Source organism: Celeribacter arenosi, from assembly GCF_039539485.1.
GTDB lineage: Bacteria > Pseudomonadota > Alphaproteobacteria > Rhodobacterales > Rhodobacteraceae > Celeribacter > Celeribacter arenosi.
Genome location: NZ_BAABDF010000003.1, coordinates 484,985 through 538,884 on the forward strand (window position 1 = coordinate 484,985; position 53,900 = coordinate 538,884).

Annotated in this window: 63 protein-coding genes and 1 riboswitch (1 of these 64 cut by a window edge); of the genes, 35 read left to right on the forward strand and 28 right to left on the reverse strand. The window is 61.2% G+C overall.

Features of this window, described 5'->3' with window-relative positions; genetic code table 11:
- The first annotated feature begins 182 nt into the window (after window positions 1–182).
- Entirely contained in the window at window positions 183–932 is a 750-nt protein-coding gene (locus ABD815_RS04550; RefSeq protein WP_344844036.1) for a lysozyme family protein, read from the forward strand.
- Window positions 933–998: 66 nt separating this feature from the next.
- On the opposite strand, the gene ABD815_RS04555 is transcribed toward ABD815_RS04550, so the two are convergent.
- The 5 genes from ABD815_RS04555 to dapA form a co-directional block, all read right to left on the reverse strand.
- Window positions 999–2,183: an amino acid aminotransferase gene (locus ABD815_RS04555; protein ID WP_344844038.1), complete on the reverse strand. Its 1,185-nt coding sequence runs from the start codon at window positions 2,181–2,183 to the stop codon at window positions 999–1,001.
- Window positions 2,183–3,037: a 3-mercaptopyruvate sulfurtransferase gene (sseA, locus tag ABD815_RS04560; protein ID WP_344844040.1), complete on the reverse strand. Its 855-nt coding sequence runs from the start codon at window positions 3,035–3,037 to the stop codon at window positions 2,183–2,185. Before sseA ends, ABD815_RS04555 begins: the two co-directional genes overlap by 1 nt.
- Before the next feature lie 109 nt (window positions 3,038–3,146).
- A complete protein-coding gene (locus tag ABD815_RS04565) occupies window positions 3,147–3,431 on the reverse strand; it encodes a hypothetical protein (protein ID WP_344844042.1) in 285 nt (94 codons plus the stop codon).
- Window positions 3,432–3,543: 112 nt separating this feature from the next.
- Entirely contained in the window at window positions 3,544–4,023 is a 480-nt protein-coding gene (gene smpB / locus ABD815_RS04570; RefSeq protein ID WP_344844292.1) for an SsrA-binding protein SmpB, read from the reverse strand.
- A gap of 51 nt (window positions 4,024–4,074) precedes the next feature.
- A complete protein-coding gene (gene dapA, locus ABD815_RS04575) occupies window positions 4,075–4,947 on the reverse strand; it encodes a 4-hydroxy-tetrahydrodipicolinate synthase (RefSeq protein WP_344844044.1) in 873 nt (290 codons plus the stop codon).
- A 155-nt stretch (window positions 4,948–5,102) separates the two neighbouring features.
- Between dapA and ABD815_RS04580 the strand changes: the two genes are divergently transcribed.
- Window positions 5,103–7,055: a lytic transglycosylase domain-containing protein gene (locus ABD815_RS04580; protein WP_344844046.1), complete on the forward strand. Its 1,953-nt coding sequence runs from the start codon at window positions 5,103–5,105 to the stop codon at window positions 7,053–7,055.
- Here the strand turns inward: ABD815_RS04580 and ABD815_RS04585 are convergent.
- Window positions 7,042–7,914, reverse strand: coding sequence for a DMT family transporter (locus tag ABD815_RS04585; protein ID WP_344844049.1), 873 nt, complete (start codon window positions 7,912–7,914; stop codon window positions 7,042–7,044). The two genes, ABD815_RS04580 and ABD815_RS04585, sit on opposite strands and share 14 nt — an antisense overlap.
- Window positions 7,911–8,576: a tRNA (5-methylaminomethyl-2-thiouridine)(34)-methyltransferase MnmC2 gene (gene mnmC2, locus ABD815_RS04590; RefSeq protein WP_344844052.1), complete on the reverse strand. Its 666-nt coding sequence runs from the start codon at window positions 8,574–8,576 to the stop codon at window positions 7,911–7,913. The genes ABD815_RS04585 and mnmC2 overlap by 4 nt, the downstream gene beginning before the upstream one ends.
- Window positions 8,577–8,652: 76 nt before the next feature.
- Here mnmC2 and ABD815_RS04595 point away from each other — a divergent pair, with 76 nt between their 5' ends.
- Window positions 8,653–9,693, forward strand: a complete 1,041-nt coding sequence (locus tag ABD815_RS04595; RefSeq protein ID WP_344844297.1) for an NAD(P)/FAD-dependent oxidoreductase — start codon at window positions 8,653–8,655, stop codon at window positions 9,691–9,693.
- A gap of 9 nt (window positions 9,694–9,702) precedes the next feature.
- On the opposite strand, the gene cobO is transcribed toward ABD815_RS04595, so the two are convergent.
- From cobO to ABD815_RS04615, 4 genes are all read right to left on the reverse strand, one after another.
- Window positions 9,703–10,329 carry a cob(I)yrinic acid a,c-diamide adenosyltransferase gene (gene cobO / locus ABD815_RS04600; protein ID WP_344844055.1) on the reverse strand — a complete coding sequence of 209 codons (627 nt, stop codon included), beginning with the start codon at window positions 10,327–10,329 and terminating at the stop codon, window positions 9,703–9,705.
- A 12-nt stretch (window positions 10,330–10,341) separates the two neighbouring features.
- The gene (locus tag ABD815_RS04605; RefSeq protein ID WP_344844058.1) at window positions 10,342–11,058 is read right to left on the reverse strand and encodes an LrgB family protein; all 717 of its coding nucleotides are present in this window, start codon (window positions 11,056–11,058) and stop codon (window positions 10,342–10,344) included.
- Window positions 11,055–11,417 carry a CidA/LrgA family protein gene (locus ABD815_RS04610; protein ID WP_344844060.1) on the reverse strand — a complete coding sequence of 121 codons (363 nt, stop codon included), beginning with the start codon at window positions 11,415–11,417 and terminating at the stop codon, window positions 11,055–11,057. The genes ABD815_RS04605 and ABD815_RS04610 overlap by 4 nt, the downstream gene beginning before the upstream one ends.
- 124 nt (window positions 11,418–11,541) lie before the next feature.
- Window positions 11,542–12,747: a TsoY family (seleno)protein gene (locus tag ABD815_RS04615; protein ID WP_344844063.1), complete on the reverse strand. Its 1,206-nt coding sequence runs from the start codon at window positions 12,745–12,747 to the stop codon at window positions 11,542–11,544.
- 230 nt (window positions 12,748–12,977) lie between these two features.
- Here ABD815_RS04615 and ABD815_RS04620 point away from each other — a divergent pair, with 230 nt between their 5' ends.
- The gene (locus ABD815_RS04620; protein WP_344844066.1) at window positions 12,978–13,808 is read left to right on the forward strand and encodes an MOSC domain-containing protein; all 831 of its coding nucleotides are present in this window, start codon (window positions 12,978–12,980) and stop codon (window positions 13,806–13,808) included.
- Window positions 13,809–13,854: 46 nt separating this feature from the next.
- Window positions 13,855–14,199 carry a hypothetical protein gene (locus ABD815_RS04625; RefSeq protein WP_344844068.1) on the forward strand — a complete coding sequence of 115 codons (345 nt, stop codon included), beginning with the start codon at window positions 13,855–13,857 and terminating at the stop codon, window positions 14,197–14,199.
- On the opposite strand, the gene cobN is transcribed toward ABD815_RS04625, so the two are convergent.
- Window positions 14,196–17,876 (reverse strand): cobaltochelatase subunit CobN, encoded by a 3,681-nt coding sequence (gene cobN, locus ABD815_RS04630; protein ID WP_344844070.1) that lies wholly within the window; start codon window positions 17,874–17,876, stop codon window positions 14,196–14,198. The two genes, ABD815_RS04625 and cobN, sit on opposite strands and share 4 nt — an antisense overlap.
- Before the next feature lie 66 nt (window positions 17,877–17,942).
- Here cobN and ABD815_RS04635 point away from each other — a divergent pair, with 66 nt between their 5' ends.
- A complete protein-coding gene (locus ABD815_RS04635) occupies window positions 17,943–18,095 on the forward strand; it encodes a hypothetical protein (RefSeq protein WP_344844072.1) in 153 nt (50 codons plus the stop codon).
- A gap of 25 nt (window positions 18,096–18,120) precedes the next feature.
- Here ABD815_RS04635 and ABD815_RS04640 read toward each other — a convergent pair whose 3' ends face one another.
- The 3 genes from ABD815_RS04640 to ABD815_RS04650 form a co-directional block, all read right to left on the reverse strand.
- Window positions 18,121–18,573: a GNAT family N-acetyltransferase gene (locus tag ABD815_RS04640; RefSeq protein ID WP_344844074.1), complete on the reverse strand. Its 453-nt coding sequence runs from the start codon at window positions 18,571–18,573 to the stop codon at window positions 18,121–18,123.
- The gene (cobW, locus tag ABD815_RS04645; RefSeq protein WP_344844077.1) at window positions 18,570–19,637 is read right to left on the reverse strand and encodes a cobalamin biosynthesis protein CobW; all 1,068 of its coding nucleotides are present in this window, start codon (window positions 19,635–19,637) and stop codon (window positions 18,570–18,572) included. Before cobW ends, ABD815_RS04640 begins: the two co-directional genes overlap by 4 nt.
- 66 nt (window positions 19,638–19,703) lie before the next feature.
- Window positions 19,704–20,375, reverse strand: a complete 672-nt coding sequence (locus tag ABD815_RS04650; RefSeq protein ID WP_344844301.1) for an energy-coupling factor ABC transporter permease — start codon at window positions 20,373–20,375, stop codon at window positions 19,704–19,706.
- 36 nt (window positions 20,376–20,411) lie between these two features.
- A riboswitch (cobalamin riboswitch) is annotated at window positions 20,412–20,639 on the reverse strand.
- A 245-nt stretch (window positions 20,640–20,884) separates the two neighbouring features.
- Here ABD815_RS04650 and smc point away from each other — a divergent pair.
- Window positions 20,885–24,340, forward strand: coding sequence for a chromosome segregation protein SMC (smc, locus tag ABD815_RS04655; protein ID WP_344844079.1), 3,456 nt, complete (start codon window positions 20,885–20,887; stop codon window positions 24,338–24,340).
- 4 nt (window positions 24,341–24,344) lie between these two features.
- Here smc and cbiB read toward each other — a convergent pair whose 3' ends face one another.
- The 3 genes from cbiB to ABD815_RS04670 are packed head-to-tail and all read right to left on the reverse strand — an operon-like array spanning window position 24,345 to window position 26,571.
- The gene (gene cbiB / locus ABD815_RS04660; RefSeq protein ID WP_344844082.1) at window positions 24,345–25,247 is read right to left on the reverse strand and encodes an adenosylcobinamide-phosphate synthase CbiB; all 903 of its coding nucleotides are present in this window, start codon (window positions 25,245–25,247) and stop codon (window positions 24,345–24,347) included.
- Entirely contained in the window at window positions 25,244–26,188 is a 945-nt protein-coding gene (locus ABD815_RS04665) for a threonine-phosphate decarboxylase (protein ID WP_344844084.1), read from the reverse strand. Before ABD815_RS04665 ends, cbiB begins: the two co-directional genes overlap by 4 nt.
- The gene (locus tag ABD815_RS04670) at window positions 26,185–26,571 is read right to left on the reverse strand and encodes a DUF1636 family protein (RefSeq protein ID WP_344844087.1); all 387 of its coding nucleotides are present in this window, start codon (window positions 26,569–26,571) and stop codon (window positions 26,185–26,187) included. Before ABD815_RS04670 ends, ABD815_RS04665 begins: the two co-directional genes overlap by 4 nt.
- Window positions 26,572–26,733: 162 nt before the next feature.
- On the opposite strand from ABD815_RS04670, the gene ABD815_RS04675 reads away from it, so the two are divergent.
- Window positions 26,734–27,096 carry a response regulator gene (locus ABD815_RS04675; protein ID WP_344844089.1) on the forward strand — a complete coding sequence of 121 codons (363 nt, stop codon included), beginning with the start codon at window positions 26,734–26,736 and terminating at the stop codon, window positions 27,094–27,096.
- Here ABD815_RS04675 and ABD815_RS04680 read toward each other — a convergent pair.
- Complete coding sequence (locus ABD815_RS04680) at window positions 27,093–28,067, reverse strand: glutathione S-transferase family protein (protein WP_344844092.1); 975 nt, start codon at window positions 28,065–28,067, stop codon at window positions 27,093–27,095. The two genes, ABD815_RS04675 and ABD815_RS04680, sit on opposite strands and share 4 nt — an antisense overlap.
- A 301-nt stretch (window positions 28,068–28,368) precedes the next feature.
- Between ABD815_RS04680 and ABD815_RS04685 the strand changes: the two genes are divergently transcribed.
- From ABD815_RS04685 to ABD815_RS04720, 8 genes are all read left to right on the forward strand, one after another.
- Window positions 28,369–28,590 (forward strand): DUF6732 family protein, encoded by a 222-nt coding sequence (locus ABD815_RS04685; protein WP_344844094.1) that lies wholly within the window; start codon window positions 28,369–28,371, stop codon window positions 28,588–28,590.
- Between the two features lie 4 nt (window positions 28,591–28,594).
- On the forward strand, window positions 28,595–29,785 hold the full coding sequence (locus ABD815_RS04690) for a sirohydrochlorin chelatase (RefSeq protein WP_344844097.1): 1,191 nt from the start codon (window positions 28,595–28,597) through the stop codon (window positions 29,783–29,785).
- A complete protein-coding gene (locus tag ABD815_RS04695) occupies window positions 29,785–30,423 on the forward strand; it encodes a precorrin-8X methylmutase (RefSeq protein ID WP_344844099.1) in 639 nt (212 codons plus the stop codon). Before ABD815_RS04690 ends, ABD815_RS04695 begins: the two co-directional genes overlap by 1 nt.
- Before the next feature lie 4 nt (window positions 30,424–30,427).
- Window positions 30,428–31,621 (forward strand): precorrin-6y C5,15-methyltransferase (decarboxylating) subunit CbiE, encoded by a 1,194-nt coding sequence (gene cbiE / locus ABD815_RS04700; RefSeq protein ID WP_344844101.1) that lies wholly within the window; start codon window positions 30,428–30,430, stop codon window positions 31,619–31,621.
- Entirely contained in the window at window positions 31,618–32,334 is a 717-nt protein-coding gene (cobI, locus tag ABD815_RS04705; RefSeq protein WP_344844104.1) for a precorrin-2 C(20)-methyltransferase, read from the forward strand. Before cbiE ends, cobI begins: the two co-directional genes overlap by 4 nt.
- Window positions 32,325–34,139: a precorrin-3B C(17)-methyltransferase gene (gene cobJ, locus ABD815_RS04710; protein ID WP_344844106.1), complete on the forward strand. Its 1,815-nt coding sequence runs from the start codon at window positions 32,325–32,327 to the stop codon at window positions 34,137–34,139. Before cobI ends, cobJ begins: the two co-directional genes overlap by 10 nt.
- Window positions 34,136–34,903 carry a precorrin-4 C(11)-methyltransferase gene (gene cobM / locus ABD815_RS04715; RefSeq protein ID WP_344844109.1) on the forward strand — a complete coding sequence of 256 codons (768 nt, stop codon included), beginning with the start codon at window positions 34,136–34,138 and terminating at the stop codon, window positions 34,901–34,903. The genes cobJ and cobM overlap by 4 nt, the downstream gene beginning before the upstream one ends.
- A gap of 101 nt (window positions 34,904–35,004) precedes the next feature.
- Window positions 35,005–35,361 carry a hypothetical protein gene (locus ABD815_RS04720; RefSeq protein ID WP_344844112.1) on the forward strand — a complete coding sequence of 119 codons (357 nt, stop codon included), beginning with the start codon at window positions 35,005–35,007 and terminating at the stop codon, window positions 35,359–35,361.
- Here ABD815_RS04720 and ABD815_RS04725 read toward each other — a convergent pair.
- On the reverse strand, window positions 35,353–36,534 hold the full coding sequence (locus ABD815_RS04725; protein ID WP_344844114.1) for a MalY/PatB family protein: 1,182 nt from the start codon (window positions 36,532–36,534) through the stop codon (window positions 35,353–35,355). The genes ABD815_RS04720 and ABD815_RS04725 overlap by 9 nt on opposite strands.
- A 132-nt stretch (window positions 36,535–36,666) precedes the next feature.
- Between ABD815_RS04725 and def (ABD815_RS04730) the strand changes: the two genes are divergently transcribed.
- Genes def (ABD815_RS04730) through ABD815_RS04760 form a run of 7 tightly spaced genes read left to right on the forward strand, consistent with a single transcriptional unit; the run spans window position 36,667 to window position 39,712 of the window.
- On the forward strand, window positions 36,667–37,188 hold the full coding sequence (gene def / locus ABD815_RS04730; protein WP_344844117.1) for a peptide deformylase: 522 nt from the start codon (window positions 36,667–36,669) through the stop codon (window positions 37,186–37,188).
- Entirely contained in the window at window positions 37,188–37,679 is a 492-nt protein-coding gene (gene def / locus ABD815_RS04735; protein ID WP_344844120.1) for a peptide deformylase, read from the forward strand. Before def (ABD815_RS04730) ends, def (ABD815_RS04735) begins: the two co-directional genes overlap by 1 nt.
- Window positions 37,676–38,179 carry a peptide deformylase gene (def, locus tag ABD815_RS04740; RefSeq protein WP_344844122.1) on the forward strand — a complete coding sequence of 168 codons (504 nt, stop codon included), beginning with the start codon at window positions 37,676–37,678 and terminating at the stop codon, window positions 38,177–38,179. Before def (ABD815_RS04735) ends, def (ABD815_RS04740) begins: the two co-directional genes overlap by 4 nt.
- A complete protein-coding gene (fmt, locus tag ABD815_RS04745) occupies window positions 38,176–39,081 on the forward strand; it encodes a methionyl-tRNA formyltransferase (RefSeq protein ID WP_344844125.1) in 906 nt (301 codons plus the stop codon). The genes def (ABD815_RS04740) and fmt overlap by 4 nt, the downstream gene beginning before the upstream one ends.
- 10 nt (window positions 39,082–39,091) lie before the next feature.
- Window positions 39,092–39,331, forward strand: coding sequence for a hypothetical protein (locus ABD815_RS04750; protein ID WP_344844127.1), 240 nt, complete (start codon window positions 39,092–39,094; stop codon window positions 39,329–39,331).
- A gap of 10 nt (window positions 39,332–39,341) precedes the next feature.
- Complete coding sequence (locus ABD815_RS04755) at window positions 39,342–39,581, forward strand: GlsB/YeaQ/YmgE family stress response membrane protein (RefSeq protein WP_344844129.1); 240 nt, start codon at window positions 39,342–39,344, stop codon at window positions 39,579–39,581.
- Window positions 39,581–39,712, forward strand: coding sequence for a hypothetical protein (locus ABD815_RS04760; RefSeq protein ID WP_344844132.1), 132 nt, complete (start codon window positions 39,581–39,583; stop codon window positions 39,710–39,712). Before ABD815_RS04755 ends, ABD815_RS04760 begins: the two co-directional genes overlap by 1 nt.
- A 3-nt stretch (window positions 39,713–39,715) precedes the next feature.
- On the opposite strand, the gene ABD815_RS04765 is transcribed toward ABD815_RS04760, so the two are convergent.
- The 5 genes from ABD815_RS04765 to ABD815_RS04785 form a co-directional block, all read right to left on the reverse strand.
- Window positions 39,716–40,339 (reverse strand): trimeric intracellular cation channel family protein, encoded by a 624-nt coding sequence (locus ABD815_RS04765; protein WP_344844134.1) that lies wholly within the window; start codon window positions 40,337–40,339, stop codon window positions 39,716–39,718.
- Window positions 40,336–40,797, reverse strand: coding sequence for a ribonuclease HI (gene rnhA / locus ABD815_RS04770; RefSeq protein WP_344844138.1), 462 nt, complete (start codon window positions 40,795–40,797; stop codon window positions 40,336–40,338). The genes ABD815_RS04765 and rnhA overlap by 4 nt, the downstream gene beginning before the upstream one ends.
- A 9-nt stretch (window positions 40,798–40,806) precedes the next feature.
- Complete coding sequence (locus tag ABD815_RS04775) at window positions 40,807–41,268, reverse strand: DUF3429 domain-containing protein (protein ID WP_344844141.1); 462 nt, start codon at window positions 41,266–41,268, stop codon at window positions 40,807–40,809.
- A gap of 91 nt (window positions 41,269–41,359) precedes the next feature.
- On the reverse strand, window positions 41,360–42,328 hold the full coding sequence (gene ispH / locus ABD815_RS04780) for a 4-hydroxy-3-methylbut-2-enyl diphosphate reductase (protein WP_344844143.1): 969 nt from the start codon (window positions 42,326–42,328) through the stop codon (window positions 41,360–41,362).
- Between the two features lie 121 nt (window positions 42,329–42,449).
- Window positions 42,450–43,004 carry a LabA-like NYN domain-containing protein gene (locus tag ABD815_RS04785; protein WP_344844146.1) on the reverse strand — a complete coding sequence of 185 codons (555 nt, stop codon included), beginning with the start codon at window positions 43,002–43,004 and terminating at the stop codon, window positions 42,450–42,452.
- A 176-nt stretch (window positions 43,005–43,180) separates the two neighbouring features.
- Between ABD815_RS04785 and folK the strand changes: the two genes are divergently transcribed.
- From folK to ABD815_RS04840, 11 genes are all read left to right on the forward strand, one after another.
- Entirely contained in the window at window positions 43,181–43,744 is a 564-nt protein-coding gene (gene folK, locus ABD815_RS04790; protein ID WP_344844148.1) for a 2-amino-4-hydroxy-6-hydroxymethyldihydropteridine diphosphokinase, read from the forward strand.
- 97 nt (window positions 43,745–43,841) lie between these two features.
- The gene (gene rpoZ, locus ABD815_RS04795; RefSeq protein ID WP_344844150.1) at window positions 43,842–44,195 is read left to right on the forward strand and encodes a DNA-directed RNA polymerase subunit omega; all 354 of its coding nucleotides are present in this window, start codon (window positions 43,842–43,844) and stop codon (window positions 44,193–44,195) included.
- 33 nt (window positions 44,196–44,228) lie between these two features.
- Window positions 44,229–46,346, forward strand: a complete 2,118-nt coding sequence (locus ABD815_RS04800; RefSeq protein WP_344844153.1) for a RelA/SpoT family protein — start codon at window positions 44,229–44,231, stop codon at window positions 46,344–46,346.
- A gap of 19 nt (window positions 46,347–46,365) precedes the next feature.
- Window positions 46,366–47,013 carry a DUF2062 domain-containing protein gene (locus ABD815_RS04805; protein WP_344844156.1) on the forward strand — a complete coding sequence of 216 codons (648 nt, stop codon included), beginning with the start codon at window positions 46,366–46,368 and terminating at the stop codon, window positions 47,011–47,013.
- 103 nt (window positions 47,014–47,116) lie between these two features.
- Complete coding sequence (locus tag ABD815_RS04810; RefSeq protein ID WP_344844159.1) at window positions 47,117–47,857, forward strand: pyridoxine 5'-phosphate synthase; 741 nt, start codon at window positions 47,117–47,119, stop codon at window positions 47,855–47,857.
- A complete protein-coding gene (locus tag ABD815_RS04815) occupies window positions 47,854–48,162 on the forward strand; it encodes a Dabb family protein (protein WP_344844162.1) in 309 nt (102 codons plus the stop codon). Before ABD815_RS04810 ends, ABD815_RS04815 begins: the two co-directional genes overlap by 4 nt.
- A complete protein-coding gene (acpS, locus tag ABD815_RS04820; protein ID WP_344844164.1) occupies window positions 48,159–48,563 on the forward strand; it encodes a holo-ACP synthase in 405 nt (134 codons plus the stop codon). The genes ABD815_RS04815 and acpS overlap by 4 nt, the downstream gene beginning before the upstream one ends.
- A gap of 95 nt (window positions 48,564–48,658) precedes the next feature.
- Window positions 48,659–49,432, forward strand: a complete 774-nt coding sequence (gene lepB, locus ABD815_RS04825; RefSeq protein ID WP_344844166.1) for a signal peptidase I — start codon at window positions 48,659–48,661, stop codon at window positions 49,430–49,432.
- Entirely contained in the window at window positions 49,429–50,115 is a 687-nt protein-coding gene (gene rnc / locus ABD815_RS04830) for a ribonuclease III (RefSeq protein ID WP_344844168.1), read from the forward strand. Before lepB ends, rnc begins: the two co-directional genes overlap by 4 nt.
- Window positions 50,112–51,020 carry a GTPase Era gene (gene era, locus ABD815_RS04835; RefSeq protein ID WP_344844170.1) on the forward strand — a complete coding sequence of 303 codons (909 nt, stop codon included), beginning with the start codon at window positions 50,112–50,114 and terminating at the stop codon, window positions 51,018–51,020. Before rnc ends, era begins: the two co-directional genes overlap by 4 nt.
- Window positions 51,010–51,345 carry a DUF1491 family protein gene (locus ABD815_RS04840; RefSeq protein ID WP_344844172.1) on the forward strand — a complete coding sequence of 112 codons (336 nt, stop codon included), beginning with the start codon at window positions 51,010–51,012 and terminating at the stop codon, window positions 51,343–51,345. Before era ends, ABD815_RS04840 begins: the two co-directional genes overlap by 11 nt.
- Here the strand turns inward: ABD815_RS04840 and ABD815_RS04845 are convergent.
- Window positions 51,284–51,940 carry a Pr6Pr family membrane protein gene (locus ABD815_RS04845; RefSeq protein WP_344844175.1) on the reverse strand — a complete coding sequence of 219 codons (657 nt, stop codon included), beginning with the start codon at window positions 51,938–51,940 and terminating at the stop codon, window positions 51,284–51,286. The two genes, ABD815_RS04840 and ABD815_RS04845, sit on opposite strands and share 62 nt — an antisense overlap.
- An 85-nt stretch (window positions 51,941–52,025) precedes the next feature.
- Here ABD815_RS04845 and recO point away from each other — a divergent pair, with 85 nt between their 5' ends.
- Window positions 52,026–52,754, forward strand: coding sequence for a DNA repair protein RecO (gene recO / locus ABD815_RS04850; RefSeq protein WP_344844178.1), 729 nt, complete (start codon window positions 52,026–52,028; stop codon window positions 52,752–52,754).
- Here recO and ABD815_RS04855 read toward each other — a convergent pair.
- Both ABD815_RS04855 and ABD815_RS04860 read right to left on the reverse strand, forming a co-directional pair.
- The gene (locus tag ABD815_RS04855; RefSeq protein ID WP_344844181.1) at window positions 52,739–53,746 is read right to left on the reverse strand and encodes an NAD-dependent epimerase/dehydratase family protein; all 1,008 of its coding nucleotides are present in this window, start codon (window positions 53,744–53,746) and stop codon (window positions 52,739–52,741) included. The genes recO and ABD815_RS04855 overlap by 16 nt on opposite strands.
- A gap of 61 nt (window positions 53,747–53,807) precedes the next feature.
- A protein-coding gene (locus tag ABD815_RS04860) for an acyl-CoA dehydrogenase family protein (RefSeq protein WP_344844184.1) crosses the window boundary here: on the reverse strand, window positions 53,808–53,900 show its end. Its footprint extends 1,581 nt past the window's final position; the window shows 93 of its 1,674 coding nt (coding positions 1,582–1,674); the start codon falls outside the window, past its right edge — the gene reads right to left on this strand; its stop codon occupies window positions 53,808–53,810.

The window sequence follows — 53,900 nt, forward strand, 5'->3', positions numbered from 1 at the left end:
AAAGCCGAACTGGGCATGGAAGCCTATCCAGAGTTCTACAAAGGCTGATCTCCCTTCCTATGACAGCCAAGACTGGCCCGGGCGCGAAAGTGCCCGGGCTTTTTCGTGTCTGATCGCGCGTGGCAACGATTTCTCAACCTGATGGCGCTAGGCCGGAGGGGTCCGAGGAAAAGGATGATTGCGTGGCCAAGAATGGCGTTTTGATTTTACTGCTCTCCTGTATCGCCGCGCTGCCTGCGCGCGCGGAGGGGGAGATGGTGACCGGTCTGTTCACCGGCGCGCGTGCGCCTCTGTTCACGCAAGGAAGCGGTGCATTGATTGCACCACCGGCAATGACGGCGGTGTCGACGGGGCCGAGCCTGTTTGCCGGTCGCGCAAGTGGCGGCCTGTTTGCCCCTGTTTTGCCACGCACGCAGGATTTGCGCGCAGAACCCTTTGCAGCGCCCGATCAGGGGTCGGATGTGGACCGTATCCGCCACCTCATCGGCCTCGCCGAGTCGCGCCGCTATGGTTATGACGCGGTTCAACACGGGGCAAAGCGGCCACCGCAGAAACTGCCCACGGACATGACGCTTGGCGAGGTCTTTGCATGGATCAAGGCGACGCCGGGACAGCCCCATGCCATAGGGCGCTATCAGTTCATCCCCAAGACATTGGCGCGGGTGGTCACGGAGTTGGATCTGGGACCGAAGGTGCGGTTTTCGCCCGCCGTGCAGGACCGGTTGGCGGATGTATTGCTACGCGAGGCGGGGTTGGAGGCGTTTCGTGCGCGCACCCTGTCGCGCCATGGTTTCATGAACAATCTGGCCAAGATTTGGGCGGGTCTGCCGACCTCTTCGGGTAAGTCGCACTACCACGGCTACGCGGGCAATCGCGCGACGATCACCTGGGAACAGTTTGACCGAGAGATGGCGAAGATCACCGAAACCTGAGCGGGGGCGGATGTGAAAAGAGCGCCTTGCGGCGCCCTAATCAGTGTCTGTGCTCGGCCCGTGCGATCAGGCGCAGGTTTTTGCGATCGCCTCTGCCAAGAGCGGCACGGTGCGGTCGTTGAGGCCTGCGATATTCATGCGGGAATCGCCGACCATGTAGATGCCGAAATCTTCGCGGATTTTCAGGACTTCCTCTGGCGTCGCGCCGATGCGCGAGAACATGCCGCGGTGCTGCGCGATGAAATCGAACCGGTCGGAGTTGGTGCGTTGGCGTAGTTCATCCGCGAGGTTCTGGCGCAGGGTGAGCATGCCTTGGCGGACCTCTTCGAGTTCGGCCATCCAGTCGGCTTTGAGGGCCGGATCGGTGAGGATCATCGTCACCAACCGCGCGCCGTGATCGGGCGGGAAGGAATAGTTCTGACGGTTGAGGAAGTTCAGCGACCCTTGGGCATTCGCGGTCTGTTCGGCGCGCTCGGAGATCGCCATCAGGCAACCGGCGCGTTCACGGTAGACGCCGAAGTTCTTCGAACAGGACGCCGCAATCATCATTTCGGGCAGTTTGGAGGCCAGAAGGCGGGTCGGGGCCGCGTCTTCTTCGAGGCCGTCACCAAAGCCCTGGTAGGCGATGTCGACGAGAGCGAGCGCGCCTTTTTCGGCGATCAGATCAGCGACCTTGCCGTATTGGTCGAGCGTGAGGTTCGCGCCCGTCGGGTTGTGGCAGCAGCCGTGCAACAGGACGACATCACCGGCTTTGACGTCGGCAAGGCTGGCCATCATCGCGTCGAAATCGACGGTGCAGGAGGCTTCGTCGAAATAGGCGTATTCGCGGTTGGGCAGGCCCATGAATTTCAGGATCGACAGGTGGTTTGGCCATGTCGGGTTCGAGGTCCACACGGTGGTGTCGGGATTGGCCAGACGCGCCAGTTCAAAGGCCTGACGGATCGCGCCGGTGCCGCCCGGGGTCGCGATGGCGGCGACGCGGTCGGCGGGCACGGTGTCGGCGAGCACGAGGTCGCGCATGGCCGCGCCAAAGGCGGGATCACCCGAGAGCGCGGTGTAGGATTTGGTGGTTTCCTGTTCCCAGAGCTGTTTTTCAGCCGCCTTGACGGCGCGCATGATCGGAGTGTGGCCAGTGGCGTCTTTGTAGACGCCGACGCCAAGGTCCACTTTGTTGTCGCGAGGATCCTCGCGGTAGAACTGCATCAATTCGAGGATTTTATCCGCAGCCTGCGGTTTGAGGTTTTCGAGCATTACGCTTCTCCGGTTGCGACCCGCAGGTCGCCATACATGCCCCATTCCGCCCAACTGCCATCGTAGAGCGCGTGGGTTGCGCCGATGCGGTCGAGCGCGAGGCTCAGGATTGCCGCCGTTACACCGGACCCGCAGGTGGTGATCGCCGGTTTGTTGAGGTCAACGCCCGCGTCCATGAAGATGCGGCGCAGGTCATCGACGGATTTCATCGTCCCGTCGGGGGCGATCAGGTCCGTGTAGGGCACATTGCGCGAACCGGGGATGTGGCCTGCGCGCAGGCCCGGACGGGGTTCGGGTGCATCACCGCGAAAGCGGGCGGCGGGGCGGGCGTCGATGATGACATGGTCGCCGAGTTTGGCCGAGCGCGCGACCTGCGTGACGTCGCGCAGCAACTCGTCGCGGGTCTGGGTCACCATATGGCGGTCGCGGATCAGCGGGGCTTCGGTGGTAAGCTCACGCCCCTCGGCGCGCCATTTGGGCAGGCCCCCGTCGAGCACGGCGATATTGTCCTGACCGAAGTATTTGAACATCAGCCACAGGCGCGGCGCGGAAAACATGCCGGCGCCATCGTAGATGACGACCTGATGGCCATCGCCGATCCCGAGCGCGCGCATGCGGCTCATGAATTTTTCGACGGGGGGCATCATATGGGGGAGCGCGGAGCGGGCGTCGCAGACATCGTCGATGTCCACAAAGCGGGCGCCGGGGATATGGGCGGCATCGTATTCCGCGCGGGCGTCACGGCCAGCGTCAGGCAGATACCAGCTCGCGTCGATGACCCTCAGGTCGCCAGACTTGAGTTGGTCGGCGAGCCATTGGGTGGACACGAGTTTTTTCGGGTCTGAATTGGGCATGTCACGTCGCGGATCAGGCTATGTTTGAACCGTTTGAGGCATACAAGCCCCGGACGCTCTGCGCAAGCGATGCGGGCACGCGGCCCGCATCGTGTCGTTCAAGTGGCGATTATTTCGCCATCGCTTTTTTGATCAGGCCAACGACGACCATCAATGCGCCGCCGCCCACGCCACCGGAGGCGAAGGAGGAGATGATCGAGCCGAAGTCCATGCCGCCAGCTGCGCCAGCCATTGCGCCGCCGCCCAGCGAACCGAGGATCTGGCCGCCGATGCCGCCGCCGACGATACCGGCAATGGAGTTGCCGAGCGTGCCGAGCGACAGGTTTTTCGCGGCTGCGCCGACTGCGTTACCACCGACTGCGCCAGCGATGAGTTGTACGATTAGTTGTTCCATAGTGTTCTTCCCTCACGAGTTCTGCCGCGCGGAAATGCACGGCAGTTAGTCCCTGAGAAAAGGACTATAAGCGGATTTGTATCAATTTAAGGGGAGTTTGGCGCGAAATTCGTCAGGTGCCGTGGCGCAGCAGGCGCTGTTTCTGGCGATCCCAGTCGCGTTTGGCCTCGGTGGCGCGTTTGTCCTGGTTCTTTTTACCCTTGGCGAGGCCGAGTTTGATTTTCACGCGACCCTTGTGGTTGAAGTACATCACCAGCGGGACGAGGGTCATGCCTTCGCGGCCCTGCGCCTGCCAGAGGCGGGCGAGTTCGCGTTTGGACACGAGGAGTTTGCGCCGTGCGCGTTCCTCATGCGGGAACATCGCCTGTTGGTAGGGCGCGATGTAGGAATTCACCAACCAGAGTTCGCCGTTTTCGACATGGGCATAGCTGTCGGCGATGTTGGATTGGCCAACGCGCAGCGATTTCACCTCGGAGCCGGACAGGACGATGCCGCATTCGATGTCGCTCTCGATGGCATAGTCGTAGCGGGCACGCCGGTTCTCGGCGATGACTTTGTAGTTCTTTTCTTCGGGTGTCTGTTTCTTGGCCATGGTGGAGGGGACATAGGGCGTCGGGCGCCCCATGTCTACCTGAGCGCGCGTTTAGAGAAGACCCGCGTGGGTCATCGCGGCGCGAATTTGCTGCTGTGTCGCCTCGGACACCGGCAGGATCGGCAGGCGCACTTCGTTTTCACACAGGCCGAGCAGCGACATGGCATATTTCACACCCGCCACGCCGGGTTCTGCGAAGATCGCGATATGCAGCGGCATGAGTTTGTCGGTGATTTCGAGCGCCTTTGCATAGTCGCCCGCGCGGGTTGCCGCCTGCATCTGCGCGCAGAGTTTGGGGGCGACGTTGGCGGTCACGGAGATACAGCCGAGGCCGCCGTGGGCGTTAAACCCGATGGCGGTGGCGTCTTCGCCCGAGAGCTGGACGAAATCGGTGCCGCAGGTGATGCGGGTTTTGGCGACGCGCGACAGATCACCGGTGGCGTCCTTGACCCCGATGATGCGCTCAAGTTTCGCAAGTTCGCCCATGGTGGCCGGTGTCATGTCGATCACCGAGCGGCCCGGGATGTTGTAGATCACGATCGGGATGTCGGCGGCGTCATGCATCGCGGTGAAATGCGCGACCAATCCGGCCTGCGTCGGTTTGTTGTAATAGGGCGTCACCACGAGGGCGGCGTCGGCACCAACACGCGCGGCGTGTTCGATCAGGCCGATGCCTTCGGCGGTGTTGTTGGAGCCTGCGCCTGCGATGACCGGAATGCGGCCCGCGACGGTTTCCACAACCACTTCGATGACTTTTTCATGCTCGGCGTGGCTGAGCGTCGGGCTCTCGCCGGTGGTGCCGACGGGAACGAGGCCATCGGAGCCCTGTTCGATATGCCACTCGACCAGCTTTTTGAGGGTGTCGAGGTCCAGTTTGCCGTTTTTAAACGGCGTGACCAGGGCCGGAATGGATCCTTTGAACATGACACGCTCCTTATGTTGTGATCCGACGTGAGTCGGTTTCTGCTTTCGGTCGGGCGGAAACTAGCTGTGAAGTCGGGTAATGCCAAGAATCCTTGTTGCGGAGGGCACAGTGCCCGTCCATCGTGAGGAAAACGACAAAACAAAACGAGCAGGATGTGACTTTGCCGACCTTTTCCAGACGACTGATTGCCATTGCTTTGGCTGCCGGAATTGCCGCCGCCCAGAGTGCGCCGGTTGCCGCATCTGAGGTGTCTGACGCCTATGTGCGGGCGTTGGTGTATCAGCGTTCGGGCGATTGGAAGGGGGCGTTGTCGACCGCGCAGGGCGTGGGTCGCGACATGATCGAATGGAATTACCTGCGCGCCGGTGAGGGCAGTTTTAACGAGGCCCGTGATTTCCTCGCGCGCAATGGTGACTGGCCGGGGCTGCCGCTTTTGTCCGAGCGCACAGAGCCGAGCATCCCCACCGACGCCGATCCGCAGGCCGTGGTGGACATGTTGACCACCTACCCGCCCCAGACGGGGATTGGCGCGATTCGGTTGGTGGAGGCCTACGCGCGTCTCGGGCTGGATGCGGATGCGCAGGCAACGGCGGCGGCGGCATGGGCCGAACTGCCGATGAGCGACGTTGAGGAGAGCGCGTTTCTGACGGCGCTGCCGGCGGTGTTGGAACCCTATCACGAGATCCGCGCGCGCATGTTGCTCTGGCATGGTGATTTTGCGGGTGCGGCCCGTGTCGCGCCGTATCTGCCCGAGGGCTGGGGTGCCTTGGTCGAGGCGGTCAAACGTTTGGCGCGCGACGAGAACGGGGTGGATGATGCGATTGCGGCGGTGCCAGAAGCATTGGCCGATGAGCCGGTTCTGGCGCATGCGCGGTTCGAATGGCGCATCCGGCGCGGGCGCAATGATGATGCTGTGACCTTGATGTTGCAGAAATCCACGGGGCGCGACGGGTTGGGTCAGCCCGAGGAATGGGGCGACCGGCGGCGCACTCTGGCGCGTCAGTTGATGCGCGATGGCAAGGCGCAGCTGGCCTATTCTGCCGCCTCGCGTCATGGACTGCTGCCCGAGGAGGATCATTTCAGCGATCTTGAGTGGCTCGCGGGTTATATCGCGCTGCGCTATCTCGATGATGCGCCACGCGCGCTCGATCATTTCAACCGGTTCCGGATCGCGGTGAATACGCCGATTTCGCTCGGACGGGCGGGATATTGGGAGGGTCGTGCGTTGGAGGCGATGGGGGCGAAAGACGATGCCGCCGCTGCCTACCAATACGCCGCGCGCTACCAGACGTCGTTCTACGGTTTGCTCGCCGCCGAGCGGATCGGGCAACCTCTCGATCCGGCTTTGACGGGCGAGGCGTCGTTTCCCGATTATCGCACGGCGGATTTCATGGGCTCATCCGTGCTCGCCACGGCGAAGATGCTGTACGAGGCGGGCGATTTGCCGGTGTCGGCGCGGTTCCTGCGCCATCTGGGGGAATCGCTCACGCCGCAGGAATTGGGTCAGTTGGGGGACTATGCGCTCGACATTGATCCCTATCTCGCCGTTCTGGTCGCGAAATTTGCCGCCGATCAGGGGGTGGTGTTGAACCGCGCCTATTACCCGCTGCACCCGCTCGCCGAGGCCGATTTGCCGGTGTCGCGCGAGTTGGCATTGTCGATTGCGCGTCGCGAGAGCGAGTTTCGCGCCACGGCGCGCAGCCGTGTTGGCGCGCGCGGGTTGATGCAGTTGATGCCCAGAACCGGTGCGGCGATGGCGGCCAAGGTGGGGATTGAGGGGTTCGAGGAATCGCAGCTGGATGATCCGGTGACCAATGCGCGGCTCGGCTCCGCCTATCTGGCGCAGTTGATCGAGGAGTTCGGCAATAACATCCCGCTGGTGTCGGCAGGTTATAACGCGGGGCCGAGCCGGTCGCGCGACTGGATCACCCGCTACGGCGATCCGCGCAGCGGGTCTGTCGATCCGGTGGATTGGATCGAACACATCCCCTTCCGCGAGACGCGCAATTACGTGATGCGGGTGGCCGAAAGCATCCCCGTTTATCGCGCGCGCCTGTCCGGTGACACCGGCAAGATCGGGCTGAACGCTCTGCTCAGCGGGCGCTAGGGCGCGCGGCGCGCAGCAGCGCAAACAGGCCTGCGGCCACCACGATCGCCGTGCCGAGTGCCACGTTGGGGCGCACGATATCGCCGAACACCACCACACCGAGGACCGAGGCGAAGGCCAGTTGCAGGTAGGCAAAGGGTTGGATCGCGGAGGCCTCGGAGAGTTCATAGGCGCGGATCAGGAGATAGTGGCCGAGGATGGAGGATGCGCACAGCAACAGCATCCACGCCCAGTCGCCCGCGGTCATCGGTTCCCAGAACCAGACGCCGATGAGGGTCATCACCACCGCGCCCGATATGCCGGTGTAAAAGAACGTCACCGTGGACGGGTCGCGGCGTGCGACGTAGCGGTTGAGTAGCCCGTAGAGGGCAAACATCCCCGCCGAGGCGAGCGGGAAGATAGCGTCCGGCGAGAGCACCCCCATGCCCGGTTGAAGGATGATCAGCACGCCGACAAATCCCGCCGCCACCGACATCCAGCGCCGCCAACCGACGCGTTCCCCGAGCAGCGGTACCGCGAGGGCGGTGATCAGGAGCGGGTAGGTGGCGAACATCGCGTGGCTTTCCACGAGGCCCAGACGCACGAAGCCGATCACCATCACCACCACTTCGAGTGCGAGGAGGGCGCCGCGAAAGAACTGCAGGAACGGTTGGGTCGTGGACGCGGCGCGGCGGATGCCGCCTGCGCGGATGGAGGACCATGTGACGACGAATGCCGCAAAGACCCAATAGCGGATCATGATGACCATATAGACGTTGTAGGTGCCCGCGAGGTGGCGCGAGATACCGTCCTGCATCGCGAAGATGAACATGGTGATGACCATGAGAAGGATGCCCAGACGCGGGTTTTGGTCGCTCATGCAAGGGTGCCTTTGCTCATGTGTCTTTTGCGCCCGTGGCCCGGGGCGCGGGTCACGTCGAAACCGGCCTCTGCGAGGGACCGGCGCACGTGGCCTGCGGCGGTATAGGTGGCAAATGTGCCCTGCGGGGCGGTGTGGCGGGCGACCTGTTCCATCAGGTCCGGCCCCCAGAGTTCGGGGTTTTTGGCCGGTGAGAACCCGTCGAGAAACCATGCATCCGCGCGGCCCTGCCAGAGGGGCAATGCGGTGCGTGCGTCACCTTCGATCACCTCGACCTCCACCGCGCCGACGCGAAATTTGCGCGCGCCCTCGGCCCATGCGCGCAGGAAAGGGTCGGCAATCGCGCGTGCTTCGGGGAAGGCGGTGAGGGCGGTGTCAATGTCGGTGGCCTCCATGGGGAAGCCTTCGAAGGAGGTGAAGCGGATCGCCTCGCTGCCCTGCCACGCCAGCGCGAGGGCCAGCATGTTCAAACCGGTGCCAAACCCGAGCTCGGCGACATGGAACCCTTCGCGCAGGCGCGCAGGCAGGTCGTTGCCCGCCAGAAACACATGGCGTGTTTCATCCAGCCCTGAGGCGAGCGAGAAATAGGGGTCGTCAAAACGGGTCGAGACGGGAATGCCCCCGTCACGCCATTCGATGGTGGCTCTCTGGTCGTCGCTCATGGGATGTCTTATGACGGTTTCAGCACCCGCCAACCATGCGAAGCGGGGGCGGTAGTTGCAACGGACAAAAGCGCAAATGGCCACGGCGGAAATCACGGTTCTAGGGGCGGGGGCATTTGGCCTCTCATGTGCCTATGAGGCGCTGCGCCGTGGCGCGAGCGTGCGGGTGATTGATCCCCACGGTGTGGGCGCGGGGTCTTCGGGCGGGGTTGTGGGCGCGCTCGCGCCGCATACGCCGGAGCGGTGGAACCCGAAAAAAGAGTTCCAGTTCCAGAGCCTGATCGCGTCGCGGAGGTTTTGGCCGTCGGTCAAGGAAACGGGCGGGGTGTCATCGGGCTACGGGCGCACGGGGCGCGTTCAGGCGGTGATGGATGCGCGCCAGTTGACCCTTGCGCGTGAACGCGAAATTCAGGCGCAGGAGTTGTGGCGTGGCGAGGCGGTGTGGCAGGTCGTGGATCGCGCGCATGTCGGGGATTGGGCGCCGGATAGCCCGACGGGATTCTGGATATTTGACGATCTCTCGGCGCGTCTGCATCCCGCGCAGGCCTGTGCGGCGCTCGCGGCGGCGGTGCGGGTTCTGGGCGGTGAGATCCTGCGCGAAGGTGAGACCTCGGGCGCTGTGATCCATGCGAGCGGATGGCAGGGGTTGCAGGAGTTGAACGCGGCCTTCGGGCGCGCGGTCGGGGGCGGGGTAAAAGGGCAGGCGGTGTTGTTAGATTTCGACGCGCGCGATGCGCCGCAGGTCTACGCGCAGCAGTTGCACATTATTCCGCACGCCGATGGCACCACGGCGATTGGATCAACGTCGGAGCGTGAATTCGGCAGTTCAGATACGACGGATTATCAGGTCGAGGCGCTGATCGAGCGGGCCATGATCGCAATGCCGGTTCTCCACGGTGCGCGCGAAATCCAGCGATGGGCAGGCGTGCGTCCGCGTGCCAAAAGCCGCGCGCCGATGGTTGGCCCATGGCCCGAGCGCGCGGGGCATTTTATTGCCAATGGCGGGTTCAAGATCGGCTTTGGCATGGCGCCGAAAGTCGCGCAGGTTCTGGTCGATCTGATCCTCGAGGGGCGCGATGCGATCCCCGAGGATTTCCGTGTCGAAGCGTCTCTTTAGGCGCGAATTCTAGAATTCGACGCCTTTCTGGGCCTTCACGCCCGAGCGGAAGGGGTGTTTGACCAGCTCCATCTCGGTGACCAGATCGGCGATGTCGATCAGCTCTTCCTTGGCGTTGCGACCGGTGAGAACGACATGGGTGGTGTCGGGTTTTTCGTCGCGCAGGAAAGCCACCACGTCATTCACGTCGATGTAGTCATAGCGCAGTGCGATGTTGATTTCGTCGAGCAGCACCATGCGGTTTTCGGGGTTACGGATCAGCTCCTTGGCCTTTTCCCATGCGGCGGCGGCCATTTCCACGTCGCGCGCGCGGTCTTGGGTCTCCCACGTAAAGCCCTCGCCCATGGTGTAGAATTCGCAGATGTCGGCGAATTTCGCGTTGATCAGATCGCGTTCGCCGCAATCCATGCCGCCTTTGATGAACTGCACCACGGCGGATTTCATGTCATGCGCGATACAGCGGAAAATCATTCCGAAGGCGGCGGAGGATTTGCCTTTTCCTTTGCCGGTATGGACGATGATCAGGCCCTTTTCATCGGTCTTGGTCGCCATGATTTTATCGCGTGCGACTTTCTTTTTCGCCATTTTGGCGGCGTGGCGGGCGTCGTCTTCGGTCTTTGGAGGGGTCTCTGACATGATTGAAAACCTTTAGAAAAAGAGTTGCACGAAGAGGGGCGCGAAGAGCGCCGTAGCGATTGCGTTCATGACCATGCCGACGGCGGCAAAAGCGCCCGCGGTGCCATGGACCTGAAACGCGCGGGCGGTGCCGATGCCGTGGGCGGCCACGCCGGTGGCAAAGCCGCGTCCACGGTAGTCACGGATGCGCAGCGCGTTGTTGAGCGGTGTGGTCACCACCGCCCCCACCACGCCGGTGACGAGGACGAGCGCCACGGTGAGTGTGGGCAGGCCGCCTATGGCCTCCGAGACGCCCAAGGCAACCGGAGAGGTCGCCGATTTGGGCACCAGCGACAAGAGCAGGGCCTCGTCGAGCCCCATCGCCGCGCCGATTGCGACGGCTGATCCCATCGCCACGAGGGAGCCCACAACCAGAGCCGCGAGTAGGGGCATGGCCGCCGATTTCACCAGCGCCCAGTTGCGCCACAATGGCACGGCGAGCGCGACGGTTGCCGGTCCGAGCATGAAGTGGATGAACTGCGCGCCCTCGAAATAGGTCGCATAGGAGGTGTCGGTGGTTTGGAGCAGGATCGACAGCAGGACCATCGAGATCAGCACCGGATTGACGTAGGGCTTGGCGCCCGAAAGCCGGAAGCAGGCGTCACCGATCAGATAGGCGATCAGGGTGGCGGTGAGCCACAGGAGTTGGCCTTCGGCGAGGTAGCTCCAGATGCGCAGGATGTCGGTCATTGCGGCGTCTCGTCGGGGATGCCGTGCAGGCGGGCGACGAATTTGAAGGTCAGCGACCCCGCCGCGATGGCCAGAATGGTCGATCCGATGATGGCCGCGATCAGGCCGGGGCCGATGTCGCCGAATTGGTCGAGGTATTGCACCACACCCACGCCCGCAGGCACGAAGAGCAGGGACAGGACCGAGAGCACGGCGGTCGCGGTTTTTTCGATCCGGTGTCCGAGTTTGGGCCATGCAATCAGGGTGGCGGCCAATAGGATCATGCCGATCACCGGACCGGGAAGGGGCAGGCCTGCGCTGCGCGCGATGACCTCACCCGCGAGTTGGTATCCCAAGAACAGTCCCAGATGGAGGATCATGTGCATTCCCTAGCCTCGCCAGAACCCTGTCTAGCGCGCGTGTCGAGCAATGCAAATGCGCGGGCTTGAAAAAAGGGCGCACCCCGTGAGGTGCGCCCGACGTTTCCGCCCGAGCAGGAAGGGGCTATTCGGCGGGAACCGCCGTGGGGTGGCGGGGCGTGAAATGTTGCCCGTTGAGGCGCAGGACCAAGGCGACCATGGCCAGTTGGAAGGCAATCGCGAGGATCGTCACGGCCCAGTAGGTGGTGGAGAATTTTTCGATCACGCCGGCCGCGACGAGACCTTTGTTCACGAAGAACTGCAACAGCACGGAGAGCGCCACGCCGGGGCAAACCAGAGCATAGGAGCCGGGCGATGTTTTGGAGCCGAGCACGAAGTCTTTGAAATAGCCCTGCCGTTTAAGGACCGTGAGGCCGAGGCCGAGGAACACAAATTGGATCGACACCATTTGCGCGAGGAACATCAGCGTGTCTGCGGCGGCGTTATGGCCTGCGAAGGTGGTTTCGAGCCCGTGGTCCTGACGCATCCACATGATCGACAGGATGGTGACCAGCGGGATGATGATCATCAATGTCGGACCGGCCTCTTCGGCGGTGCCGTAGTGGAGCATGGAGTTGAACGCGGTCACGATGGCCAGCAGCGCGTAGATCAGCGCCGCCGTGCCGAGCAGGGTGGAACCCACGAGCGAGACACCCACGATCCACGGCGTATGCGACATGGCGGCGGGGGCGGCAAAGCCGACGGCCGACATTGCCAGCGCGAAGGAGGGCAGGAGTTGGGCAAAGGAGTTATGCGCGGTCACATCGAAGACGCCGCCCTTGGAGAGCACGCGGCCGAGGAAGTCGGCAATCGTGCCCAGAGCGATATAGGCGATCACCGCAAAGGCGATCATGGCGAAGGGGAAGAGGTATTCCACAATGCTCCAAAGGCCCGGCACAAAGACGAGGCCAGCAATGAACAGCGCGTTCACCGACATGGCGAGCGCGAGCGGCATGGCAAGCAGCGTGGTTTCCGCGTTGGAGGCGCGCAGTTTTCTATAGCGGTCGGTTTTCTTGAAGGCGGTGTATTGGGTCAGGTTCCACAGCAGCGATTTGATGTTGAGGAACACAAACAGGGCGATACCGGCCATGGCGACCACGATTGCGCCCTGAAGCGGCAGTGACGCGGTGGGCCATGCGGCGGCGATATCTTCGAAGATCGGCACAGGGCGTCCGGGATGGGGCACCCAGAACATGAGGTACATAAAGAACGTCACAGCCAGGCCACCGGACCCGACAGAGGCGAGGAAATAGAGCGGAACGTAGGATTCGCTCGCAGGTGTAGGTTTCATGAAAAGTCTCCCGAATTTATATTCATGTTTGTGAATATAATCCGGATTCGGGTCGCGCTTTGATCGAGGTCAAAAGCTCCTTGAGGAAAAATTGCTGGCCGCGAAGACCAATTTGCGCGATGAGCACCCGTTAAAGGCGAGCCTGTCTTTACAGCCAACTAATCAAGCGGGGCCACATGCACTAGTGTCGGGCCAAGGACCCCGAAAAAACTGCGGTATTTGAAAAGACTATGAGACTTTCACGCCTAACGATCTATCCCGTCAAAAGTGTCCACGGAAACGACCTCGCCGCGTCGAAAACGGATCGGTTCGGGTTAGAGTCCGATCGGCGCTGGGCGGTTGTCTATCCGTCGGGCAGGGTTGCGACGCGCCGTGAGTTGCCACGTCTCGCGCTTTTGTCCGCCGTGCCCACCCAAGACGGGATTTCCCTGTCCTATGAGGGCACGCGCATCGAAGTGCCCTTTCCCACCGGCGCGCAGGGGTCTGTGAAAATTTTCAACTGGACCGTCGAAGGTGTCGAGGATGCGGGCAATTATGCGTCGCATTTTCTGTCCTCCGCGCTCGAAGTTGGCACGCGTCTGGTCTATTTTCCCGAAACCGGCGTCAACGAAGTCGATCCGACTTTCGCACCGAAGGGCCATTTGACCAGCTTCTCGGACGGGTTTCCGATCCTGCTCATCACCAAACCATCGATTGATGAACTGAGCGCCGAGGTCGGTGAAAAAGTCGACATGCGCCGGTTTCGATCCAACATTGTGGTTGATGGCGATTTTGAACCCTGGGCCGAGGATACGTGGCGCGTGATCCGCATCGGGTCCACGGTTTTGCGGGTTGTGAAGTCATGCGAACGCTGTGTGGTGACGACGCAGGACCCGATGACCGGCGAGATCGAGAACCCGCGCGAACCCTTGGCGTCTCTGGGGCGCGTCCATCGTGCCTTTAACGGGAAGATCATTTTTGGGCAGAACCTGATTGTCGAAGAAGAGGGCAATATGGTTTTGGGCGATGAGGTCGAGGTGCTGGAAACCGGCCCCTCCAACCTGCTTGATCCAAAGCGCTGAGCGCGGTTTAAGCATCCGTTAACCATGGTGGGGGCAAGGTTCGGGCATGACCTTTCGCATGCTCGCCCTCCTGCTCGTCGCCGCTCTATCCGCCTGTGTCGCCTCCAGTCCGGCGATGGAGTTGGGGCGGGCCAAGTTCATTCCTGTGGAGGTCGGCGCGAACAGGTATCGCGTCTACACATCGACGGCCTCGGCCTGCGTCGAGGTCCATCGCGTGAACATGGTTTTCCCGCCGCCCTCGCGTGTCGCCATCCTTGCCGAAATGGAAACCGCCGCGACGCGCGCCACCGGATGCACGTTGAAACCCGGTAGCATTGTCGGGGATCAGGCGATCGGAAAGGCGCGGATGTCCTGCCCTGCGCCTGCACCAACCGGCGGGTCCTGCCGCTAGGCGTTGCCGAGGCGCTCCAACATCGCGCGCGCCGAATTTGAACGGGGCCGCCACAGACCGCGCTCCACGGCCTCTGCGAGGCGTTGTGCGATTTCGGCAAGCGCGGGGGCGTTGTTATTGGCGATAAACTCGCGCGTATCGTCGTCCTCGATGAATGCCGCATAGACCAGATCGAAATGGTGATCCTTCACCGCATGGGTCGTGGCGGAAAACGCAAACAGGTAATCGACGGTCGCGGCGATTTCAAAGGCGCCTTTGTAGCCGTGCCGTTTGACACCTTCGATCCATTTCGGGTTCACAACGCGCGAGCGCACCACGCGACCGATCTCTTCGTCGAGCGTGCGGATCACGGGGCGTTCGGGTCGCGAGTGGTCGTTGTGGTAGACGGGTCGATCACGACCTTGGAGTTTTGCGACCGCGGCGGCTGCACCGCCTTCGAATTGATAATAGTCGTCGGAATCGAGCAGGTCGTGTTCGCGGTTATCCTGATTTTGTACGATGCCTTCGACCTGTGACAACCGCGCCTCCAGAGCCGCGCGATCGCGCACGCCCTCGCGCCCCGCGCCATAGGCATAGCCGCCCCATTCGAGGTAGGCCTCGCCCAATTCATCGCGCTGCTCCCAAAGTTTTTCGTCGATCATCGCCTGTAGCCCCGCGCCATAGGCCCCGGGTTTGGAGCCGAACACCCGCGCGGTGTTTTCGCCTGCGCGCGCACGGGCGGCGGCGGGGTTGATCGCGTCGGGTTCGTCGAGCGCCTGCACCGCGCGCGCCGCGCTATCGACAAGGGCGATGAGTTGCGGAAAGGCGTCGCGAAAGAAACCGGACACGCGCAGGGTCACATCCACGCGCGGACGGTCGAGCACGCTGGCGGGCATGATTTCAAATCCGGTCACACGGCGCGACATCGCATCCCATGTCGGTTTGACCCCCATCAGCGCCAGAGCCTGCGCGATGTCATCGCCGCCCGTGCGCATGTTGGCGGTGCCCCATGCGGTGACGAGCAGTGCGCGCGGCCAGTCGCCATGGTCCTGAAGGTGGCGTTCGATCAGCAGGTTGGCGGATTTCCAGCCGAGCTTCCATGCGGTCTGGGTGGGCACGGCGCGCGCATCGACGGAGAAGAAATTGCGCCCTGTAGGCAGCACATCGAGCCGCCCGCGCGTCGGAGCACCCGAGGGGCCGGGTTGCACGAAGCGCCCCGCGAGGCCGGTGAGCAGCCCGTCGATTTCCGCCGGTCCACACTCGGCGATCATCGGCACGATGGTCTGCGCGAGATGGTCGAGCACGACCTGCGATGCCGGTCCGGGGGCCGGTTCGCCGGTGTCGAGGAGGTGGGCCGCGTAGAGTTCGAGCCGTTCGACCGTGTCCCCCGCTGTGCGCCAAGTCCCAGAGTTCAGCGCGGCGAGCGGTTCGGGCCGTGGGCCGCCCCACGCCTGCGCCATGTCGCAGTCGAGCGGATCAAATCCGAGCGCGAAATCCGCCGCCAGAGCGCGCAGAAAGGAGGCATCCGCCCCCGCGCCATCGCCACGCGGCACACGCACGAGCGCAATCGCGAGATCGCGCGCGAGACGGCCGGTAGGGGCGGTGCCGAAAATATGCAACCCGTCGCGGATTTGCGCCTCTTTGAGTTCGCACAGATAGGCGTCGAGTTTGGCCAGATCGCCGTCCTCATCCGTTCCAGTCATCCCGACATCGCGGTCAAGACCCGTGACGGACGTCAGCGACAGGATTTCGCGGCGCAGCGTTTCGATCCGGCGTGGATCGACGCCCGCGGCCTCGAAATATTCGTCGACGAGCGCCTCGAGATCGCGCAGCGGCCCGTAGGTTTCCGCGCGTGTGAGCGGCGGGGTCAGATGGTCGATGATCACCGCCTGCGCGCGCCGTTTCGCCTGCGTGCCTTCGCCCGGATCATTGACGATGAAGGGGTAGAGGTGGGGCGTGGGGCCGAACACGACTTCGGGCAGGCAGGCCTCTGACAGGGACACCGCTTTGCCCGGCAGCCATTCCATATTGCCGTGCTTGCCCATGTGAACCAGCGCATGGGCGCCAAAACCGTGGCGCAGCCAGAAGTAGAAGGCGAGATAGTTGTGCGGCGGGACGAGGTCGGGCGCGTGGTAGGTGTCGGTTGGATCGATGTTGTAGCCACGCGCGGGCTGGATGGCGACCACGGCATTGCCATAGCGCAGAATGGAGAGGGCAAAGGCACCCTCTGTGAAAAACGGATCGTCTTCGGGCGCGCCCCAGCGGTCTTCGATCTCTTGGCGCACGGTATGGGGCAGGGCGTCGTAGGCGGCGAGATAATCGGTTAGCGACAGGCGCTCACCCCCCTCACGCGCGGCGCGGTCGGTGAGCCAATTGGTCGGACCGGCGAGGATTTCGGTCATGAGATCTGTCGCGTTTTGAGGCGCATTTTCGACCGCGTAGCCCACCTCTGCGAGGGCAATCAGCGTGCTCACAGTGGCCGCGGGCGTGTCTAGGCCGACGCCATTTGCGAGGCGGCCGTCTTTGTTGGGGTAGTTGGCGAGGATCAGGCCCACACGGCGATCATGGGCGTCCGTGCGCCGCAATCGGGCCCAGCGTTGCGTGAGGTCGGCGACGAAATCCACGCGGTTTCCATCGGCCTGATAGGTCGCGATCGGGCATTCGGTGGCCTCGTCAAAATAGGCCTCGCCTTTGAACGACACCGCGCGGGTCAAAACGCGACCGTCGACCTCCGGCAGGGCCACGTTCATCGCGATGTCGCGCGCGGACAGGCCCACGGTCCCCTCGTCCCATGCCTCGCGCGACGAGGAGGCCAGAACCACCTGAAACACCGGCGCGCCATTAGCGAAGCGAGCGCTGAGGGGGTTGTCGCCTGCCTTTTGGGGCGTGCCGACCGCGAAGGAGGTGCAGTTCAGGATCACATCGGGGGGCGTTTGGGAAAACAGGTTCTCGAGTGTCGCGGCGGACAAGGCGTCCTTGAGCGAGGCCACGAAGACCGGCAGGGGGTTCAACCCGCGTTTGAGGAGCGCGCGCGTCATCAGGTTCACCGGCATCAACCCCGCGCCTTGCACCAAGGCACGGTAAAACACGATTGGCACCACCGGCGCGCCGTCGCTCCATTGCGCGCGGATGTGGTCGAGATCGCTCACCCCCGCGCCGGGCCAATAGGGGCCTGCGCGCAGCAGCGGCGCTGCGGGGGCGGGTTTTTCGCCACCTTCGATCATCGCGCGCGCATAGGTCAGGAAGGCCTGTGCATTCGCCGCGCCGCCTTCGACCAGATAGGCCCAGAGCGCGTGGTAATCTTCTTTTGACACCGTCGAGAGCGCGGCCAGTTCGGCGTCGGGTTTATCGTCCCCGGGCAAGAGCGCGAGTGCCACGCCGGCCTCGTGCAGGCGCGCGGCATATTGTTCGACGCCGTATTGCCAGTATCCGGTCCCGCCCAGAACCCGCGCAATCACCAACTGCGACTTGGACGCGCAGGTGTCGATATGCAGGTCCACCGACATCGGGTGGCGCAGATGCATGAGCGAGGCGAGGCGCAGCGACGGGGCATCGGCCATTTCCGCGCGCGCCTCCGACAAAAGCGCCAGTTCGGTGTCGGCGGCGGAAATCACCACCAGATCGGCGGGGGATTGCCCAAGATCGACTGCGTCTTTGCCGTCGTCGATCGCACCGGGGGTCGCGGCGAGAAGATGCATCGCGCTGTTATCCTTGTCTCGCCGCCTCTGTTGCGGCATGGGTGGGGAAACACAAAGGAATCCCCGATGGACTACAAAAAAATGGGCGGACCCAAAAAGAACGGTGGCGCGCCAAGGCATGGCGAGCACAAGGTTGGCGAAACCCCCGCCGGCAAGCCCGATCCCAAGGCCGAGCTTTTGGCGCGGATGAAAAAGGCGGCCGAGGCGCGCAAAGGCTAAGTTGCACAGCTAGGCCCCGCGGAACCTAGCCGAGGGGTTTTTCGTAGAATACCGACACGCCATTGTCCGCGTAACCGCCAAAGGCGCCGCAGCGGGCGAAGCCATGGCGTTCATAGAGGCGGCAGGCGGCGTCCAGTTCATCCCCCGTTTCCAGCTTTAGCCATGCGAGGCCTTCGTCGCGCGCGGTGTCTTCGAGCATCCGCAGGATGGCGGCGGCGATGCCTTTGCCGCGACCGGCGTCGGCGGTGAACATCGATTTCACCTCGCCGTAGTCGCCGCAGAGTTTGAGCGCCCCGACGCCGAGCAACGCCTCCCCTTCGCGGGCCGCAAAGAACCGCACATCATCAGCGGCGAGCGCGTTGATGGGGAGCGAATGGTTGTGTTCGTCGGCGTAGATTTGTGCCTGAAACGCCTGTGCCTGCGCCAAGAGGGCGGCAGGCGCGGCGTCGCGCGGATCTGCCGCCTCCACCACGATCATGCGCTCAGCGCGGCCTCGATCGCCGCACGGTCCAGCCCCGCTTCGCCGATCACGACGAGTTTTGTCTCGCGGGCCAGATCGCCAAATGGTTGGTCGAAATAGCTGTCCACGCGCGGGCCGACTGCCTGAACCGTCAGGCGCATCGGTTTGCCTGTGACGGCGACAAAGCCCTTCAGGCGCAGAATGTCGTGGTCGCGGATGACTTGTGCCACTTGGGTCGCAAAGGCTTTGGCATCGGTGACCTCGGCGCGCGAGACGACAAAGCTTTCGAATTCGTCGTGGCCGTGTTCGTGGTGGTGATCGTGATGGTCGTCTTCGTCATCGTCGTCGTGATGGTGGTGATGGTGCACTTCGTGGCGCGATGACAGGTCCTGTTCGGCACCGATTCCCTGACCGAGCAGCACGTCCACCGGCAGGGCACCCATGGTCGAACGCACGACCTGAACGCCATTGCGCGCCGCACCTTTGAGGCGGGAGACCAGCGCATCGGCGGCGGTTTCGCCCAGAAGGTCGGCTTTGTTCACCACGATCATGTCGGCGCAGGCGATCTGGTCCTCGAACAGCTCCGAGAGCGGCGTTTCGTGGTCGAGGTTTTCGTCCAGCGCGCGCTGCGCATCCACGGCGGCGACGTTATGGGCGAATTGGCCATCGTCGACCGCTTTGCCGTCCACAACCGTGATGACGCCATCGACGGTCACCTGGGTGGAGATTTCGGGCCAGTTAAACGCGCGCACCAGAGGTTGTGGCAGCGCCAGCCCCGAGGTTTCGATGACGATGTGATCGGGTTTGTTGTCGCGCGCGAGCAGTTTCTGCATCGTCGGGATGAAGTCTTCGGCCACGGTGCAGCAGATGCAGCCGTTCGACAGCTCCATGATGTCATCTTCGGTGCAGGTTTCATCCCCGCAGCCTTTGAGGATATCCCCATCGACACCCAGATCGCCGAATTCGTTAATGATGAGCGCGATCCGTTTGCCGTTCGCGTTGGCGAGCATGTGACGGATCAGTGTGGTTTTTCCCGCGCCGAGAAAGCCGGTGACCACGGTGGCCGGAATTTTGGCAGGCATTTTGATGTTCCCTATAGAGAAACGCCGGAGCCACGGCCCCGGCGCAATCTGTCAATCCGAAATGGCTCAGGCTGCTTTGAGCGTGCGATCAGATACGAGACCGGAGTGCTCCAGACCCTTGATCGTTTTGGCACCGGCCAGAACAGCGAGGTCGACCAACGGTTCGATCGCGATGACCATGAGGTAGGCCGCGCCAAAGGTCATGACTTCGGGAGTGATGGCCAAACCCTGACCGTAAGTGACCCAAAAGCCGACCCATGCCACGACGCCAGCCTGATAGGTGGTCGAGAGCGCCAGCGCCTGTTTGTAGGACACATCGGCGTAGGCTGTGCCGCGCGGGATGATCCGGTCGGCAACCAGTTTGATCGCGAACAGCGGCACCAGCAGCGTGGTGACATTCATGCCGTATTGGGGCAGGTCGATCTGGGCAAACAGAAGGCCCTGTGCCAATAGCCCGAGCGCGAGGCCCAGTGCCGCAGGGGCCGCGCCGAACAGCAGAAAGAGTGTCGAGCCGAAGATAAAGTGGACTTCCGACACGCCGACGGGGGCATGCGGCAGAAGTTGGAAAGAGATCAGCGTGGCCAGCGATGCAATTGCGGTGCGCGCCACAAAGGAGGGCAGGCCGCGCTCGCGCAGCGCCTCAAGAGCGAATTTGACGCCAATGCCAGCCGCGCCAGCAGCCGTGGCATAGGAAAGCGCAATTTTCGCGCCGTTTACGAGTCCAGGTTCGATATGCAAGTTTTCGTCCTCCATTGCCGTCATCCCCGACGGCGGGTTGGTTATGAGACTACGGCTGGTCTCCTGGCTCGCGGGTCTCTGCGTTTCCGTCACCTTCCCAAGGCCCGATTGGCCCCAGTGGCAAACAACGGCACGCTCTCCACTTACAGTCGCGGGGGCGGCTCCGGCATCGAGCCCCGGATTGGGTCGCTCTCACCGTATTCCCATTTCTCCCCGTCACAGCTGGGCCGTGATTTACGGGGAACCATAGCGCCCCTATTTGGCGCGCGGCACAGGGGCGGGTCAAGCGGTTTCGCCACGTGAACGCGCGCGATATCACCGGACGTGGGGCATAGGATATTGCTTTGAGGCGGCGTGCGGGCCTTAAATTGCGGCACAGGGAATGCAGGGATGTTCTCAATATTTAGTGGCAATCGGCATGAAAGCGTCCAGATCAAGGGTTGTTTGTTGACTCGCCCCCTGCCTGTGCGAAACACTTCTACACCACCGGGAATCAGACGAGGTCCATTTTGCGTTTCACGAAACTCCGGCTGAATGGCTTTAAGAGCTTCGTTGACCCGACCGATCTGGTGATCGCGGACGGGCTGACCGGTGTTGTGGGGCCCAATGGCTGTGGCAAATCCAACCTTCTCGAAGCGATGCGGTGGGTGATGGGCGAAACCCGTCCCAAGGCGATGCGCGGCGACGGGATGGAGGATGTGATCTTTGCGGGGGCCGCCTCGCGTCCCGCGCGCAACTTTGCCGAAGTCGCATTGATGATCGATAATGCCGAACGTCTCGCGCCGGCGGGGTTCAATGATAGTGACAGCGTCGAGATCGTGCGCCGCATCACCCGTGACGCGGGCTCGGCCTATAAGGTCAACACCAAGGACGTGCGCGCCCGCGATGTTTCCATGCTCTTTGCCGATGCCTCGACCGGTGCGCATTCGCCCGCTCTCGTGCGGCAGGGCCAGATTTCCGAACTGATCAACGCCAAACCAAAGGCGCGCCGTCGCATCCTCGAAGAGGCGGCGGGTATTTCCGGTCTCTATCAGCGCCGCCACGAAGCGGAACTGAAACTCAAAGGCGCGGAAACCAATCTGGCGCGTGTCGATGATGTCATCGAACAACTCGCAGCCCAACTCGCATCGCTCGCCCGGCAGGCCCGCCAGGCGGCGCGCTACCGCGAGATCGGCGAAGAGTTGCGTCATGCCGAGGGGCTATTGCTCTACCGGCGCTGGCGCGATGCGGACCACGGGTTGAAGGAGGCCGAGGAGGCCCTGCGTGCCCGTCTCAAACAGGCCGGTGAATCCGAGCGTGCAGCGCGCGACGCCGCCAAACAACGTGAAGCGCGCGAAGCCGCCCTGCCGCCCCTGCGCGAAGAGGAAGCGATTGCGGGCGCGGTTTTGCAGCGTCTCACCGTGTCGCGTGACCAGCTGACCGAGGACGAAAGTCGCGCGGTTGAGGCCATCGAAACCCTGTCGCGCCGCATCGACCAGATGACCGCCGATATCGCGCGCGAAGAGCAGTTGAACCGCGACGCGGGGGAAACCATCGAGCGCCTCGAATGGGAGGGGCGCGAATTGGCCAAAGCGGCGGAGGGTCACACCGACCGTCTGGCCGCCGCTGCGTCTGACGCCCATGACGCCTCTGACGTGTTGCAGGACCGCGAAACCCATCTGTCGCAATTGACCGAAGACGTCGCCCGCCTCGCTGCGCGCCACCAATCGGCGACGCGTCTGGTGGATGACAACAAAAAGACCCTCGACCGCGCCACTGGCGAGGCCGAAAAAGCCACCGCCGCCGTGAGCGAGGCGAATGCGACGCTGACGCGGTCGACCACCCAGATGGGTGAAGCGCAGGACGCCCAAACGGCGGCAACGGCGGCGGCAGAGGCGGCGGAAATTGCGCTGCAGGCAGCCGATGAAGCCCGCTCCGAGGCCCAGAACCGCGAAGCGATTGCGCGGGCTGCGCGGTCGGAAGCAGAGGGTGAAGTCGGTGCGTTGAAGGCCGAAGTGGGTGCCTTGGCAAAGCTTCTGGACCGTGACCAGATTGCGGGCGAACAATTGCTCGACAAACTCCGCGTGCAGAAGGGGTATGAAAAGGCGCTGGGCGCGGCGCTGTCCGACGATTTGCGCCAGCCGATCATCGAGGGCTACCAAGCCTCCGGTTGGGTAAGCCTGCCCGATTTCGACGACGTTTCCGATTTGCCCGCGGGGGTCACGCCCCTGTCCGATTTCGTCAAGGCGCCCGATTTGTTGGCGCGCCGTATTGCCCATATTGGGCTTGTGTCTGCGGCGGATGGACCGCGGTTGCAGGGCGAACTCGAACCCGGTCAGCGGCTGGTTTCCATCGAAGGTGATCTGTGGCGTTGGGACGGGTTGCGCGCCGGTGCCGAGGATGCGCCATCGACGGCGGCGTTGCGGTTGCAGCAACTCAACCGCCTTGAAGATCTCAAACAGGAACTCGTGGCGGCAGAGGCCAAGGCCTCCGGCGCGGCACATGCCCATGATCACCTGAAATCCGAATTGGTGCGTTTGACCGACGCCGACCGTATGGCGCGCGAGGCCCGCCGTGACGCCGATCGCGCTCTCTCGGAAGCGGCCCGTGCCCTGTCGCATGCGGAAAACGCCCGCAACCTTGCCGAAGGGCGTGTCGAAACGCTGGCCCTCGCCGTGACCCGCCACGAAGACGAAGCCCGCGCTGCGGCGGCGCGGCTGAGCGAAGCGGAAAAGGCGGTCGTTGCGCTGCCCGATCTCGACGCTGCACGCTCGGAAATCGAAGGGGTCAAATTGACCGTCGAGGCGGCGCGGATCACCATGATGACGAAGCGGTCGTCACATGACGAGATTCGCCGCGAAGGCGAGGCGCGCACCCGCCGGTCGCAGGAAGTGACCAAGGAATTGTCAGGTTGGCGTCACCGGTTGGAAACGGCCGGAAAACGGATCGCGGAATTGGCAGAGCGCAAAGCCGCCTCCGAAACCGAATTGAAATCCGCCTCTGCCCAGCCTGCCGAGATCGCCAAGAAGCGTGAAAAACTGCAGAGCGAAATTGCCGCCGCGGAATCGCGTCGCCGCAAGTCGGCTGATGCGTTGGCAGAGGCCGAAACGGCGCTGCGCGATGCGGTCGGGGCGGAACGCGAAGCCGAACGTCAGGCATCGGACGCGCGCGAGGCCCGCGCCGCCAGCGAGGCACGTCGTGACGGGGCGCGCGAAACCGTCGAGGCCGCCGTCGAGCGCATTCGCGAAGAGTTGGAAACGACGCCGCCAAAGCTGCTCGAAGAGCTCGACACGGACCCCGAACAAATCCCGCCCTATGCCACGATCGAGGTCGATGTGAACCGCCTCAAACGTCTGCGCGACAGTTTGGGCGCGGTGAACCTGCGGGCCGAAGAGGACGCGAAGGAAGTGCAGGAAGAGCACGATCATCTCGTCCATGAGAAGGCGGATCTCGAAGAGGCGATCGCTACCCTGCGCTCGGGGATTTCCTCGCTCAACCGCGAAGGGCGCGAACGCCTGCTGACGGCTTTTGAGCAGGTGAACGGCAATTTCGCCAACCTCTTCACCCACCTTTTCGGGGGCGGTGAAGCGAAACTGGTGATGGTGGAAAGCGACGATCCGCTCGAGGCCGGTTTGGAAATTCTCTGCCAGCCGCCGGGTAAGAAGCTGTCCTCGCTTTCGCTGCTGTCGGGTGGGGAGCAGACGCTGACGGCGCTTGCGTTGATCTTTGCCGTCTTCCTCGCCAATCCGGCGCCGATCTGTGTGCTCGACGAGGTCGACGCGCCGCTGGACGATGCCAACGTGACGCGGTTCTGCGATATGCTCGATGAAATGACCCGTCAAACCGATACGCGGTTCCTGATCATCACGCACCACGCCGTCACCATGTCACGCATGGACCGTCTGTTCGGCGTCACCATGCAGGAACAGGGCGTGTCCCAACTCGTGTCCGTCGATCTGAAAAAGGCCGAGGCGCTGGTCGCCTGACGCGTTACACGAGCGCCAGAAGGGCGATGATGACGAAGCCCACGCCCCACACCCGCCAGAGTGCTTTTACCGCCAATTGAATGTCTGTGCTGCGCGCCGTTTTGCGGCCAATCGCATTGACCCACGGGTAGTCGCGCATTTCGCCATGATAGGCGCGCGGTCCTGCGAGAGCGAGGCCGAGGACCCGTGAAAGGGCCGCCTCCGGCCATCCTGCATTGGGCGAGCGGTGCAGGCGTGCATCGGCCCGAACGCGGGTGAAATCGACGATCCCATAGGACACGGCAATCAGGGCGGCGGTCAGTCGCGCGGGGATCAGGTTAAGCAGGTCGTCGAGACGCGCGGCGGCCCATCCGAAGTCGCGGTGCCTCTCGGTCCGGTAGCCGATCATGCTGTCGGCGGTGTTGATCATTTTGTAGATCACGATCCCGGGCAAACCCGCGATCAGAAACCAGAAGGCCGGTGCGATGACACCGTCGGAAAAATTCTCCGCCGCGCTTTCGATGGCGGCGCGGGACACGGCGGCTTCGTCCATCCCGTCGGTGTCGCGCCCGACAATCATCGCGACCTCTGCGCGACCGTCCGCGAGGCTGACACCCAGTGCTGTGGCGACATTTCTCACGTGGGTGACCAGCGATTTGTGGGCGAGCAGGATTGCCGCGCCGAGCACCGATAGGACCGGAAATTGTCCCAATGCCCCGCCGATGAACGCGCCCAGAGCGATCAGGGTGATGACAAGCAGCACGCCTTTGGCCCGTCGCGCTGTTCCTGTGTTGATGCGCGTATCCGCCCAACCGATCAGGCGGCCCATCAGGACGGCGGGATGTGGGACGCGATCCCAGAGCCATTTGGGTTCGCCAAGGAGGGCGTCGAGGAGCAGAGCGAAAACGAGGAGGGCGGCGTGGTTCATAGGGCTGCGCCGAGTTGGTCCCAGCCCTGTTCGGATGGCAGGCCGAGGCGCAGCCACGTGTCGCTATAGGGGAAGATTCGCGACCATACGTGCCCGCGTGCCAATCGGTCCTGCCATGCGCGCGCGTCATCCACGTCGTAGAGGCGGAACAGGTCCGTACCGCCGATGAGCTTCGCGCCCTTTTGGGACATAAGGCCATCGAGACGTGTCGCGGACTCTGCCAATTTGCGGCGCGCCTGTGCGGCCCAACCGGCGTCCGAGAGTGCCGCAGTGGCGATGCCTAGCGCGGGACCGGACACGGCCCAAGGGCCCATAAGGTCCGCCAGCCGCGCGATATGGGCGGGTGCGCCGATCGCGAATCCGAGGCGCATCCCCGCGAGACCCCAGAATTTGCCAAAGCTTTTGAGAATGATCGTGTCACCGCGTGTTGTGCGCGACATGTGGCTCTGATCGGGCGTCACATCGCAAAAGGATTCGTCGATTATGACCACATCGCCGGTCAATTCATCGCCCGACCACATGCGCCCGTCGGGGTTGTTGGGGTGTACGACGACCTGCGCGGCGGTGCTGGCCGAGGGTCTCTGTGCCACGTCCCACCCGTGCGCCTCGAAGGCTGCGGCGTGTTCATTATAGGTGGGTGTGTGGATCGCAACCTGCGCGGCGGGCCAGAGTGCGGGTAGCCGTGCGATCAGGGCCGAGGCTCCGGGTGCTGCGAGGATCGCCGCCTCGCGTGGCACGTTCCAGAATGCGCGCGCGGCCTGCAGCAACGCATCCTGCGCGCAGGCATCGGGCAGGGCGGTCCACGCCTGCGCCGGTATGTCAGGGATCGGGAAGGGGTCAGGATTGATGCCGGTCGACAGGTCAATCCAATTGTCGCGTTCTCCGCCAAATCGCGCAATCGCGGCGTCGAGCCCGCCACCATGATCGCGGTGACGTTTCACTCCGCAGCCTCTGGCAGGGGCATGTGACGCGACACAAAATGGCCTTTCACGCCCTGCGGCCATTCGCGAAACGGCACCTGACCGGTCGGGGAGCCGGCGTGTCCCTGCGCGAAATCGACCAGAGCCGTGGCGTCATCGACTGTCCCGTCGAACCGTCCCAGAGAGTAGCCGATTTTGCCCGCGCCCTGCACGATTACGTTGCAGGCGCGCTCGCACCCCATGGTGCAAGACACGCGCCTTGTGCGCAGGCCGGTGTCTTTGGCCTGTGCCTCGATCAGGTCGGCGAATGCTTCGCCATCGCTGCGCTCTGACCCGCGTTCGGCCCAGTCGGTCCGTTTGCAGGAGTCGCAGATTGTAATCCATGTGGGGGTCAAATCGGTCATACCCCTTGTTTTGCCTTCGCGCCTGCGAAGCGCAAGTCGAAATGACGTTGCGACGTTACGGCGATAATCGGCCCAATGGCTTAGAGGTAATTGACCATCAACACTTCGGCGTTACTTTAAACGCCAGATTGCGGCTCTGCCGCCTAATGGTTGCCGAGTCTCATGACGGTTCTGATCGCAGAGAGTAACATCGAGTTAGGCCAGCTATGGCAGCGCCATCTCATGCGACAGGGGTTGCTGGTGAGTCTCGTCCACGACGAAGCCGCCGCGATTGCACATCTCGACGAACATGCGCCGACCCTGATTGTACTCGACCTGATGCTGAACGGAAACGCGGCGTTCGCGGTGGCGGATTATGCGAGTTTCCGCCACCCCGATGCGCGGGTGATTTTCGTGACCAATTCGACCTTCTTTTCAGACGGCTCGATTTTCCAGCATCTGTCGAATGCCTGCGCGTTCCTGCCCAAGGAAGTCGACCCGGGCGATTTGTCCGCGATTGCGTCCCATTACGTGGAAAAAGACTAACCCCGTCCGTGCGGTGCCGAGAGATCGAGGTCCGGTGTGATCGGCACGATCCGGTTCGGGTTAATGGTGTCGTGGCTGTAATGGTAGTGGCGCACGAAATGGTCAAAGCGCACGGTCTGCGCGATGCCTTCCCATTGATAGAGCTCGCGCAGGTATCCCGAGATATTCGGGTAATCGGCGATCCGGCGCAGGTTGCATTTGAAATGCCCGTGATAAACCTTGTCGAACCGGATCAGCGTGGTGAAGAGACGCCAATCGGCCTCGGTGACCCGCTCGCCGGTGAGATAGCGGTGGGTCGACAACACCTCTTCAATCCAGTCGAGCGACGCGAAAAGCGGCCCGATCGCTTCGTCATAGGCGGCCTGCGTGGTCGCAAAGCCCGCCATGTAGACGCCGTTGTTCACCGTGTCGTAGACGCGTTCGTTAATGGCGTCGATTTCGGTGTGCAGGTCGGCGGGGTAGTAGTCATCGCGATTGCCTGTGAGATCGTCGAAGGCCGAGTTGAGCATGCGGATGATCTCCGCGCTTTCGTTCGACACAATGGTTTCGCGTTTCTTGTCCCACAGGATCGGCACGGTCACGCGGCCAGAGATTTTCGGGTCCGCACGCGTGTAGATTTCGCGCAGGAAGGTCGAACCATAGAGGGTGTCACCCGTCGCCCCGTCAAAGTCGGGCGAGAAGGTCCAGCCATCATTCAACATGTCCGGATGCACCGCCGAGACGGTGATCATATCTTCGAGGCCCTTGAGGGCGCGAAAGATCAGCGTGCGATGCGCCCAAGGGCAGGCGTAGGATACATAGAGGTGGTAGCGGTCGGCTTCGGCGGCAAACCCGCCTTCGCCAGTGGGGCCTGCGGACCCGTCCGGTGTGATCCAGTTGCGAAACCCGGCCGTGGTGCGTTCAAAGCGGCCGCCGGAGCTTTTGGTGTCGTACCAGCCGGCGTTCCATTCGCCATTTTCGAGATAGCCCATTGATGGCTCCTATGCGTTGATCGTTTGACGTCATATAGAGCGCTTCATTTTCGCGCAAAACAGGCGTCAGGGCGCATCGAACCTGCGTGAGCGCACAATAAGCCCTCCGGATGTTTCCGCTAAAGCATTTGCGAGTCACCGGTGCTCTGCCTATAGAGAGCACTGACGACGCCTCAAACGATGAGGCCAGAGAGGTTGGCAGTGGCGGATTGACCCAAATCGGGGATCACGCGCAGCATCGTCAGGACACCAGCCTCCTTTAACGTGAACTCGCCTGTTCGGCGCTAGAAAAGGAAGTGCTATGTCCCGTGTCTTGCTCCCCCTCTTTGTCCTCGCAGCCCCTGCGGCAAATGCCCATCCCGGTCACTTGATCGAGCAGGGCGGCCACGACCACTGGATCGCCGGCATTGCCGTCGGGATCGCAATTGGTGCGGTGCTCTGGGGTGCAGTGAAGGGTCGCAAACCGGCCGCGCAGGCGGCACCGGAGTCCGAGCAAGAGGCGGGCGAGGCCCAGGAGGCTTAATCCCATGAAAACCGGTGTGATGATTTGCGGCCATGGCTCACGCAGTCAGGCGGCCGTGGACGAATTTGCGGTGCTCGCCGACAAACTTCCCGCGCTTTTGCCGCCCGACTGGATGGTCGACTACGGCTATCTCGAATTTGCGAACCCTGTGATCCGTGACGGGCTCGACCGGTTGCGCGAGGCGGGCTGTGATCGCATTCTCGCGGTTCCCGGCATGTTGTTTGCCGCGATGCATTCCAAGAATGACATCCCCACGGTGCTCAACACCTACGCGGCCAAACACGGGATCGAGGTCAAATATGGCCGCGAGTTGGGTGTGGATCCAAAAATGATTGCCGCCGCTGCCGCCCGCATCCGCACTGCTGTCGATGCGGCGAACGCCGAGTATGGTGAGTTGCCGCTGCACGAAACCGCTCTTGTCGTCATCGGGCGTGGCGCATCCGATCCTGACGCAAACGGCAATGTCGCAAAGATCATGCGCATGCTGTGGGAGGGCATGGGATTTGGCTGGGGGGCGGTCGGATATTCCGGTGTCACCTTCCCGCTCGTCGAGCCGTGCCTGCAACATGTCGCGCGACTTGGCTACAAAAGGGTCATCACCTTTCCGTACTTCCTGTTCACCGGCATCCTGATCGACCGCATCTACGGTTTTGCTGACCAAGTCGCCGCAGAGCATCCGGATATCCAGTTCGTCAAAGCCGGATATCTCAACGATCACGACGACGTCCTTGCCACCTTCGCCGACCGCATCCGCGAGCTGGCGGGCGATGCGCAAATTCCGAACTGTGGTATCTGCGCCTACCGCGAACAGGTTCTCGCGACCGACGATGGCCACCACCACATCCGTGCCGAAGACCGTAATCATCCCGCCTTTGCCGATATCCCGCCGCCGACCTGTGTGCTGTGCAAATACCGCACCGCCGTTGTCGGGTTCGAGGGCGAAGTCGGCGCAGTTCAGGAAAGCCATCACCACCACGTTGAGGGGCAGGGCGCCTCCGCGCCGGGGTCGAATGTGGCCGATTGTACGCTCTGCGATACATTCTGTACGGGGCTGTGTCGTCTGCAAAAGGTCGACCACGACCACCATCATCACGGTCATTCCCATGATCACGGGCATGACCACCATCATCATCACGCCGAATATCCCCACGCCAAACACCCGCTCGGACCGGAAAGCGCGCGGAAGGCCAAGTGATGCGCCCATACGAAAAAGATCCCGCCGCGATCTATGCAGAAAGCTTTGCAACTGTGCGCCGGGAGGCCCGTCTCGACCGTTTCGGTCCGGGCATGGAGCGTCTCGCGATCCGTCTGATCCACGCATGTGGCATGGTTGAGGTCGCCGACCGCCTCGCCTATTCGCCCGATGCCTATGAGGCCGGTCACGCAGCCCTGCAATCGGGCGCGCCGATCCTGTGCGACTGTGAAATGGTCGGCGCGGGCATCATTCGCCGTTATTTGCCGGCCGACAACAAGGTCATCGTTACGCTCAACAATGACGGCGTCCCCGAGCGGGCCAAGTCTATCGTCAATACCCGTTCTGCCGCCGCGGTCGAATTGTGGGAACCCCATGTCAAAGGTGCCGTTGTCGCCATCGGGAACGCTCCGACTGCGCTATTCCATTTGCTCGAATTGATTGATGCAGGGTTCCCAAAGCCCGCCGTGATCCTCGGGTTTCCTGTCGGCTTTGTCGGCGCGGCTGAATCAAAGGCGGAACTGGCGGCCAATCCGCGCGGTGTGGATTTCGTCGCCCTCAAGGGGCGTCGTGGTGGCTCTGCGATCGCCTCGGCGGCGGTCAATGCGCTCGCCGTTGGGTTGCCGGAGATCGGGGAATAAATCGATGGATAAATGGCTCCACATCATCGGCATTGGCGACAACGGCCTTGATAGCCTCACGCCCGCGACCCGTGCGGTGCTTGAGGATGCCGAGGTCATTTTTGGTGCCGAGCGTCACCATGCGTTGATTGCCGGGGTGAACGGCGAACGCCGCGCGTGGCCCTCTCCGTTTGATGCGTTGATTGGGGATTTGCAGGCGCTGCGTGGGCGCCGCGTAGTCGTTCTCGCGACCGGTGATCCGCTATGGTATTCGGTTGGCGCGCGGATCGGGCGCGAGATTGATCCCGGTGAAATCCTGTACCACCCGCAACTTTCGGCCTTTCAACTCGCCTCCGCGCGGATGGGATGGTCGCTGGCCGATTGCGAAACACTAACCGTTCACGGGCGCCCGCCGGAGCAGGTGATCCCCTTCCTCGCGCCCGACCAGAAGTTGATCATTTTGACAAATGGTGCTGATAGCCCGCTGAAAGTTGCGCAGATTTTGCGCGCACGTGGGTATGGACCGTCCGAGATGAGCGTTCTCGCCCACATCGGCGGCAGCGATGAGGCGCGGTTTGACGGCACCGCCGAGGCGTGGTCCCACGAGGTGCCGGAGTTTCATACCCTCGCAGTGCAGTGCATCGCCGAGGCGGGCGCGACGATCCTGCCGCGCTTTGGGTTGCCCGATGTGGCGTTTCTGTCGGACGGCACGATGACCAAACGCGAAGTGCGCGCCGTGACGCTGGCCAAGCTCGGACCGGTGCGTGGCGGACTGCTTTGGGACATCGGTTGTGGGGCGGGGTCGGTGGCGATTGAATGGATGCGCGCGGCCCGTGATGCGCGCGCAATTGGGATTGATAACCGCGACGACCGTCGCAACCTCGCAGCGCAAAACGCCCTCGCACTCGGCACACCTGCGCTCAAACTGATCGATGGGCATGCGCCAGAAGCGCTCTCCGGATTGCCTGCGCCGGATGCGGTGTTCATAGGTGGGGGCCTGTCACGCGACACCTTTGTTGCCGCGTGGGACGCTCTCAAACCGCATGGCCGCCTTGTTGCGAATGCGGTCACTTTGGAGGGTGAAACGACGCTCGCCGCCTTACGCGCCGAATTTGGCGGGGACCTCGCCCGTCTTTCTGTCGCTCGCGCGACGCCCGTGGGACGTCTGTCGGGGTGGAAACCCTTTATGCCGGTGACCCAATGGAGCCTGAGTAAATGAGCGGAACCCTTTACGGTGTTGGCCTCGGCCCTGGCGATCCCGAACTGATCACGCGCAAAGCGGCGCGGTTGATCGAAAAGGCGACCGTGATTGCCTATCCCGCGCTCGCGGGTGAAGCGTCACTGGCGCGATCCATCGCCGCCGACCTGATCCCTGAAACGGCGCGCGAAATCGCGATGAACATCCCGATGACGGTGGATCGCGGCCCCGCGCAGGTCGCCTACGACCTCGCAGCGGTCGCTGTGCGCGCGGAACTCGACGCCGGTCGCGATGTTGTCGTGCTCTGCGAAGGTGATCCGTTTTTCTACGGCTCCTTCATGTATCTCTACGCGCGTTTGAAGGCGGAATACGCCATTGAGGTCGTCCCTGGTGTGACCTCCATGACCGCCTGCGCCTCTGTCGCGGGGCTGCCTCTGTCGGCGCGCAATGAGGTCGTGACGATCCTGCCTGCGCCGATATTTGCGGGCTCGGAGACCGATGGCGGTCCCGCACGCGTTCTGGAGCAGTCGGACACCGTCGTTGTGATGAAGCTCGGGCGGCATTTCGGTGTGGTGCGTGCCGCCATCGACGCGGCTGGATTGACCGACAAAGCCGTCTATATCGAACGCGCCTCAACGCCGCATGAAGTCGTGCTGCCTCTGTCGCAAGCACCTGAAAAGGCGCCGTATTTTTCCATGATTTTGATTGTAAAAGGGGCCGATCCGTGGCTGTAAAACCCGTCGTTGTCGCCATAAACACCTCTGGCGAGGCCACCGCCCGCCGTATCGCGCAGGCCATTGGTGCTGACCTCCACGGCCGTGAAGGCCGCACATGTATCGAGCCGAGCTTTGCCAATGCATTGGATCATATCCGCACGCTGTTTGCCGCCGGGATTCCGGTGATCGGTGTCTGCGCCTCCGGCATCCTCATTCGCGCCGTCGCGCCTTTGCTCAACGATAAGCGGTCCGAGCCTCCCGTGCTCTCCGTTTCCGATGATGGCAGTGTTGTCGTTCCGTTGTTGGGCGGGCATCGCGGGGCGAACCGTCTGGCGGGTGACATTGCGCAGGCGATTGATGCGAAAGCCGCAATAACCACTGCGGGCGACGTTTCCATGGGGATTGCGCTCGACGTGCCGCCAAAGGGATGGCGCCTCGGGACGCCGGAAACCGCGAAAACCGCGATGGCCGCTATTCTGGCTTCTGGCGGTGCGCAGGTGACGGGTGAGGAGGCGGGTTTGTCCGAGTGGTTGGCGAGTGTTCCGCCCGCAGATGGTGCGAAAATCATTGTCACGTCTAAGGCCGTGCCGAACGCACAGGATAATGCCGTGGTCTACCATCCGCAGCGCTACACGCTCGGTGTCGGGTGTTCGCGCAATTGCCCGCCCGAGGAACTCGCCGATTTGGTGCAGGGCGTGTTGGATGATGCGGATATTTCGTCCAAGGCCATCGCGGCAATTGCCACGGTTGATCTCAAGGCGGACGAGCCGGCGATCCTCGAACTCGCGCGCTCTTTCGGCGTGCCCCTGCGGTTTTTCACGGCTAGTGAACTCGACGCCGAAACCCCGCGATGTGCGACTGTGTCGGATGTGGTCTTCGCCGAGATCGGAACGCATGGCGTGGCCGAAAACGCCGCGCTGGCCTGTGGTGGCACGGATGTGACCCTGCATCGGCCCAAGGTCAAAAGCGCCATGGCAACGGCTGCGCTGGCGATGAGCGAGGGTGTGATTTCCGAGCCCAAGGGGCGCGCACGTGGACGGCTATTTGTCGTTGGCATCGGGCCGGGCCAAGCCGCATGGCGCACGCCGGAAGTATCCCATTTTGTCTCGCAGGCCGAAGAGCTGGTTGGTTATGGCCTTTATATTGATCTTTTGGGGCCTCTGGCGTTCGGCAAAAAGCGATCCGATTTCCCTCTGGGCGGAGAAGAGGACCGGTGTCGCTATGCTCTCGAACAGGCGGCGAAGGGCAAAGACGTTGCGCTGGTGTGTTCTGGCGACGCCGGGATCTACGCGATGGGGGCATTGGTATTCGAACTGCTCGATCGACCCCCCGAACAGCACGGCGTGAGCGAAGCTGCACGGCGCGTTGAGGTTGTGTGTTCGCCCGGTGTGTCGGCGTTGCAGGGGGCAGCGGCGCGGGCGGGTGCGCCGCTCGGTCACGATTTCTGCGCGATTTCGCTGTCCGATCTGTTGACGCCACGCGCCGACATCGTCAGGCGGCTAAAGGCGGCAGCGGAGGGAGATTTCGTGATCGCCTTCTATAATCCGGTGTCGAAAAAGCGCCGTACGCTATTGGCCGAGGCGCGCGAAATTCTGCTTCAGCACCGTCCCGCCGATACGCCCGTCATGCTGGCCTCCAACCTTGGACGCCCGACCGAACATATCCGTTATCGCCGTCTCGATGAGCTGGAGGTTGATGAGGTGGATATGCTCACCGTCGTGCTGATCGGGTCATCGAACTCACGGCTGGCGCAGCTCGGGGAAGGGCCGCGGATGTACACGCCGCGCGGTTACGCCCGCAAAATTGACGGAGACCTGTCATGACCGTTTTCTTCATTGGCGCGGGCCCGGGTGATCCCGAACTTCTCACCAAAAAAGCCGAACGGTTGATTGGTGAGTGTCCTGTATGCCTCTACGCGGGATCGCTCGTCCCTGCGGAGGTTGTGGCCTGTGCGCCGGAGGGGGCAAAGGTCATGGATACGGCGCCGATGACGTTGGATGAAACGCATGCGGAAATCAAAAAGGCGCATGAAATGGGCCATAATGTAGCCCGTGTGCATAGCGGGGACCCATCTCTTTATGGTGCGATCGCAGAGCAGATCCGCCGGTTGCGTGCGGATGGTATCGACTATGAAATCGTGCCGGGCGTTCCCGCCTACGCGGCTGCAGCGGCCGCGTTGGGTCAGGAATTGACCATTCCGGAGATCGCGCAATCCATCGTCCTGACGCGGGTGTCGATGAAATCGACGTCCATGCCGCAGGGTGAGACGCTCGAAAATTTCGCGCGAACCGGAGCGACATTGGCGATCCACCTCGGGGTGCGGAATTTGCGCGAGATCGAGCGGCAGTTGGTGCCGCACTATGGGGCCGATTGTCCGGTGGCTGTCGTGTATCGCGTGGGGTGGCCCGATCAGATGCTGATCCGTGGCACGTTGTCGGATATTCGCGAAAAAGTGCGTGCGCAAAAGATCACGCGCACCGCCCTAATTCTCGTCGGGCCTGCCCTCGGCGAGGTTCAGGATTTTAAGGACAGCGCGCTTTATGATCCTGAAATGCCACATGTATTGCGCCCCAAAGTGCGGCAATAGGGTGACTCTGAATTTGGAAAACTCTCGATAAATTCCTCCAAACTTGACCCATGGGAATGCTGGCGCATGATTGTGGCACATGGCCTGGGGAGGATGTGTTCGTGACTAATCTACTGCCAAAAGAGGTTCTTGAAGGGCTCGCGCTCGCGCGCAAGCGTCGGGAAAGACGGCGCTCTCGGTTGCGCGTTCATGTCGGGGACCAGACGTTTCCGGTGCTACGTCTTTGGGAAAACGGCATTGCTGTTGATCGCGAAGTCGGGCCCAATCTACGTGGTTTGGTTGATATCTACGATGGCTCGCGCCACCTCATGCAGGCGCTGATCGTGACTTCGCAGGACGAGGGCAACATGCGCTATTATGACTTTAAGTGGGCCACACAGGCCTCTGACAGGCCGGCGCTTGACTACGACCGGCCCGACGATGCGCCAGCGGGACTATTGACGCACCGGCTATTGTAGGTCGCTGAACGCGCGTTTCAGGCGTTCGCCTGCCTCCAGAACATTTGCCCGCTGAGTGCCGAGGTTGAAGCGCAACCCTTGGCTGCCACCGGTGCCGAAAGGCAGACCGGGGCTCGGCACAATTTTCGCCTCACCCGTGACGCGCGCCCAGAGGTCGGCGTCATTCAGGCCGGTGCCGGAGAAATCGACCCACGCGAGATAGGTGCCTTCGAGATCGGACATCTTCGCGCCCGGGATCGTATCAATCGCGGCTTTGAAGGCGGCGACATTACCCGCGATATAGGCATTCATATCATCCACCCATGCGGCCCCTTGGGGCGAATAGGCTGCGCGGGTAAGGACCGTTCCGAGCAGGTTCGGCGCGATATCGCTGCAATGAACGGTATGGCGAAATGCGTTGCGAAGCGCTTGGTCGGCGATGATCACAGTCCCGAGGCGCGATCCGGCGATGGAAAAGGTTTTGGATGCCGAGGTCATGGCCACGAACCGCACGTTGTGGCCCGCGAGGACATGCGCGGTTGGTGTGAATGTCTCACCGGGCAGGACAATGTCGTGGTGGACTTCGTCGGAGACGAGCAGGATGTCGTGGCGGGCGCAAAAGGCGGCGACGCCGTCTAGTTCGGATGCACTCCAAACGCGCCCGCCGGGATTGTGGGGCGAGCAGAGCAACAGGATGCGCTCTTTTCCGGTCAGGCGTGTCTCCCATGCCGCCAGATCCATTTCGAAACGGGGGCCATCGGTCAGGAGGGGAAGTTCCGTCACGGTGCGGCCGTTGCGCGCAATCTTGGATGCGAATTCATGGTAGACAGGGGTCATGATCGCCACGGCGTCACCGGGATTGCTCCATGTCTGGATCGCCATCGCAATCGCGTTTCCGAGGCTGAGCACGGGGGTGATATGCGCGGGATCGACGGTCCAGTTGTGGCGGGTCTGCATCCACCACACGATTGCGTCACACATCGTGTCAACATGGGCGAAATAGCCGAAGTCGCCTTTGTCGGCGAGATCGCGAACGGCGTCGGTCAGGAAATCCGGCGCCGGAAAGTCCATGTCGGCGACCCACATTGGCAGGACATCGGGTCCACTCGGGACTTTCAAATAGGTTTCATATGCGTCCCATTTGGTGGAACGCGTCGCGGTACGGTCGTAGGCGTCGTCAAATGTGGCGGACATGCGGGCTCCTGGATTTTTCCGGACGGTAGCTTCATCCGCGGAGGATGTGAAATCGCATTCTGGCATGAGGTTGATCGTCACACGTGATAGCGAATGTTGCACCGCCGCGCCCCATTGACTACATGGACAATTATGACACTGCGACACATTCTCATTCACCCCGACCCGCGTCTTAAAAAGACATGCGAACCTGTGAGTACCTTTGATAAGGGGCTCGCCGCGCTTGCCGATGACATGCTTGCCACGATGTATGATGCGCCCGGTATCGGTCTGGCTGCGCCTCAGGTTGGTGTGATGGATCGTCTGTTGGTGATGGATTGCGTCAAGGAAGAGGGCGGCACGCCCGAACCCATGGTATTGGTCAATCCGCAAGTCGTTTGGGAGAGCGACGAGCGGAGCGTTTATGAGGAAGGTTGTCTGTCCATTCCGGGTCAGTATGCCGATGTCGAGCGCCCGAAAATGGTCCGTGTCACATGGCAGGATCTTGAGGGCAAAGCGCAGGAACAGGAGTTCGACGAACTCTGGGCAACCTGCGTGCAGCACGAGATCGACCACCTCGATGGGGTGTTGTTCATCGACTATCTCAAACCTCTCAAACGGCAGATGATCACGCGCAAGATGCAAAAGCTGAAACGCGAACAGGCGCGCGAATAGTGTCGCTCCGTGACATTTTGCTTTGGCCCGATGCGCGGTTGAGCGTGGTTTGTGAGCCAGTTGGCGAGATTACGGGAGAGGTTTCCCAGCTGGCGTCTGACATGTTTACGACCATGTATAACGCGGCTGGGCGGGGCCTCGCAGCGCCCCAGATCGGCGATATGCGGCGGATATTTGTAATGGATGCCACGTGGAAAGAAGGCCTGCGAATGCCGCGCGTGATGATCAATCCGGAACTGGTCTCTGTGTCCGAGGAACGCTGCGAGATGGAAGAGGTCTGTCTGTCGATCCCCGGCATCGTTGCCCCCGTGGAGCGCCCGTCGCGGATCGCGATGCGATGGACCGATCTGGACGGCATGAAGCAGGTTTCGGATTTCGACGGCGCAGAGGCCCGCATCGCCCTGCACGAATTGGACCATCTAAATGGTCTGGTCCATTTCGACCGTCTCGACCCTTTGACCCGCACCCGACTTGAGGACAGCTACGCATGAGCGCGCGCCCCTTTGTATCCTATCCGGACAAACGCCTGCGGACCGCCGCGGCGCCCGTCGAGGCGATCACCGACCACCATCGCGCAATCTGGGCCGATATGGTCGAGACTATGGATGCGATGCCGGGTTACGGGCTGGCCGCGCCACAGATCGGCGTGATGGAACGTCTGGCCGTGGTGGATTGTTCGAGCGAGCGGGGCAAAGCCGTTCTGTTGGCCAATCCCGAGGTGCTCCACGCCTCTGTCAAACTGCGCGACCATGAAGAGGCATCCCCCAATCTACCCGGTATGTCGGCCGTGATTTCGCGCCCCCGTGCCGTGACGGTGCGGTTTTTGAACGCGATGGGTGACATTGAGGAACGCGATTTCGTCGACCTCTGGGCCACCTCGGTGCAGCATCAGATCGATCACCTGAACGGCAAGATGTTCTTCGATCATCTCAAACCTGTGAAGCGTCAGATGTTTCTCAAAAAGGCGAAAAAGACGGGGGCGATGCGATGAGAGTGATCTTTATGGGATCGCCCGATTTTTCGGTGCCTGTGCTCGATGCTTTGGTTGAGGCGGGGCACGAGATCGCCTGTGTCTATTGCCAGCCACCGCGTCCGGCGGGGCGTGGGAAAAAGGATCGCCCCACACCGGTTCAGGCCCGTGCCGAGGTGTTGGGATTACCTGTTCGCCACCCCAAGAATTTCAAAGACCCCACTGATGTCGCGGCGTTTGCGGACCTCGGGGCCGATGTCGCCGTTGTGGTGGCCTACGGGCTGATTTTGCCGCAGGCGTTGCTGGACGCGCCGACGTCGGGTTGCCTGAATATTCACGCCTCTCTCCTGCCGCGTTGGCGTGGAGCGGCCCCGATCCATCGCGCTATTCTGAGCGGTGATGAAAAGACCGGCGTGTGCATCATGCAAATGGAGGCTGGTCTCGACACCGGTCCGGTACTGTTGCGCCGCGAAACCGACATCACCGCGCAGGACACCACCGCCACACTTCATGACCGGCTCTCGGCGATGGGGGCAAATGCGATTGTCGAGGCGCTCGACACATTGCCGTCGCTCACGCCCGAGGTGCAGCAAGAGGATGGTGTGACCTACGCGCAAAAGATCGACAAAGCCGAAGCCCGCATCGATTGGTCCCGCCCTGCCGTAGAGGTCGCGCGTCAAATCCGCGGTCTTTCCCCTTTCCCGGGGGCTTGGGCGACGTACAATGGCGAGAGGTTCAAATTTCACATGGCGCAGGCCGTCGGCACAACAGGCGCGCCGGGTGAGGTCGTAGGGCCGTTCACGATTGCCTGCGGTGAGGGCGCGGTCGAGATTGCCGTGGCCCAACGCGAAGGCAAACGCGCCATGGCCGTGGACGAGATAATAAAAGGGCTGGACCTGACGGTCGGCAGCCGGTTCGAGTAGGGAGAGACCCATGTTTCCGATTTTGATCGGCACAGTCGTGATCGCGGGAATCGTGGGTTACATTTGCGAAAAAACCGGCTTCACCCATAACGGATATCTACAGTCGATCATCATATGTATCGGCGGTGCGTTTCTCGCCTATTTCATCAAGTTGATGTTCGGGATCGGCCTGCGCCCTGCTGGGGTCAATGCGATTGTTGCCTCTCTCGGTGCGCTTATCATCATCCCGACCCATTGGCGCAAACGATAGGAGCCATCCCATGCCTGTCCTCTATTTGATCATCATCGGTGCTGCGGCCGGTTTTCTGGCGACACGCATCATGGATATGCGCACCAACGTTCTGATGACTGTCGCGATTGGCATCGGGGGCGCTTTGATCGGCGGGTTGATCCTGCGCTTTGTGGGTGCCCTGTTTGGTGCTGCGGCGGGATTTGTTGGCGCATTGCTCGGGGCAATCCTGCTCATCTGGGTCTGGAAAATAATTTCGGAGCGCCGTTGATGTTCGGGCTATTTTCGCTTCCGGGCCGTTTCGTCGGCTTTTTCATCGGGCTCTGTGTGTGGCTTTTCACGCGGCCGGGTGGATGGGCGGTTGTCTGTTGTCTGGCCATCGCGCTGACGTGGTATATCTGACCGTCAGTTACGCGGCGGGCGTGATTTGTAGACCGGCAGGGACCATCCCCACCACAGGCTACCGGCGCGCAGGATGAATGTGATCGACCCGCAGGTTGCGAACACCAACACAGGCGCGAGCGCAAGCTCACGCGCAATGATGGCCGCAATTGCACCGGCGAGCGCGGCGGAGGCGTAAAGCTGTCCGTGTTTAAGGACGAGAGGCACTTCGTTGCAGACCACGTCGCGCATCAGACCGCCAAAGCATCCCGTCGATACCCCCATGAGAGCGATGATCACGGCAGGCTGGTCCAGCTTCATTGCAACACCGACGCCTGCGGCCACGGCCACCGAAAGTGCCACGGCATCAGCCCACAGTAGAGTGTTCTGGCGGCTTTCCACGAGATGCGCCGTAAAGAACACAACGGTGGCCACCACCACTGCGATCACGATGTAGGTCGGATCCTGAACCCAGAAGATAAAGTCGCGACCGAGCAGCACATCGCGGATCGTGCCGCCCCCGACCGCCGTCAGGCAGGCGATGAAGGAAAAGCCGACCAGATCAAGCTGCGCACGCGACGCCGCGAGAGCGCCCGAGAGGGCAAACACAATGACCGAAGCATAATCTAGCAGCGCAACCCAAGTCATCGTGCACCTTCCTTGAACGGGGCCATGCCCGCACGCGCCAATTCGTCCGCGCGTTCGTTTTCGGGGTGACCTGCGTGACCCTTGACCCATTCCCATGTGACATCATGGGAGGCCTGCGCCTCGTCGAGGCGTTGCCAAAGGTCCACGTTTTTGACGGGCTTTTTAGCGGCGGTTTTCCAGCCGTTTCGTTTCCACCCGTGGATCCATCCGGTCACGCCATTTTTGACATACTGGCTATCGGTAATGACCGTGATCGCGGTGGATTTTCCGAGGATTTCCAATGCAGAGATCGCAGCCAGAAGTTCCATCCGGTTGTTGGTGGTCACGGCTTCGCCACCCGAGAGTTCGCGTTCCTTGATGACGGTATCGCCGTCTTTGGCCTGTAGCAGAGCGCCCCAGCCGCCAGGTCCGGGATTTCCGGAACATGCACCATCGGTGTAGACAAAATAACGGGCCACGGGATCCTCCTAAAACGCGCTCGCGCCGATCAGCAGGCAGGTCACGACGACCACCGAAACCGGGATGCGAAGGCTGAGCCACCACACCGGCGCCAGCCCCTGCCGCCAAAACCATGCATCGAGCGCCAAGACAATCGCAAATCCTGCGGCGAGCCACATCAAGAGTAGTTGGAGTGTTACCGCCAGAGAAAAGACGTGGAAGGTGCCAAAGAAGAACGCGAAAAGCGACGGGATAACGGACAGGAAATAGCCCGTCTTGCGCGCCGTAGTTGTGGCGAACCCCCATAAGATGCCGGACATAAAGGCAAGGATCACAACGCCATAAGCTGCCAGAAGTGTTGGCCCGTCAGTCGGGCTGAGTGTGATCGCGCCAAACGTTTGTGTGGTGTCCAGACGCGATATTGCGGCGCCGATGACAAAAGGCACGGCACCCGCAGCGGTCAGGATCAGCGGGACGAAAGGTGGTCTCATTATGGGCGCTCGAATGTGGGTTTTACGGCGAGTCCGGCACGCGATTGGCGCATCCGGCGCGCGCGCAGGGTGCGGGGTGCGAAAGCACCCCTCATGCCGGAACTCGCAAAATGCGGGGCACTTTGAATTCGACGTTTTCCTGCGCGGTTTCGACCAGTTCCACCGTCACGTCAAAGCGTGACTTGAAGGCGTCGATCACCTCGTTGACGAGAACCTCGGGTGCGGATGCGCCTGCGGTAATGCCAACGGAACGGATGCCATCCAGAGCGCGCCAATCGATGTCGCCCGCGCGTTGCACGAGTTGGCTATAGGCGCAGCCGTTTGCGGAGCCGACTTCGACCAGACGTTTGCTGTTGGAGGAATTCGGCGCCCCGATCACAAGGAGTGCGTCAATGTTGGATGCGATTGCTTTGACCGCCGCTTGGCGGTTTGTCGTGGCGTAGCAGATGTCTTCTTTGTGGGGGCCGACAATGGTTGGGAACCGTTCCTTCAGGGCGGCGACGACTTCGATGGTGTCGTCCACAGAGAGGGTAGTCTGGGTGATGAAGGCCAGCTTTTCAGGGTCGCGAACATCGAGGTCGGCGACATCGGAGGGTTTTTCGACGAGCAGGACCTCACCGTCGGGTAGCTGCCCCATCGTGCCAATCGTTTCGGGGTGACCGGCGTGACCGATCATCACCATTTGCAGGCCGTTTTCGGAGTGCCGCTCTGCCTCGATGTGCACTTTGGACACCAGCGGGCAGGTGGCGTCGACAAAGACCATTTCGCGCCTCTCCGCTTCTGCGGGGATGGCCTTTGGCACGCCATGCGCGGAGAAGATCACGGGCCGGTCTGTGGGCGCCTCGTCGAGTTCTTCGACAAAGATCGCGCCGAGCTTTTTCAGCCCGTCGACCACGAATTTATTGTGAACGATCTCGTGGCGGACATAGACCGGCGCGCCCCATTTATCGATCGCCATCTCGACAATCTTGATCGCGCGATCAACGCCCGCGCAAAAGCCGCGCGGGGCCGCGAGATAGAGAGTGAGTGGACTTTTTGGTGCCGTTTTTGGGTCAGTCATGAGCGCGCTCCTTGCGCCCAGAGGTATTGTGCCACGCGCGGTGATGCAAGGTTCGCTTCCGCATCGATTCCCGCCATGAACGCGGCGTGCGAAAACCGCACGCCGCTGCGGTGGTCAAGGGTCAGGACGGGTTGTCGTCCTGCGGATCGCGCGGTGGGCGGCCGATGACGTCGCGCAACTCGTCGAGTTCGATGAAATTATCGGCCTGACGGCGAAGCTCATCGGCGATCATCGAGGGCTGTGTGCGCATCGAGGAAACCACCGACACCCGAACGCCCTGTCGTTGCAGGCTTTCCACCAGCGGTCGGAAATCGCCGTCTCCTGAAAAGATCACGATGTGATCGAGGTGGGGGGCCAATTCCATTGCATTGACCGCGAGTTCGATGTCCATGTTCCCCTTCACCTTACGCCGCCCCATGGAATCCGTGAATTCCTTTGCCGGCTTGGTCACCATGGTGAAGCCGTTGTAATTGAGCCAGTCAACGAGGGGGCGGACCGGAGAGTATTCTTCGTTTTCGAGCAATGCCGTATAGTAGAATGCACGCAAAAGTTTCCCGCGCCGCATGAATTCCTGGCGCAGCAATTTGTAATCAATGTCGAACCCGAGCGATTTTGCGGCCGCATAGAGGTTTGACCCATCGATGAACAAAGCTAGTCGTTCATCTTTGTAAAACATGGAGAAGTTCCTTTTTTGTGAGCATATACCATCTGTGGATGGTCGTCGGGTTTGCCGCGGATGCTCATATGGCGTGTAACGCCAATGCCTAATACTGTTTTGCGTCTTGCGAAACTTGTCTAAAAACACAGGACCACAAAGAATTGCAAAACGCAAAGATCATAAATGAGGGCATTGTGCGCGCTTTCGTCGCATTCGGGGCGAATTTGCCGTCACGTGCGGGAGATCCAATCGCAACCTTTCATGCGGTGATTGCCGAACTCGAAGCTTCCGGGGTCCGTGTCCTGGCCAAGAGCCGACTATTTCAGACGCCTGCCTTTCCCGAAGGATCCGGTCCTGACTACATCAATGCCTGCATCGAAATCGAAACGGATCAATCAGCGCAGGCGGTGCTCGACATGCTTCACGACGTCGAGGCACGGTTCGGTCGTGTCCGTAAAACCCGTTGGGCCGAGCGTGGTGTGGACCTCGACCTGATCGCGGTTGGCGAGCGGGTGCTGCCTGATGAAGCGACGCTGCTCAGGTGGATCGAAATGGATATCGAAACGCAGATGCGCGACGCGCCCCTGACCCTGACACTCCCGCATCCGCGCCTTCAGGACCGTGCATTTGTACTGATTCCATTCGCGGATGTCGCGCCGGACTGGCGCCATCCGGTGTTGGGCCTGACGGTAAAAGAGATGTGCGCGGTGCTACCCGAGAGCGAAAAGTCGGCCATTATTGCGGTAAATCAGCCGTGAATTGGCCGGATATCGGGGAAAAGGGCGCTTGTGTTCCGCTGTGCGAGGTCCTAAATAAGCCCCTTGATTGTCCATCATTCCTACGATTGGAGTTCCCATGGCCCGCGTGACCGTTGAAGATTGCGTCGACAAGGTTCCGAACCGTTTCGAGCTTGTGATGCTCGCAGCACACCGTGCGCGCGAAATCGCGGCTGGTTCGTCGCTGACCGTTGATCGCGATAACGACAAGAACCCTGTCGTGTCTCTGCGTGAAATCGCCGAGGAAACCCAGTCTGCCGACGCGCTGCGTGAGCGGATGATCGAAAGCCACCAGACCCAGATCGAAGTGGATGAGCCCGAAGAAGACCGTATGGCACTTCTTATGGGTCAGGAGCAGGACAAACCTGCCGCCGACGATATGTCGGAGGAAAAGCTCCTGCGTGCTTTGATGGAAGCTCAAGGCCAGCAGTAAGGCGCCACGCGCCAATGGAGTTTGCGGACTGAGATGATCGACGTCGAAGACCTGATCGCGCTGGTCCGCAACTACAACCCCAAAACCAATGCCGATCTCATTCGTGAAGCCTATGCTTACGGAATGGAGATGCATGAAGGGCAGTTCCGGCATTCGGGCGAGCCCTATTTTTCGCATCCCGTTGCGGTCGCGGCCATTCTGACCGAGCAGGCGCTCGACGATGCCACCATCATCACCGCTCTGCTCCACGACACGATCGAAGACACGAAATCCACCTATTCCGAGGTCGCGCGCCGTTTTGGCGAAGAGGTCGCGGAACTGGTCGATGGCGTCACCAAGCTGACGAACCTGCAACTGTCCTCCACCGAGACAAAGCAGGCCGAAAACTTCCGCAAACTGTTCATGGCGATGTCAAAGGATCTTCGGGTGATCCTCGTGAAGCTCGCCGACCGGTTGCACAACATGCGCACGATCAAATCCATGCGCGCGGAAAAGCAGCTGCAAAAAGCGCGTGAGACGATGGATATCTTCGCCCCACTTGCAGGCCGCATGGGTATGCAATGGATGCGCGAAGAGCTTGAGGATCTCAGCTTTCGGGTGATCAATCCCGAAGCGCGCAACTCGATTATCCGCCGGTTCATCACGTTGCAGCGCGAGACCGGCGATGTGATCCACAAAATCACCAACGACATTCGCGCCGAGCTTGAAAAAGGCGAAATCGAAGCGGATGTGTTCGGCCGCGCGAAAAAGCCCTATTCGATCTGGCGCAAGATGGAAGAGAAGCAGCAGAGTTTCTCGCGCCTCTCCGACATCTACGGGTTCCGCGTCATCACACGCACCGAGGCCGATTGTTATCGTGTGCTCGGCGTGATCCACCAACGCTGGCGTGCGGTGCCGACGCGGTTCAAGGACTATATCAGCCAGCCGAAATCGAACGGCTACCGGTCAATCCATACAACGGTGTCCGGTCGTGACGGCAAACGCGTCGAGGTGCAAATCCGCACCCGCCAGATGCACGAAGTCGCCGAAAGCGGGGTGGCCGCGCATTGGTCCTATCGTGACGGTGTTCGCGCGCAAAACCCGTTCGCGGTCGACCCTGCAAAATGGCTCGCCCAGCTGACGGAGCGGTTCGAGAACGCCGATGACCACAGCGAGTTTCTCGAGCATGTGAAGCTCGAAATGTATGCCGACCAAGTGTTTTGCTTCTCGCCCAAGGGCGACGTTGTGAAGCTGCCGAAAGGCGCGACACCGTTGGATTATGCCTATGCGATCCACACGCGGATCGGCGATAGCTGCGTGGGCGCAAAGGTGGACGGTATTCGGGTGCCGCTCTGGACGCGGCTCAAAAACGGACAGTCGGTCGAAATTCTGACCGCCGAAGGCCAGCGCCCACAGGGCACGTGGCTCGATATCGTGGTCACGGGACGTGCAAAGGCGGCCATCCGTAAATCCCTGCGCGAAGAGGACCGTGAGCGGTTTGAAAAGCTCGGTCGCGAACTGGCCCGTGTTGCATTTGAACATGTCGGCAAAAAAGCCACCGAGAAGGTTCTGAAAACCGCCGCCAAGCAGATGAGTTTGGCCAGTCCCGAAGAACTCCTCGCGCGTCTTGGGTCGGCCGAACTGACCGCATCGGAACTGGTGAAAGCGGTCTACCCCGAGCTCGTGCGGGAAAGTGGTGAGGTTGAAGCACCCCGTGCGGTTTTGGGCCTTTCCGACGGGGCAAGTTATACACGCGCGCGGTGCTGTCAGGCAGTGCCGGGCGAAAGAATTGTCGGGATCGCCTACCGTGGCAAAGGCGTGATTGTTCACGCGATTGATTGCCCCGCTTTGGCTGAATTGGACGCCGACACCGACCGTTGGTTGGACCTGCAATGGCACTCCGGTCCACATGCGCCGGTGCATACAGTGTGCCTTGAGGTTACCATTGCCAATGACGCAGGCGTGCTCGGACGTATTTGCACATTGATCGGCGAACAGAAGGCGAATATCTCCGACCTGAACTTTATTGATCGCAAACCAGATTTTTACCGTGTGATTATAGATGTAGATCTACGTGATGTGGAACATCTGCACGCGGTGATGTTGGCTCTCGAAGCGGAAAGTGACGTGGCGCGGGTGAGACGGTATCGCGACCTCGAAAGACGGCCCTAACCAGCGCGGAGCTCAGCGAGTGGTTTTCAAAAGACGCGACAAGCTTTCGGGATGGACCTTGTTCATCCGTAGCATCTGGCCGAAGGGCGGTTGGTCGCGGGCTGCCACCTATATGAAGCACCGCCTGAACCGCCTACCCGATACCCCCCATAAAATCGCGCGCGGTGTTTTCGCGGGTGCCTTCGCCGCCTTCACGCCCTTCTTCGGGCTGCATTTTCTGGTCGCATTTCTGGTTGCCAAGCTGGTGCGCGGGAATGTCCTTGCGGCTCTTTTGGGGACGTTTATCGGCAATCCATTGACCTATGTGCCCATCGGCGTGATCGCCATGAAGATGGGGCACTTCATTCTAGGGTCCCGCTTTGATCGTGAACACGAACGCTCCTTTGTGGGCAAATTCTTGGATGCGGGTGACGACCTGTGGCGCAATCTGGTGGCGCTATTTACCGATCAGGATGCAAACTGGGATGGGCTGTTGAGGTTCACCCATGAAGTTTTCATGCCCTATCTCGTGGGCGGCATTTTCCCGGGAATCGTGGCGGGGCTTGCGTGCTATTACATCTCGTTGCCGATGATTTCCGCCTATCAGCACCGGCGCATTGGTCGTTTCAAAAGGAAATCGGAAGAGCGGCGCAGGAAAGCCGCGGCCAAAAACCGACAAAACCCATGATCGCAGGCATCACGGATTGTCGGTTTCCTTTCGCGCTGACCTGACTATCCTCGCCCGCGCAAACAGCAACGGCGAAAAGCCCGACCGCCAAGGATGAGAGACGATGGAAAAGCTGCGCCTGGGAATGAATATCGATCACGTGGCCACGGTACGAAATGCACGTGGTTCCGCCTATCCCGACCCGATCAGGGCGGCAAAACTGGCCGAAGAGGCGGGTGCCGATGGTATTACTGCGCATTTGCGTGAGGACCGTCGCCATATCACCGATGCCGACATCGAGGCGCTGGTTGACGCGCTTTCCGTTCCGCTCAACTTCGAAATGGCGGCAACAGACGAGATGCAGGCGATTGCTCTGCGCCACAAACCCCATGCCGTTTGCCTCGTGCCCGAGAAGCGTGAAGAGCGCACGACGGAGGGCGGTCTGGAGGTCGCGCGCGAAGAGAACAAGTTGGCCCATTTTATTGCGCCGCTTCGCGAGGCAGGGTGTCGGGTGTCGATTTTCATAGCCGCGGATCAAAGGCAAATCGAAGCGGCACACCGGATCGGTGCGGCCGTGGTCGAACTGCACACCGGCGCCTATTGTGACCACCATTACGACGGGGATTTCGAGGCGCGTGACGCCGAATTGGTGCGGCTCGCCGAGATGGCGCAATTTGCACATAGCCTCGGGTTGGAAGTCCACGCAGGCCACGGGTTGACCTACGAAACGGTTCAGCCGATCGCAGCATTGCCCCAGATTGTCGAACTCAACATCGGTCACTTTCTGATCGGGGAGTCGATTTTCCGTGGTCTGGGTCCGGCCATCGGGGAAATGCGGCGGCTCATGGATGAGGCGCGCGGATGATCCTGCACACTGTATTATGCGCCTTGCGTGCCGATTACGATGCGGGTGAGTTGGCGTCGATTATGGCGGGTCTCGAAGCATTGGACATTGCAGGGTTCGACCGGTTTTCGCATGGCCCCAATATCGATCTAGAGGGAAAATCTCCCCTCTATCCATTCGGGTTCCAATGCCAGTTTACTGATCGCGCAGCCTTGGAGGCCTATGGCGCCAATCCTGATCACCATGCGTTGGGCGCGCGACTTGTGGCGCTGTGCGCAAATGGCGCAGACGGCATTTTTGTGTCGGACCTTGAGGTAAGTGCATGATCCTCGGTATCGGCAGTGATCTGGCTAATATTGATCGTATTCAAGGGACCATTGATCGTTTTGGCGACCGGTTCAAAAACCGTGTCTTCACCGAGACCGAACAGAAAAAGGCAGAGAGCCGCAAAGACGTTGCGGGCACCTATGCCAAACGATGGGCGGCCAAGGAGGCCTGCTCAAAGGCGCTCGGGACCGGTCTCGCCATGGGTATTTCGTGGAAGGATATGGCGGTCACAAATTTGCGCACCGGCCAGCCGGTGATGGAAGTGACAGGATGGGCGCGTGATCGCCTCGCCGAAATGACCCCGCCAGACCATGACGCGATCATCCACGTGACGCTCACGGACGATCATCCATGGGCACAGGCCTTTGTTGTGATCGAGGCGCGACGGCGCGAGGCGTGATTGCGGCATGGGGGCGTTGCTCTTGACTCGTGCCGCCGTGCCCATCATGTAGCCGGAGACCCGAGAAAAGCTAAACTATAGGACGATGCGCACAGATGAGCAGCTACAAAGACAGTATGACCGAGACGATCAAGACAATCGTCTACGCGCTCCTCATTGCCGGCGTTTTCCGCAGTCTCTTTTTCCAGCCGTTTTTCATCCCCTCGGCGTCGATGAAAGACACGCTGCTGATCGGTGATTTCCTGTTCGTGAACAAAATGGCCTATGGCTATTCGCGGTACTCCTGCCCGTTCGGGATGTGCCCGATTTCGGGTCGGATTCTCGATAAATCGCCTGAGCGCGGTGATATTGTTGTCTTTATGCATCCTGTTGAAAAGCGCGCCTTCGTGAAGCGCCTTATCGGCCTTCCCGGTGATAAGGTGCAGATGAAGGATGGCGTCCTGTTCATCAACGGCGAAGAGGCGAAACAGACGCCGGATGGTCTGTTCACCGAGACATATGAGCGCCAAGGCGCCGCGGGCAATCTGCCACGCTGTGCGAATGCGGCCCCCGGTTTGGGCGGTGAATGTGTAAAAGAAAAGCTCGTCGAAACGCTCCCGGGCGGGACCGAGCATTCCATTTTGAACATCGGCACCATCAGCATGGATGACACGCCGGTCTATACGGTTCCCGAGAAGAGCTATTTCTTCATGGGTGACAACCGTGACAACTCTACAGACAGCCGTTTTGCCCAGCCCTATGGTGTTGGCTACGTACCCGAAGAGTTCTTGCTCGGTCGTGTGGATCGGGTGATCTTCTCCTCTGCAGGCAGCCGCATCGTGTACTTCTGGACATGGCGCAAAGATCGATTCTTCAAGGCACTCCAGTGAAGCTATCCCGCGAACTCGCAGATTTCGAAGACCGACTCGGGCACCAATTTAAAACGCCTGACCTACTCGTTCGCGCGCTGACACATAGTTCTATCTCGTCGAAGACCCGCCCTGATAACCAGCGGCTGGAGTTTTTGGGCGACCGTGTGTTGGGCCTGGTCATGGCCGAAGCACTGTTCGAGGCCGACAGGCAGGCCTCCGAGGGGCAGCTCGCGCCGCGATTCAATGCGCTTGTGCGCAAAGAAGCCTGCGCCGAGGTTGCGCGCCAAATCGATATCGGTGTTGTCCTGAAACTGGGTCGTTCCGAAATGATGTCGGGCGGACGCCGCAAAGAGGCGCTTTTGGCGGATGCGATGGAGGCGGTGATTGCCGCTGTCTATCAGGATGCCGGTTTCGAGGCCGCAAAAGTCGTGGTTAAGACGCTGTGGGGCGACCGTGTGGAGCGGGTCGATGAAGACAGTCGCGATTCCAAAACGGCGCTTCAGGAATGGGCGCAGGCGCGTGGGCAAAAGCCACCTACCTATACAGAAATCGCGCGGTCGGGTCCCGATCATGCGCCGATCTTTACAATTGAAGTGATGCTATCGAGTGGCGAAACCGCGACTGCCGAAGCGCCTTCGAAACGACAAGCCGAACAGACGGCAGCGAAAGACCTGCTCTCAACATTGGAGACTTCCAAATGACCACCCGTGCCGGTTTCGTTGCCCTCATCGGAGAGCCCAATGCGGGTAAATCCACGCTGCTGAACCGGATGGTCGGCGCGAAGGTTTCGATTGTGACCCATAAGGTGCAGACCACGCGGGCGCGCATTCGTGGCGTCGCGATCGAAGGCGATGCCCAGATTGTTTTTGTCGACACGCCCGGCATCTTCAAACCCAAACGCCGTCTTGATCGGGCCATGGTTACGGCCGCTTGGGGAGGGGCCGCGGACGCGGATGTTGTGGTCCTTTTGGTCGAGGCGCATCGTGGCGTGACCGAAGGGGTTGAAGCAATTCTCGCCGCGCTCGACGAGCATTCGAACCCGAAGCAGAAAATCGCGCTCGCGATCAACAAGATCGACATGGTGGATGTGGAGAAGCTTCTCGGCATCACCAAGGAACTCAATGAACGCCGCGATTTCGCGGAGACCTTTATGATCTCCGCCGAAAAGGGTCGTGGCGTCGAGGATCTGCGTAAATGGTTGGCCAAGGAGCTACCCGAGGGCCCGTGGCTCTATCCCGAAGACCAGATCGCCGATCTGCCGATGCGCATGATTGCTGCCGAAATCACGCGTGAGAAATTGACGCTCAACCTGCATCAGGAGCTGCCGTACCAGTTGACCGTGGAAACGGAAAAATGGGAGGAGCGCGATGATGGCTCCGCGCGCGTCGACCAGATCGTCTACGTATCGCGCGACGGTCACAAAGGCATCATTCTGGGCAAGCGTGGCGAGACCATCAAACGTATCTCGCGGGCCTCGCGCGAAGAGCTTTCGGAGTTTCTCGGCCGCAAGATCCACCTGTTCCTGCAGGTGAAGGTGCGTCCGAACTGGTTGGAAGAGGCTGAGCGCTACGGCGAAATGGGGCTTGATTTCAAGGATGGCAACTAGGCTTGCCACCCATGTGTGGGTCGGTGCCTATCTGACCCGTCTGCGTCTGGCCGACATTCCCGTTTTTGTCGTTCGAAAAGGGGACGAAACTGCCGGCGCGGTGATCATCAAACTCAATACGCTGGACGGGCAAGCGCGGGCGTTTCAACGCGAGTTCAATTTTGAAAACGACCGGCGTGACTGGGTCATCCTGAAAGAGGGCGCAGAGCGGGACGTAGATGCGGCCCTATCGCGGCAAGCCGGATTTGATCCGGATTTGTGGATCATAGAGGTCGAAGATCGTCAGGGACGTAGTCTTCTCGACGAACCGGGGCTGTCCGACTAATCACCCGTCCGATGGCAACGACCAACACGCCCGCGACATAGAAGGCGATGAGGAATTTCATCACCCATGCCATCAGGCCACCCCACCCGAGTTCGGCTAGATTGACGAAGAAATACGGGTAGAACCCTGTCAGGGCCCCGCGTGTCACTGCGTAAATGACGTAGACCAGCGGCCAGAGCAGCCAGACCGCCGCATGGCGCCACCTCAGTTCCGATTTTGGCGCACAGATCGTCCACCACAATGCCAGCAAAAGCGGATTGATGGTGTGGAAGAGCGTGTCGGACACCCATGACAGCCCGCGTTGCGGTTCGTCATTCCCGAGCAGCAGGTGGAAAACCGCCATCACGATCAACATCCACAGAGTTAGGGCCGCCAACCAACTGTCGCCTAGGAACCGCCCCGTGGAGCTCATGCGTGCGAACAGGACCATGACGAGAACATTGGTCCAGAGGGTGAAGTATTTGAGTTGATGCCACAGAATTCCGATTGGGCCACCGTGCTCTCCCGAGATTGCGTGCTTTGCGAAAGAGGCCGCAAAAGCGATGGCGCCAAGGAGGCTGATGAGGGCTGCGAAGGCCAAAGCTAAACGAGACATTTTCATAGGTCAGGAGGCTAGGCGGGTTTTGCGTTGCAGCGCAATCCGCTTGCGCGTGGTGTGACGCAACGACAGAGTAAAGCCCATGGAGTGGCGTGATCAGGGTACAGTTTTGGCCGTGCGCAAGCATGGTGAGACCTCGGTGATCGTCGAGGTCTTCACACAGACCCATGGACGCCACGCAGGTGTTGTGCGCGGCGGCATTTCGCGAAAGATGACGCCCCACCTGCAGCCCGGTGGCCAGATCTCGGTGACTTGGCGCGCGCGGTTGGAGGACCACATCGGCAGTTTCACGGTCGAACCCCTCAAAAGCCGCGCCGCGCAGGTGATGAGTGATCCGCTCGCGCTGTCGGCGCTCGGCTCTATCACCGCGCTGCTCGTCACGACGCTGCCCGAACGCGAAGATCACGGCTATCTCTATGCCGAAACGGAGCGTTTGCTGGACGCTCTTGGAACCTCCCCCGACTGGCCGCTGAGCTATCTCCATTGGGAGGTGTCGCTGTTGGAGGAGTTGGGGTTCGGGCTCGACCTGTCCGCCTGCGCCGTCACGGGTAGCCCCGATGATCTGGCCTATGTGTCACCCAAAAGCGGTCGCGCTGTGAGCCGTAAAGGGGCAGGGGAATGGGCGGACAGGCTACTGCCATTGCCCCAGTGTCTACTGGGTCAATCGTCGGTGGACTACGTAGAAATCCGGCAGGGCCTCGGCACGACGGGGCATTTCATCGCCCGCATTACTGCCGAGCTATTTGACAAACCCCTTCCGCAGGCGCGCGAGCGATTTCTTGATCGAATGGCGCGTCAGGCGCGGCCCTGACTGTCCAGGAACCAAGCGGTGCGCAGTATCGCTTCGCGAGCGGGGACAAAGGTGACGCCCAGATCGCGCGTGGCCGCAGCGTTGGTCAGTGACATTTTCAACCCGATCATATTCTTCACGACGGCCAGTTGTTTGTCGAACAGCGCGAAAACGGAAACCAACCATTTGGGCGCGATGCGCTGTGCGATTTTGCGGTCGGGGAAGCTATCAGCCAAATGTGCGGCCATGTCGGGCATGGATAAAAAGCCATCTGCGCAAATGTATCTGTTCCCGATGCTGGCGGGATTGTTGAGCGCGCCCAAGTGACAGGCGGAGACGTCTTCGACGTCAACGACCGGCAACATAAAATCGGGCACCATCGGGTCTTTTCCGGACAGAATGCGTTTGATGATCGAAACCGAGGACCCCATCGTATTGTCCATGGGAATGCCGCACACCAATCCGGGGTTGATAACGGTGATTTCCATTTCCGGATGTTTTTCGGCAAACGCCCAGGCTGCTTTTTCCGCGAAGATTTTTGAACGGGTATAGGCCACAGCGGTGGCTGCGGACGGATCGGACCAATCGGAATCGCTCAGCGGAGAGGATTTGACCCCGTGCATGATGGCCTCCATCGAGGAGGTGATAATGACACGTGTGACGCCCGCAGCCTGTGCAGCTTTCAAAACCCTCTCGGTGCCTTCGACCGCCGGTTTGATGACAATGCTTTCGTCCTTCGGGTTTTCGAGGGGGAAAGGCGAGGCGGTATGCATTACTGCATCAACGCCTGCCATTGCTGCGTCCCAACCGGCGTCAGACGTGAGATCGGCCTGCACAAATGTGAGCCTGTCGAGAGCCTCGTCAGGCAGGTCACCCATAGCGGCGCGTACTTCGTCGCCACGGTTCAGTGAACGTAGCGTACCGCGAACGCTGTCTCCCTGCGTCAGGAGGTCATAGGCGATCCGTTTCGCGATAAATCCCGAGACGCCGGTAAGCAGAATGGTGCGAGGCATGCGTAAATCCTAAATCTAAACCAATTCGTTTAGATTTAGGCGTTATGCGCCCGCAATCAAGTCACGAAAGCAGGCGACGTGCGATCACTTGGGCCTGAATTTCACCTGCACCCTCGAAGATGTTCAGAATGCGTGCATCGCACAGAATACGCGA

What these genes read in the sequence shown, in the direction of transcription:
- ABD815_RS04555 (WP_344844038.1), bottom strand. Translation starts at nt 2,183, where the DNA reads ATGCTCGAAAACCTCAAACCGCAGGCTGCGGATAAAATCCTCGAATTG.
- sseA (WP_344844040.1), bottom strand. Translation starts at nt 3,037, where the DNA reads ATGCCCAATTCAGACCCGAAAAAACTCGTGTCCACCCAATGGCTCGCC.
- ABD815_RS04565 (WP_344844042.1), bottom strand. Translation starts at nt 3,431, where the DNA reads ATGGAACAACTAATCGTACAACTCATCGCTGGCGCAGTCGGTGGTAAC.
- smpB (WP_344844292.1), bottom strand. Translation starts at nt 4,023, where the DNA reads ATGGCCAAGAAACAGACACCCGAAGAAAAGAACTACAAAGTCATCGCC.
- dapA (WP_344844044.1), bottom strand. Translation starts at nt 4,947, where the DNA reads ATGTTCAAAGGATCCATTCCGGCCCTGGTCACGCCGTTTAAAAACGGC.
- ABD815_RS04585 (WP_344844049.1), bottom strand. Translation starts at nt 7,914, where the DNA reads ATGAGCGACCAAAACCCGCGTCTGGGCATCCTTCTCATGGTCATCACC.
- mnmC2 (WP_344844052.1), bottom strand. Translation starts at nt 8,576, where the DNA reads ATGAGCGACGACCAGAGAGCCACCATCGAATGGCGTGACGGGGGCATT.
- ABD815_RS04595 (WP_344844297.1), top strand. Translation starts at nt 8,653, where the DNA reads ATGGCCACGGCGGAAATCACGGTTCTAGGGGCGGGGGCATTTGGCCTC.
- cobO (WP_344844055.1), bottom strand. Translation starts at nt 10,329, where the DNA reads ATGTCAGAGACCCCTCCAAAGACCGAAGACGACGCCCGCCACGCCGCC.
- ABD815_RS04605 (WP_344844058.1), bottom strand. Translation starts at nt 11,058, where the DNA reads ATGACCGACATCCTGCGCATCTGGAGCTACCTCGCCGAAGGCCAACTC.
- ABD815_RS04610 (WP_344844060.1), bottom strand. Translation starts at nt 11,417, where the DNA reads ATGATCCTCCATCTGGGACTGTTCTTGGGATACCAACTCGCGGGTGAG.
- ABD815_RS04615 (WP_344844063.1), bottom strand. Translation starts at nt 12,747, where the DNA reads ATGAAACCTACACCTGCGAGCGAATCCTACGTTCCGCTCTATTTCCTC.
- ABD815_RS04620 (WP_344844066.1), top strand. Translation starts at nt 12,978, where the DNA reads ATGAGACTTTCACGCCTAACGATCTATCCCGTCAAAAGTGTCCACGGA.
- ABD815_RS04625 (WP_344844068.1), top strand. Translation starts at nt 13,855, where the DNA reads ATGACCTTTCGCATGCTCGCCCTCCTGCTCGTCGCCGCTCTATCCGCC.
- cobN (WP_344844070.1), bottom strand. Translation starts at nt 17,876, where the DNA reads ATGCATCTTCTCGCCGCGACCCCCGGTGCGATCGACGACGGCAAAGAC.
- ABD815_RS04635 (WP_344844072.1), top strand. Translation starts at nt 17,943, where the DNA reads ATGGACTACAAAAAAATGGGCGGACCCAAAAAGAACGGTGGCGCGCCA.
- ABD815_RS04640 (WP_344844074.1), bottom strand. Translation starts at nt 18,573, where the DNA reads ATGATCGTGGTGGAGGCGGCAGATCCGCGCGACGCCGCGCCTGCCGCC.
- cobW (WP_344844077.1), bottom strand. Translation starts at nt 19,637, where the DNA reads ATGCCTGCCAAAATTCCGGCCACCGTGGTCACCGGCTTTCTCGGCGCG.
- cbiB (WP_344844082.1), bottom strand. Translation starts at nt 25,247, where the DNA reads ATGAACCACGCCGCCCTCCTCGTTTTCGCTCTGCTCCTCGACGCCCTC.
- ABD815_RS04670 (WP_344844087.1), bottom strand. Translation starts at nt 26,571, where the DNA reads ATGACCGATTTGACCCCCACATGGATTACAATCTGCGACTCCTGCAAA.
- ABD815_RS04675 (WP_344844089.1), top strand. Translation starts at nt 26,734, where the DNA reads ATGACGGTTCTGATCGCAGAGAGTAACATCGAGTTAGGCCAGCTATGG.
- ABD815_RS04680 (WP_344844092.1), bottom strand. Translation starts at nt 28,067, where the DNA reads ATGGGCTATCTCGAAAATGGCGAATGGAACGCCGGCTGGTACGACACC.
- ABD815_RS04685 (WP_344844094.1), top strand. Translation starts at nt 28,369, where the DNA reads ATGTCCCGTGTCTTGCTCCCCCTCTTTGTCCTCGCAGCCCCTGCGGCA.
- ABD815_RS04690 (WP_344844097.1), top strand. Translation starts at nt 28,595, where the DNA reads ATGAAAACCGGTGTGATGATTTGCGGCCATGGCTCACGCAGTCAGGCG.
- ABD815_RS04695 (WP_344844099.1), top strand. Translation starts at nt 29,785, where the DNA reads ATGCGCCCATACGAAAAAGATCCCGCCGCGATCTATGCAGAAAGCTTT.
- cbiE (WP_344844101.1), top strand. Translation starts at nt 30,428, where the DNA reads ATGGATAAATGGCTCCACATCATCGGCATTGGCGACAACGGCCTTGAT.
- cobI (WP_344844104.1), top strand. Translation starts at nt 31,618, where the DNA reads ATGAGCGGAACCCTTTACGGTGTTGGCCTCGGCCCTGGCGATCCCGAA.
- cobM (WP_344844109.1), top strand. Translation starts at nt 34,136, where the DNA reads ATGACCGTTTTCTTCATTGGCGCGGGCCCGGGTGATCCCGAACTTCTC.
- ABD815_RS04725 (WP_344844114.1), bottom strand. Translation starts at nt 36,534, where the DNA reads ATGTCCGCCACATTTGACGACGCCTACGACCGTACCGCGACGCGTTCC.
- def (WP_344844117.1), top strand. Translation starts at nt 36,667, where the DNA reads ATGACACTGCGACACATTCTCATTCACCCCGACCCGCGTCTTAAAAAG.
- def (WP_344844122.1), top strand. Translation starts at nt 37,676, where the DNA reads ATGAGCGCGCGCCCCTTTGTATCCTATCCGGACAAACGCCTGCGGACC.
- fmt (WP_344844125.1), top strand. Translation starts at nt 38,176, where the DNA reads ATGAGAGTGATCTTTATGGGATCGCCCGATTTTTCGGTGCCTGTGCTC.
- ABD815_RS04750 (WP_344844127.1), top strand. Translation starts at nt 39,092, where the DNA reads ATGTTTCCGATTTTGATCGGCACAGTCGTGATCGCGGGAATCGTGGGT.
- ABD815_RS04755 (WP_344844129.1), top strand. Translation starts at nt 39,342, where the DNA reads ATGCCTGTCCTCTATTTGATCATCATCGGTGCTGCGGCCGGTTTTCTG.
- ABD815_RS04760 (WP_344844132.1), top strand. Translation starts at nt 39,581, where the DNA reads ATGTTCGGGCTATTTTCGCTTCCGGGCCGTTTCGTCGGCTTTTTCATC.
- ABD815_RS04765 (WP_344844134.1), bottom strand. Translation starts at nt 40,339, where the DNA reads ATGACTTGGGTTGCGCTGCTAGATTATGCTTCGGTCATTGTGTTTGCC.
- ABD815_RS04775 (WP_344844141.1), bottom strand. Translation starts at nt 41,268, where the DNA reads ATGAGACCACCTTTCGTCCCGCTGATCCTGACCGCTGCGGGTGCCGTG.
- ispH (WP_344844143.1), bottom strand. Translation starts at nt 42,328, where the DNA reads ATGACTGACCCAAAAACGGCACCAAAAAGTCCACTCACTCTCTATCTC.
- ABD815_RS04785 (WP_344844146.1), bottom strand. Translation starts at nt 43,004, where the DNA reads ATGTTTTACAAAGATGAACGACTAGCTTTGTTCATCGATGGGTCAAAC.
- rpoZ (WP_344844150.1), top strand. Translation starts at nt 43,842, where the DNA reads ATGGCCCGCGTGACCGTTGAAGATTGCGTCGACAAGGTTCCGAACCGT.
- ABD815_RS04800 (WP_344844153.1), top strand. Translation starts at nt 44,229, where the DNA reads ATGATCGACGTCGAAGACCTGATCGCGCTGGTCCGCAACTACAACCCC.
- ABD815_RS04810 (WP_344844159.1), top strand. Translation starts at nt 47,117, where the DNA reads ATGGAAAAGCTGCGCCTGGGAATGAATATCGATCACGTGGCCACGGTA.
- ABD815_RS04815 (WP_344844162.1), top strand. Translation starts at nt 47,854, where the DNA reads ATGATCCTGCACACTGTATTATGCGCCTTGCGTGCCGATTACGATGCG.
- acpS (WP_344844164.1), top strand. Translation starts at nt 48,159, where the DNA reads ATGATCCTCGGTATCGGCAGTGATCTGGCTAATATTGATCGTATTCAA.
- lepB (WP_344844166.1), top strand. Translation starts at nt 48,659, where the DNA reads ATGAGCAGCTACAAAGACAGTATGACCGAGACGATCAAGACAATCGTC.
- era (WP_344844170.1), top strand. Translation starts at nt 50,112, where the DNA reads ATGACCACCCGTGCCGGTTTCGTTGCCCTCATCGGAGAGCCCAATGCG.
- ABD815_RS04840 (WP_344844172.1), top strand. Translation starts at nt 51,010, where the DNA reads ATGGCAACTAGGCTTGCCACCCATGTGTGGGTCGGTGCCTATCTGACC.
- ABD815_RS04845 (WP_344844175.1), bottom strand. Translation starts at nt 51,940, where the DNA reads ATGTCTCGTTTAGCTTTGGCCTTCGCAGCCCTCATCAGCCTCCTTGGC.
- recO (WP_344844178.1), top strand. Translation starts at nt 52,026, where the DNA reads ATGGAGTGGCGTGATCAGGGTACAGTTTTGGCCGTGCGCAAGCATGGT.
- ABD815_RS04855 (WP_344844181.1), bottom strand. Translation starts at nt 53,746, where the DNA reads ATGCCTCGCACCATTCTGCTTACCGGCGTCTCGGGATTTATCGCGAAA.